The organism is Brevundimonas sp. (assembly GCF_013912065.1).
Taxonomy (GTDB): domain Bacteria; phylum Pseudomonadota; class Alphaproteobacteria; order Caulobacterales; family Caulobacteraceae; genus Brevundimonas.
Map to the genome: position 1 here is coordinate 1 of NZ_JACESA010000001.1, position 57,671 is coordinate 57,671.

At 67.6% G+C, this 57,671-nt stretch carries 44 protein-coding genes and 1 pseudogene (1 of these 45 running past the window's edge); 31 read left to right on the forward strand and 14 right to left on the reverse strand.

Annotation, left to right across the window (positions count from 1 at the left end):
• From H2037_RS00005 to hemB, 3 genes and pseudogenes are all read right to left on the reverse strand, one after another.
• Window positions 1-304: pseudogene (locus tag H2037_RS00005) on the reverse strand (hypothetical protein); the annotation flags it as partial.
• 39 nt (window positions 305-343) lie between these two features.
• Window positions 344-913 carry a GNAT family N-acetyltransferase gene (locus H2037_RS00010; protein WP_292116011.1) on the reverse strand — a complete coding sequence of 190 codons (570 nt, stop codon included), beginning with the start codon at window positions 911-913 and terminating at the stop codon, window positions 344-346.
• On the reverse strand, window positions 913-1,911 hold the full coding sequence (gene hemB, locus H2037_RS00015) for a porphobilinogen synthase (protein WP_292116013.1): 999 nt from the start codon (window positions 1,909-1,911) through the stop codon (window positions 913-915). Before hemB ends, H2037_RS00010 begins: the two co-directional genes overlap by 1 nt.
• A gap of 147 nt (window positions 1,912-2,058) precedes the next feature.
• Here hemB and H2037_RS00020 point away from each other — a divergent pair, with 147 nt between their 5' ends.
• Window positions 2,059-2,862 (forward strand): hypothetical protein, encoded by an 804-nt coding sequence (locus tag H2037_RS00020; RefSeq protein WP_292116015.1) that lies wholly within the window; start codon window positions 2,059-2,061, stop codon window positions 2,860-2,862.
• On the opposite strand, the gene H2037_RS00025 is transcribed toward H2037_RS00020, so the two are convergent.
• Window positions 2,846-3,118, reverse strand: coding sequence for a hypothetical protein (locus H2037_RS00025; protein WP_292116018.1), 273 nt, complete (start codon window positions 3,116-3,118; stop codon window positions 2,846-2,848). The genes H2037_RS00020 and H2037_RS00025 overlap by 17 nt on opposite strands.
• Window positions 3,119-3,935: 817 nt before the next feature.
• Here H2037_RS00025 and serS point away from each other — a divergent pair.
• The 8 genes from serS to H2037_RS00065 all read left to right on the forward strand — a co-directional run bounded on the left by serS (window position 3,936) and on the right by H2037_RS00065 (window position 11,654).
• Window positions 3,936-5,366 carry a serine--tRNA ligase gene (serS, locus tag H2037_RS00030; protein ID WP_292116020.1) on the forward strand — a complete coding sequence of 477 codons (1,431 nt, stop codon included), beginning with the start codon at window positions 3,936-3,938 and terminating at the stop codon, window positions 5,364-5,366.
• A gap of 126 nt (window positions 5,367-5,492) precedes the next feature.
• A complete protein-coding gene (gene surE / locus H2037_RS00035) occupies window positions 5,493-6,284 on the forward strand; it encodes a 5'/3'-nucleotidase SurE (protein WP_292116022.1) in 792 nt (263 codons plus the stop codon).
• Complete coding sequence (locus H2037_RS00040) at window positions 6,281-6,925, forward strand: protein-L-isoaspartate(D-aspartate) O-methyltransferase (RefSeq protein WP_292116025.1); 645 nt, start codon at window positions 6,281-6,283, stop codon at window positions 6,923-6,925. Before surE ends, H2037_RS00040 begins: the two co-directional genes overlap by 4 nt.
• Window positions 6,926-7,180: 255 nt before the next feature.
• The gene (locus H2037_RS00045; protein WP_292116941.1) at window positions 7,181-8,197 is read left to right on the forward strand and encodes a peptidoglycan DD-metalloendopeptidase family protein; all 1,017 of its coding nucleotides are present in this window, start codon (window positions 7,181-7,183) and stop codon (window positions 8,195-8,197) included.
• Between the two features lie 105 nt (window positions 8,198-8,302).
• Entirely contained in the window at window positions 8,303-8,620 is a 318-nt protein-coding gene (gene yajC / locus H2037_RS00050; protein ID WP_292116028.1) for a preprotein translocase subunit YajC, read from the forward strand.
• Between the two features lie 33 nt (window positions 8,621-8,653).
• Window positions 8,654-10,246: a protein translocase subunit SecD gene (gene secD / locus H2037_RS00055; protein ID WP_292116031.1), complete on the forward strand. Its 1,593-nt coding sequence runs from the start codon at window positions 8,654-8,656 to the stop codon at window positions 10,244-10,246.
• Window positions 10,246-11,232, forward strand: coding sequence for a protein translocase subunit SecF (gene secF, locus H2037_RS00060; protein WP_292116034.1), 987 nt, complete (start codon window positions 10,246-10,248; stop codon window positions 11,230-11,232). The genes secD and secF overlap by 1 nt, the downstream gene beginning before the upstream one ends.
• Before the next feature lie 38 nt (window positions 11,233-11,270).
• A complete protein-coding gene (locus H2037_RS00065; RefSeq protein ID WP_292116036.1) occupies window positions 11,271-11,654 on the forward strand; it encodes a hypothetical protein in 384 nt (127 codons plus the stop codon).
• Here the strand turns inward: H2037_RS00065 and H2037_RS00070 are convergent, their stop codons facing one another.
• Together H2037_RS00070 and H2037_RS00075 are read right to left on the reverse strand one after the other, a co-directional pair.
• Window positions 11,655-13,559 carry a glycoside hydrolase family 2 TIM barrel-domain containing protein gene (locus tag H2037_RS00070; RefSeq protein WP_292116039.1) on the reverse strand — a complete coding sequence of 635 codons (1,905 nt, stop codon included), beginning with the start codon at window positions 13,557-13,559 and terminating at the stop codon, window positions 11,655-11,657.
• A gap of 79 nt (window positions 13,560-13,638) precedes the next feature.
• Window positions 13,639-14,844 (reverse strand): pyridoxal phosphate-dependent aminotransferase, encoded by a 1,206-nt coding sequence (locus H2037_RS00075; RefSeq protein ID WP_292116042.1) that lies wholly within the window; start codon window positions 14,842-14,844, stop codon window positions 13,639-13,641.
• 121 nt (window positions 14,845-14,965) lie between these two features.
• Here H2037_RS00075 and H2037_RS00080 point away from each other — a divergent pair, with 121 nt between their 5' ends.
• The 14 genes from H2037_RS00080 (at window position 14,966) to H2037_RS00145 (ending at window position 30,347) form a co-directional block, all read left to right on the forward strand.
• Window positions 14,966-15,679, forward strand: coding sequence for a VTT domain-containing protein (locus H2037_RS00080; RefSeq protein ID WP_292116045.1), 714 nt, complete (start codon window positions 14,966-14,968; stop codon window positions 15,677-15,679).
• 81 nt (window positions 15,680-15,760) lie between these two features.
• Entirely contained in the window at window positions 15,761-16,186 is a 426-nt protein-coding gene (locus H2037_RS00085) for a hemerythrin domain-containing protein (RefSeq protein ID WP_292116048.1), read from the forward strand.
• Between the two features lie 206 nt (window positions 16,187-16,392).
• Window positions 16,393-17,433: a rod shape-determining protein gene (locus H2037_RS00090; protein WP_054765854.1), complete on the forward strand. Its 1,041-nt coding sequence runs from the start codon at window positions 16,393-16,395 to the stop codon at window positions 17,431-17,433.
• 148 nt (window positions 17,434-17,581) lie between these two features.
• The gene (gene mreC / locus H2037_RS00095) at window positions 17,582-18,841 is read left to right on the forward strand and encodes a rod shape-determining protein MreC (RefSeq protein WP_292116051.1); all 1,260 of its coding nucleotides are present in this window, start codon (window positions 17,582-17,584) and stop codon (window positions 18,839-18,841) included.
• The gene (locus H2037_RS00100) at window positions 18,838-19,356 is read left to right on the forward strand and encodes a hypothetical protein (protein ID WP_292116054.1); all 519 of its coding nucleotides are present in this window, start codon (window positions 18,838-18,840) and stop codon (window positions 19,354-19,356) included. Before mreC ends, H2037_RS00100 begins: the two co-directional genes overlap by 4 nt.
• Window positions 19,353-21,383 (forward strand): penicillin-binding protein 2, encoded by a 2,031-nt coding sequence (mrdA, locus tag H2037_RS00105; RefSeq protein ID WP_292116058.1) that lies wholly within the window; start codon window positions 19,353-19,355, stop codon window positions 21,381-21,383. Before H2037_RS00100 ends, mrdA begins: the two co-directional genes overlap by 4 nt.
• Window positions 21,383-22,540, forward strand: coding sequence for a rod shape-determining protein RodA (rodA, locus tag H2037_RS00110; protein ID WP_292116061.1), 1,158 nt, complete (start codon window positions 21,383-21,385; stop codon window positions 22,538-22,540). Before mrdA ends, rodA begins: the two co-directional genes overlap by 1 nt.
• 67 nt (window positions 22,541-22,607) lie before the next feature.
• Window positions 22,608-23,621 carry a LacI family DNA-binding transcriptional regulator gene (locus H2037_RS00115; protein WP_292116064.1) on the forward strand — a complete coding sequence of 338 codons (1,014 nt, stop codon included), beginning with the start codon at window positions 22,608-22,610 and terminating at the stop codon, window positions 23,619-23,621.
• A gap of 63 nt (window positions 23,622-23,684) precedes the next feature.
• Complete coding sequence (locus H2037_RS00120) at window positions 23,685-24,836, forward strand: fumarylacetoacetate hydrolase family protein (protein ID WP_292116067.1); 1,152 nt, start codon at window positions 23,685-23,687, stop codon at window positions 24,834-24,836.
• On the forward strand, window positions 24,833-25,591 hold the full coding sequence (locus H2037_RS00125) for an SDR family oxidoreductase (protein ID WP_292116070.1): 759 nt from the start codon (window positions 24,833-24,835) through the stop codon (window positions 25,589-25,591). The genes H2037_RS00120 and H2037_RS00125 overlap by 4 nt, the downstream gene beginning before the upstream one ends.
• 59 nt (window positions 25,592-25,650) lie before the next feature.
• Entirely contained in the window at window positions 25,651-27,084 is a 1,434-nt protein-coding gene (locus H2037_RS00130; protein ID WP_292116071.1) for a sugar porter family MFS transporter, read from the forward strand.
• 78 nt (window positions 27,085-27,162) lie between these two features.
• Window positions 27,163-28,605 (forward strand): aldehyde dehydrogenase family protein, encoded by a 1,443-nt coding sequence (locus tag H2037_RS00135; RefSeq protein WP_292116073.1) that lies wholly within the window; start codon window positions 27,163-27,165, stop codon window positions 28,603-28,605.
• Window positions 28,606-28,608: 3 nt separating this feature from the next.
• Window positions 28,609-29,463 carry an SMP-30/gluconolactonase/LRE family protein gene (locus tag H2037_RS00140; RefSeq protein WP_292116077.1) on the forward strand — a complete coding sequence of 285 codons (855 nt, stop codon included), beginning with the start codon at window positions 28,609-28,611 and terminating at the stop codon, window positions 29,461-29,463.
• Window positions 29,460-30,347 (forward strand): aldose 1-epimerase, encoded by an 888-nt coding sequence (locus H2037_RS00145; protein ID WP_292116080.1) that lies wholly within the window; start codon window positions 29,460-29,462, stop codon window positions 30,345-30,347. Before H2037_RS00140 ends, H2037_RS00145 begins: the two co-directional genes overlap by 4 nt.
• Window positions 30,348-30,354: 7 nt before the next feature.
• Here the strand turns inward: H2037_RS00145 and H2037_RS00150 are convergent, their stop codons facing one another.
• The 3 genes from H2037_RS00150 to H2037_RS00160 are packed head-to-tail and all read right to left on the reverse strand — an operon-like array spanning window position 30,355 to window position 33,453.
• On the reverse strand, window positions 30,355-30,987 hold the full coding sequence (locus tag H2037_RS00150; protein WP_292116083.1) for a 2-dehydro-3-deoxy-6-phosphogalactonate aldolase: 633 nt from the start codon (window positions 30,985-30,987) through the stop codon (window positions 30,355-30,357).
• Window positions 30,984-31,877, reverse strand: a complete 894-nt coding sequence (locus H2037_RS00155) for a 2-dehydro-3-deoxygalactonokinase (protein WP_292116086.1) — start codon at window positions 31,875-31,877, stop codon at window positions 30,984-30,986. Before H2037_RS00155 ends, H2037_RS00150 begins: the two co-directional genes overlap by 4 nt.
• A gap of 1 nt (window position 31,878) precedes the next feature.
• Window positions 31,879-33,453, reverse strand: a complete 1,575-nt coding sequence (locus H2037_RS00160) for a sodium/sugar symporter (protein ID WP_292116090.1) — start codon at window positions 33,451-33,453, stop codon at window positions 31,879-31,881.
• Between the two features lie 189 nt (window positions 33,454-33,642).
• Here H2037_RS00160 and H2037_RS00165 point away from each other — a divergent pair, with 189 nt between their 5' ends.
• The 3 genes from H2037_RS00165 (at window position 33,643) to H2037_RS00175 (ending at window position 37,103) form a co-directional block, all read left to right on the forward strand.
• On the forward strand, window positions 33,643-34,416 hold the full coding sequence (locus H2037_RS00165; RefSeq protein ID WP_292116093.1) for a helix-turn-helix domain-containing protein: 774 nt from the start codon (window positions 33,643-33,645) through the stop codon (window positions 34,414-34,416).
• A 133-nt stretch (window positions 34,417-34,549) separates the two neighbouring features.
• Window positions 34,550-35,299 carry an SDR family oxidoreductase gene (locus H2037_RS00170; protein ID WP_292116095.1) on the forward strand — a complete coding sequence of 250 codons (750 nt, stop codon included), beginning with the start codon at window positions 34,550-34,552 and terminating at the stop codon, window positions 35,297-35,299.
• A gap of 1 nt (window position 35,300) precedes the next feature.
• Entirely contained in the window at window positions 35,301-37,103 is a 1,803-nt protein-coding gene (locus H2037_RS00175; protein ID WP_292116098.1) for an IlvD/Edd family dehydratase, read from the forward strand.
• A gap of 13 nt (window positions 37,104-37,116) precedes the next feature.
• Here H2037_RS00175 and H2037_RS00180 read toward each other — a convergent pair whose 3' ends face one another.
• Together H2037_RS00180 and H2037_RS00185 are read right to left on the reverse strand one after the other, a co-directional pair.
• On the reverse strand, window positions 37,117-38,616 hold the full coding sequence (locus H2037_RS00180; protein ID WP_292116101.1) for a tryptophan halogenase family protein: 1,500 nt from the start codon (window positions 38,614-38,616) through the stop codon (window positions 37,117-37,119).
• A complete protein-coding gene (locus tag H2037_RS00185; protein ID WP_292116103.1) occupies window positions 38,616-40,127 on the reverse strand; it encodes a tryptophan halogenase family protein in 1,512 nt (503 codons plus the stop codon). The genes H2037_RS00180 and H2037_RS00185 overlap by 1 nt, the downstream gene beginning before the upstream one ends.
• A gap of 234 nt (window positions 40,128-40,361) precedes the next feature.
• Between H2037_RS00185 and H2037_RS00190 the strand changes: the two genes are divergently transcribed.
• From H2037_RS00190 to H2037_RS00205, 4 genes are all read left to right on the forward strand, one after another.
• Window positions 40,362-43,292, forward strand: a complete 2,931-nt coding sequence (locus H2037_RS00190) for a TonB-dependent receptor (protein WP_292116106.1) — start codon at window positions 40,362-40,364, stop codon at window positions 43,290-43,292.
• A 127-nt stretch (window positions 43,293-43,419) separates the two neighbouring features.
• Window positions 43,420-45,018, forward strand: a complete 1,599-nt coding sequence (locus tag H2037_RS00195) for a DUF5597 domain-containing protein (protein ID WP_365832606.1) — start codon at window positions 43,420-43,422, stop codon at window positions 45,016-45,018.
• A 26-nt stretch (window positions 45,019-45,044) separates the two neighbouring features.
• Window positions 45,045-47,975: a TIM-barrel domain-containing protein gene (locus H2037_RS00200; RefSeq protein WP_292116110.1), complete on the forward strand. Its 2,931-nt coding sequence runs from the start codon at window positions 45,045-45,047 to the stop codon at window positions 47,973-47,975.
• 306 nt (window positions 47,976-48,281) lie between these two features.
• Entirely contained in the window at window positions 48,282-50,273 is a 1,992-nt protein-coding gene (locus H2037_RS00205) for a sialate O-acetylesterase (RefSeq protein ID WP_292116112.1), read from the forward strand.
• An 18-nt stretch (window positions 50,274-50,291) separates the two neighbouring features.
• On the opposite strand, the gene H2037_RS00210 is transcribed toward H2037_RS00205, so the two are convergent.
• A complete protein-coding gene (locus H2037_RS00210) occupies window positions 50,292-51,911 on the reverse strand; it encodes an alpha-L-fucosidase (protein WP_292116113.1) in 1,620 nt (539 codons plus the stop codon).
• A complete protein-coding gene (locus tag H2037_RS00215) occupies window positions 51,908-54,169 on the reverse strand; it encodes a xyloglucanase (RefSeq protein WP_292116116.1) in 2,262 nt (753 codons plus the stop codon). Before H2037_RS00215 ends, H2037_RS00210 begins: the two co-directional genes overlap by 4 nt.
• A 282-nt stretch (window positions 54,170-54,451) precedes the next feature.
• On the opposite strand from H2037_RS00215, the gene H2037_RS00220 reads away from it, so the two are divergent.
• The gene (locus H2037_RS00220) at window positions 54,452-57,001 is read left to right on the forward strand and encodes an exo 1,3/1,4-beta-D-glucan glucohydrolase (RefSeq protein WP_292116119.1); all 2,550 of its coding nucleotides are present in this window, start codon (window positions 54,452-54,454) and stop codon (window positions 56,999-57,001) included.
• 70 nt (window positions 57,002-57,071) lie between these two features.
• Here the strand turns inward: H2037_RS00220 and H2037_RS00225 are convergent, their stop codons facing one another.
• Window positions 57,072-57,671, reverse strand: partial view of an MFS transporter gene (locus tag H2037_RS00225; protein ID WP_292116122.1) — the 3' portion only. 753 nt of this gene lie beyond the right edge of the window; 600 of the gene's 1,353 nt are visible here — the last part of the coding sequence; its start codon lies off the right edge, out of view; it ends in the stop codon at window positions 57,072-57,074.

A 57,671-nucleotide genomic window follows, 5' to 3' on the forward strand; every position in this document is an offset into this window, starting at 1 on the left:
CGAAGACGATATGGGTCGAGTCGAGCCAGTGGTGGGTGATCGGCGCCTCGGGACTGTCCATGGCGCTCATCCGGTGCATGAAGGCGGGCGGCAGGGCCGGGGCGGCGACGCAGGCGACGCAGCAGGCCATGGCCTTCATCGCCTTGGCCGGACGGTTGGGCGCGGGGTCGGTCGAGGTCGTCTCGTGGCTCATCTCATGGCAGGGCGCCTCGGCCATGGCTGGAGCGGCCGAGACGCCGAGGGCGCCCAGCGTCAGCACCGCGAGGGCGCCGATCAGCAGCAGAAGGGACGAGGCGATCTTCACGGCGTCAGGATAGGGGCGGGCGCGGGGTGCGGCAACGGCTCATCGCGCGGGCTTCTTGTCGACCAGGGGCAAGCCCGGCGCGTCGGGCGGGGTCTGGCCGCCCGGACCCAGTTCGCGCTGCATGAAGACGACGTCGCGCCAGTCGTCGTGTTTCCAGCCCGCCGCCTTGAAGATCCCGGCGTCGGAGAAGCCGCGGGCGCGGTGAAGGGCGATGGAGCCGATATTGTCTGAGTCCCCGATCACGGCGACCATCTGGCGCAGGCCCAGGGCCTCACAGGCGAGGATCAGGGCGTCGAGCAGGGCGCCGGCGACGCCGCGACCGCGGGCCTCGGGGGCGACATAGATCGAGTCCTCGACCATGTAGCGATAGGCCTGGCGAGTGCGGAACGGCCCCGCATAGGCGTAGCCGACGACGGCGCCGTCGATCACGGCGACCAGCCGGGGCAGGCCCAGGGCCTGGACCGAAGCGAACCGGGCGGTCATCTCGATCTGGTCCGGCGGCGCAAGCTCGAAGGTGCCGCGTCCGTTGGCGACGCTCTCGGCGTAGATGGCGGTGATCGCGGCCATGTCGGCGGGGGTCGCCTCGCGGATCAGGACGGCGGCGGCCATCAGCCCAGCAGCCGCGCAGCCTGGGGCGCGAAATAGGTCAGGACGCCCGCGCAACCGGCGCGCTTGAACCCGTGCAGGGTCTCCAGAACGGCGCGGTCGTGGTCCAGCCAGCCGTTGGCGATCGAGGCCTGGATCATCGCGTACTCGCCGGACACCTGATAGGCGAAGGTCGGGACGCGGAAGGTCTCGGACACGCGGCGGACGATGTCGAGATAGGGCATGCCCGGCTTGACCATAACCGCGTCGGCGCCTTCCGACAGGTCCATGGCGACCTCCTTCAGGGCCTCGTCCGAGTTGGCGTAGTCCATCTGATAGGTCTTCTTGTCGCCCTTCAGCGCGGTCGAGGAGCCGACGGCGTCGCGATAGGGGCCGTAGAAGGCCGAGGCGAATTTGGCCGCATAGGACAGGATCAGGGTGTCGTGGAAGCCATTGGCCTCCAGCGCCTCGCGGACCGCCTGGATGCGGCCGTCCATCATGTCCGACGGGGCGACGACATCGGCGCCGGCGTGGGCGTGGATGAAGGCCTGTTCGGCGAGGCGGTCCAGGGTGGCGTCATTGACGATCCGGTCGCCCTCCATGACGCCGTCGTGGCCGTGGTCGGTGTAGCAGTCCAGGGCGACGTCGGTCATGACGCCGATCTCGGGCGCGGCGTCCTTGATGGCGCGGATACAGTCGGGGATCAGGCCGTCGGGATCGGTCGCCCCCGTGCCGACGCCGTCCTTGATCGCCCCGTCCACATTGGGAAACAGGGCCACCATCGGAATGCCCAGGTCGCGCGCCTCGACGGCCGCCTGCGCCGCCGCCTTGGGCGACAGGCGGAAGACGCCGGGCATGGAGGCGACCGGAACCCGGTCCTCGGCGCCGTCGTGGACGATCAGCGGCCAGATCAGGTCGGCCGGGGTCAGGACGGTCTCGGCCACCAGGCGGCGGACCCAGGGACTGGCCCGCAAACGGCGCGGCCGGGCGAGCGGGAAGGGGGCGGGCTGATAGGGAAGCATGGCGGGACTTTCGAAACCTGGCGCCGGACTAGCGCCGCCGGAGCCGGGGCGCAAATCGCGTGAGGCTTCGGATCGTTTCGGCCGTGATACCGGCTTGCGCGGATCGGCGAAATGCGAGCCTATCGCGACAAACTCAGGGAGAAGACCATGATGAAGCGATTGGCGGCGGGCGCGGCGGTTCTGGCCCTGGCGGCGGGACTGTCGGGGTGCATCATCATCGCGTCGGACGGCGGCGAGCGGGTCGTCGTGGCGGGAGAGACCGTCGGCCTGAGCGCGCCCTCCTATATGTCGCTGTATTCGGACGCCGTCGCCGATCCCCGGCGTCCGGCCGAGGAGGTCGAGCGCGACCCCCTGCGCCATCCGGCCGAGATCCTGGCCTTCGCCCAGGTGGCGCCGGGCGACAAGGTCGCCGATATCCGCCCCGGCGCGGGCTATTTCTCGCGCCTGTTCTCGGACGTGGTCGGGCCGACCGGCCGGGTCTACGCCTTCGTGCCCGAGCGGACGATGGCGCGGGAGAATCCGACGGCCGACCTGTTGGTCGCGGCCTATCCGAACATCACGCGCGTCAACGGCCTGCTGGACTCGATGAGTTTCGCCGAGCCGCTGGACCTGATCTTCATGAGCCAGGAATATCACGACTTCCACATCCCCGGCTTCAACACCGATGTGGCCAAGATGAACGCGGCGGTGTTCGCGGCCCTGAAGCCGGGCGGCCTCTATGTGGTGATCGATCACCAGGCGGCGCCCGGAACCGGGATTTCGGCGGTCCAGACCCTGCACCGGATCGAGGGCGACTATCTGAGGCGGGAGGTCGAGGCCGCGGGCTTCGTTTTCGACGGCGAGAGCGCGGTGGTGGCCAATCCGGCCGACGACCACAGTCTGAACGTTTTCGACGCCGCCATTCGCGGCCGGACCGACCAGTTCGTCTATCGCTTCAGGAAGCCGGGCTGAAGGCGTCATAGCCTGAGCCCAGCGGTTGCCCGGCGTCCAGACGGAGCTGGGCCTGTTCGGCGAGCAGCAGGGGCCAGGGCAGGATGAAGTCGTCATAGGTCACGGCGTGGCGCGCCTGCATCGACCACAGGAACAGCTGCTCGCGTTCGCACCGGGGCTCGGCCCGGCCGGTGGCGACCAGCTCCAGCCTGTGCCGCTGAAGGGCGTAGGCGAACAGGCGTCGGTTGCGGGCGAGGCTGGGACGGCGGGGGCGCATGGCGGTTTCCTTCTGATTTTCGGCGTGGGTGAGAATTGGCTTCGTTCCCCGCCGCTTTCGCGGCGAAGTTGGGGGAGGGGGCGGGACGCCGGGTCTGCGCCCGGTGAGATGTGTTTTGTTACCGTTTCGGCGCAGTCGTTCGTCCCGTGCGGTCGTTTTCCACGCGCCCTCCGGCTGGCGGCCCTTGCTTTCGAGCCTTGCCGGATCGGCGGGACGCCTTGCGACGCCTTCGCCGGGGCGGACATGCCGGTGACGACACCGACGGCGGTCCGCATCCGAAGCGCGCGGCGGGCAGAGGACGGCATCCATCGCCGCCCTTAAGGCCCCCGGCGGTCTCCACCCCGCCGGCTTCATCGCTCGACCACAGCCCCGCCGCCGTCAGGGCGTGGATCCGACGCCCTCCCCATCGGCGGGGATGGAAAGCAGCATAGGGGCGCCGGGACCCCTGGGGCGTCGATCGGGGCGAGAAAGACGCAAGCGGTTGGAAAGACTGGGTTTGGACCAGCGTCATTGTGACAGTTGGGGCGGGAAGGTCGTCGTTTGCGTCGGTGAGGCGTCGAGAGCCCCTCCACCCCCGCGCAAGAGGCGCGGCGGTCCCCCTCCCCGCAAAGCGGGGAGGAGACGATGGGGCGGCGAGATCTGTCTCCTCCCCACGGAGTGGGGAGGTGGCGCGGCGCTTCTTCAGCGCCGTGACGGAGGGGTTCTAAACCGCGTCGCCGATGTGCGGGCGCGATGAAAGATGAGCCGGGGCGCGTTGCTCGACTCCGTCGGGGAGGTTAGAGCGTTCGGCTTCTCCCGCCTTGCCGAAGTTTCGACCATGCACGACATCAGAGCCATCCGCGAAAACCCGCAGGTCTATGTGGCGGGCTGGTCGTCGCGCGGGGTCGATGAGGCCGACGGGCTGGTCGCCGAAATCCTGCGGCTGGACGCCGAACTGCGCCACGCCCAGACCACGGGCCAGGACGCCCTGGCCAAGCGCAACGCCGCCTCCAAGCTGATCGGCGCCGCCATGGGGCGCAAGGACATGGACGAGGCCGACCGGCTGAAGGCCGAGGTCGAGGCGCTGAAGGGCGATATCGCGGCAGCGGCCGAGGTCGAGGCGACGGTGGGCAAACAGCTGCGCGACCTGCTGGCGGGCCTGAAGAACCTGGCGGCCGAGGATGTGCCGGACGGCGAGGACGAGGCGGGCAATGTCGAGGTCTCGCGTTGGGGCACGCCGCGTGAAGGCGGCCCGGCCAAGGATCACGCCGACCTGGGCGAGGCCCTTGGGATGCTGGACTTCGAGGCGGCGGCGAAGATGTCGGGCGCCCGGTTCGCGGTGCTGAAGGGGCAGCTGGCGCGGCTGGAACGGGCCGTGGGCCAGTTCATGCTGGACCTGCAGACGGATCAGCACGGCTATCTGGAAGTGAACCCGCCGCTGCTGGTGCGGGACGAGGCGATGTTCGGCACCGGGCAACTGCCGAAGTTCAAGGAGGACTTGTTCGGAACCACCTCGTTCGATTTCGATCTCTTTGAGAGCCAATACCAACGCCTTCAAACATTTTCCCACCAAGCCCAAGGAGCGGGAGATTACGAAGAAGCTATCGGGTTTATTTCCGAAACAATGACCTTGTTGAGTGACGGACCCAACAAAGTCAGTCACTACCTCATCCCCACCGCCGAGGTCTCCCTGACCAATCTCGTGCGCGAGACCATTCTGTCCGAGGACGACCTCGCCACGCCGATGCGGATGACGGCCCTGACGCCCTGTTTCCGGGCCGAGGCGGGGTCGGCGGGGCGGGATACGCGCGGGCTGATCCGCCAGCACCAGTTCTCCAAGGTCGAGATGGTGTCGATCGCGCGGCCCGAGGACTCGGACGCCGAGCACGAGCGGATGACCGGCTGCGCCGAGGCGGTGCTGAAGGCGCTGGAGCTGCCGTTCCGGCGGATGCTGCTGTGCAAGGGCGATATGGGCTTCTCGGCCCAGAAGACCTTCGATCTGGAGGTCTGGCTGCCCAGCCAGGGGACCTATCGCGAGATCAGTTCCTGCTCCAACTGCGGGGACTTCCAGGCGCGGCGCATGGAGGCGCGGTTCAAGCGGGCGGGCGAGAAGAAGACCGAGTTCGTCCATACGCTGAACGGGTCGGGCCTGGCGGTCGGCCGGACCCTGGTGGCGATCATGGAAAACTATCAGCAGGACGACGGGCGGATCGCGGTGCCGACGGTGTTGCAGCCCTATATGGGAGGTTTGACCCATGTGGGCGCTTAATCTTCCCCCCTTGGGGGAGGGGGACCGCGAAGCGGTTGAGGGGGCTTGCCGCCTCCGTGACGGTTCCGCCTTGCCCCCCTCTGGCGCGCTATGCGCGCCTGTCTCCCCCCAAGGGGGGGAGATCGCATGAGAATCCTCCTGACAAACGACGACGGGATCGAGGCGGAAGGTCTTGAATCCCTTGAGCGGATCGCCCGGACGCTGAGCGACGACATCTGGGTGTGCGCCCCCGCCGTCGAACAGTCGGCCAAGGGGCGGGGGATCACGCTCAGCGAGCCGCTGCGGGTCCATAAACTGGGCGAGCGGCGGTTCTCGGTAACGGGGACGCCGACCGACTGCGTCATCCTGGCGGTCAACGACCTGATGCCCGAGCGGCCGGACCTGGTGCTGTCGGGCGTCAACCGGGGGCACAATATCGGCGAGGACGTCAGCTATTCCGGCACGGTCGCCGGCGCGTTGCAGGGCATGGCCTTCGGCATCCGCTCCATCGCCCTGAGCCAGAGCCTGGAACGGTTCCATGACGAGGTGGTGGCCCACTGGGAGACGGCCGAGGCCTTCGCCCCCGCCATCATCAGCCGCCTGCTGGACCAGAAATGGGCGCCGGGGGTGGTGATGAACCTGAACTTCCCAAATCTGCCGCCGGAACGGGTCGAGCAGATCGAGGTGACGACCCAGGGCTTCCGCGACGTGGGCGAGATGCATGCGGTGCGGCGAACCGACCTGCGCGGGCGGGATTACTACTGGATGAGTTTCCGGGGCGAGAAACAGGAGCACGCCGAGGGCACGGACCTGCGCGCCATCGAGGCGGGGCGGATTTCGGTCACGCCGCTGCACATCGATCTGACCCACATGCCCAGCGTCCACGACCTGAAGACGGTGCTGGGCGGGGCGCCGCCCAAGTCGGTGAAGGCCGCATGAACCTGCACGACGACCGCGCCGGCCGGCTGATCCTGTCGCTGCGCCAGCAGGGGGTGACGGAGCCCCGGGTGCTGGCGGCGATGGAGAGCATCGACCGCGCGGTCTTCGTGCATGAGAAATTCCTGGATCAGGCCTGGGAGGACCAGGCCCTGCCGATCGACTGCGCCCAGACCATCAGCCAGCCCTATATCGTCGGCCTGATGACCCAGGCCCTGGACGTCCAGCCGCGCCACCGGGTGCTGGAGATCGGCACGGGCAGCGGATACCAGTGCGCGGTGCTGTCGCGGCTGGCGCGCTATGTCTATTCGGTCGAGCGGTATCGCAGCCTGCTGGTCGAGGCCGAGGCCCGGCTGCGGACGCTGGAGATCGACAATGTCATCACCAGACACGGCGACGGCGGCCTGGGCTGGGCCGAACAGGCGCCGTTCGACCGGATCATGGTGACGGCGGCCTCGCCGGCCGAGCCGACCGAACTGCTGAAACAGCTGAAGCCGAACGGGGTGCTGGTTGCGCCGGTGGGCCGCACCTCGGTGCAGATGCTGCACCGCTATGTCGGCCAGGGCGACGGATCGTTCCGCCGCGAGAGCCTGACCGAGGTGCGGTTCGTGCCCCTGGTCGAGGGGACGGCGAAGGAGGGGTGAAGAACCCCTCCTCCTCGCTTGCGCAGGGGTGGGCTGGACGTTCTACGGGCGCTGGTGATGCGGTTTAGAACCCCTCCGTCACGGCGCTGAAGAAGCGCCGCGCCACCTCCCCACTGCGTGGGGAGGAGACGGTTCACCGTCTGCCGTTAACCTTCGCGCCCAATTTTGGCGATGATTGCGGGCTTGGCTTGGCCGGCGCGAGCGGGCACACCGGGCGGGCGGTTTTAACTATGTGAGGAGCGGCCGGTGGCGGTGATGTCTGGCTGGATGAGAGCGGTTCTGATCGCGGGAGCCTCGCTGAGCGCGGCGGCCTGTATGACCTATCCGTCAGAGCCGCGCTATTCGACGCGGCCGACGCCGGTGCAGCCGGCGCCGTCCTCCGCGCCGGTCCAGGCTCAGCCCTATCAGCAGCCGCCCGTGACGGCGCCGGTCGGTTCGGTGGAGGGCGGGGCGCTGCCGCCGCCCGTGTCGACCACGCCGGCTCAGCCGACCTATCCGACGACGCCCGCCCCGTCAGTCCCGTCCGCCGTGGTGACGCCGGGCGCCGCCTATGTGATCCAGCCGGGCGACACGATTTCGGGCGTGGGTCGGCGCTTCCAGACCCCGGTCCAGACCTTGATCGACCTGAACGGCCTGGGGCCGCGCGGCGCGATCACGACCGGTCAGCGAATCATCCTGCCCGACGCCGCCGTCGATACGGGACGCGACCCTTATGCGACCGGACCGTCGCCGGCCGGGGTGCTGGTGCCGAACAATGGCGTGGCCCCGCCGCCCCCGCCGCCGCCGTCGGGCGCGGCCGCCCTGCCGGCCCAGACGCGACCGCCGGTCGTGACCGCCCCCTCGACAGCGACCGCGCAGGCGACGACGCCGATCGCCGGCGGCCCCATCGCCCTGCAGTGGCCCGTGCGCGGCGACATCCTGCGCCGGTTCGGGCCGGTGGGCATGGGCGAGCGCAACAACGGGATCAATATCGGCGCTTCGGCCGGGGCCTCGGTGGTCGCGGCTTCGGGCGGACGAGTGGCCTATGTCGGCGACGATCTGGTGGGGCAGGGGCTGACGGTGCTGATCGTCCACAACGGCGGCTGGCGTACGGTCTATGGTCATCTGGGCTCGGCGACGGTCAAGGACGGTGACGACGTGCGTGCCGGCCAGCAGATCGGTACGGTCGGCCTGACGGCCGGCGACGGCCGACCCTCGATCCACTTCGAGACCCGCCAGATGCGCGGCGACGACCCCGTCGCAGTCGATCCCCTGACGGTATTGCCTCGCTGAGCGTTTAGCCGCGTTGCAATCCGCGAGGCGCGGCCCTAGGTTCCGCGCCTCGTTTTGAATGGGGCGCCAACGAGGGCTGCTCCAACCTGTGTTCGGAGACTACCCATGGGCGCCCCAGCTGACGGCGGCATGATGGCCGTGATCATGCAGTTCCTGCCGATCATCGCCATCTTCATCCTGTTCTACTTCCTGCTGATCCGTCCGCAGCAGAAGCGGGCCAAGGAACATGCGGCCGCCATCACTGCGGTGAAGCGCGGCGACACCGTGGTCCTGTCCAGCGGCATGATCGGCAAGGTGACCCGCGTCGAAGAGGCCGAGGTCAATGTCGAGATCGCGCCCAGCGTCAATGTGCGCGTGGTCAAGACCATGATCGCCGAGGTGCGCAACCGCACCGCCATCGCCGCCAACGATTCCAAGGCCTGATACCAAGCGTATCGCTGAACCGAGACCATCCTCATGATTCAGCTGTCGCGCTGGAAAGTCACGCTCGTCGTCGTCGCCCTTCTGCTGGGCTGTCTGCTGGCCTATCCGAACCTGCTGAGCCCGGCGCAACGCGCCGCTCTGCCCGGCTGGCTGCCGAAGAACGCCCTGAACCTGGGGCTGGACCTGCAGGGCGGGTCCTATCTTCTGCTGGAGGTGGATGTGCCGGCGATGCGCGAGAAGCGCGTCACCAATCTGGTCGAGGACGTGCGCGTCACCCTGAACGGCGAGGGCATAGCCACCAACGGCTTCCAGCGTGAACCCGGCGGCGTGGTGGTGACCCTGGCCAATCCGGCCCAGCAGGACGCCGCCTTCGAGGCACTGCGTCAGCTGGCCGGCGCGGCCGGTCCGTCGGGCCAGGTCGAACGCACCGCCTCGCGCGTCGGCGCCGACCGCGTCCGTTTCGCCTATACCGACGCGGCTTTGGCCGGGATGGGATCGACGGCGGTGGATCAGTCGATCGAGGTGGTGCGCCGCCGGATCGACAGTCTGGGCACCCGCGAACCCTCCATCACCCGCCAGGGCGCCGATCGGATCGTGGTCCAGGCGCCGGGCGAGAGCGATCCGGCCAAGCTGGAAGACGTCATCGGCCAGACGGCCCAGCTGACCTTCCAGATGGTGGACACCGAAAACTCGATCACCGACGCCATGGCCGGCCGGGTGCCGCCCGACGCCGAACTGCTGACCGACGAACAGGGCACGCCCTATCTGGTCAAGAAGCGGGTGCTGGTCTCGGGCGAGAACCTGACCCGCGCCGGCGTCGGCGCCGACCAGAGCGGCCGCCCGGCCATCGACTTCCGCTTCGACGGGGCCGGCGCGCGTCGTTTCGGCCAGGCCACAGCCGCCAACCTTGGCAAGCCCTTCGCCATCATTCTGGACGGCAAGGTCATTTCGGCGCCGACGATCCAGAGCGCGATCACGACCGGTTCGGGCCAGATCACCGGCAGCTTCTCGATCGAGGAAGCCTCGACCCTGGTGAACCTGCTGAACGGGGGCGCCCTGCCGGCGCCGCTGAACGTCGAGGAGCGCCGCACCGTCACCGCCGAACTGGGCGCGGACGCCGTCGCCGCCGGGGGGCTGTCGACCGCCATCGGCTTCGCCATCATCGTCGTCTTCATGATCCTGTCCTACGGCCTGCTGTTCGGCGGGATCTCGGTTCTGGGCCTGATGCTGAACGGCCTGCTGATCGTGGCGGCCATGTCGCTGACCCAGGCCACCCTGACCCTGCCGGGCATCGCCGGTCTGATCCTGACCTTCGCCGTCGCGGTCGACGCCAACGTGCTGATCTATGAGCGGATGCGCGACGAGGCCCGGGCGGGCCGCAGCGTTATCGCCACCATGGACGCGGGCTTCTCCAAGGCCTGGGGCACGATCCTGGACGCCAACGTCACCACACTGGTGGCGGCGGCCATCATGTTCGCCTTCGGCGCCGGCCCCGTGCGGGGCTTCGCCTGGACGCTGAGCATCGGGGTTATCACCTCGATGTTCTCTTCGATCCTGGTCGCCCAGGTCCTGCTGGCGTATTGGCTGAAGACGGCCAAACCCAAGAAACTGCCGATCGCGGAGTGATGGCGATGCGTGGATGGCCCTTCATCAAGCTGCTGCCGCAGAAGACGAATCTGCAGTTCGTCCGGCATGCGCGCGCCGCCGGCATCGTGTCGGCGATCCTGTGCGTCGCCTCCATCGTGGCGTGCTTCTACCCCGGCCTGAACATGGGCATCGACTTCCGGGGCGGCGCCTCGATGGAGGTATCCAAGCCCGCCGGCCAGGAAATCCAGCTGGACCGCGTGCGTCAGGCCGTGGGTAATTTGGATTTGGGCGACGTCCAGGTCCAGGGCATCGCCCGACGCGACACAAACGCCAATGACGGCTCGACCGCCATCCTGCGCTTCCAGGTGCCGGAAGGCCGCGACCAGACCCAGGTGGTCCGCCAGGTCGAGACCGCCATCTCGGGCGCCGTGGGCGAGGTCGCCTATTCGGACGTCAGCGTCGTCGGCTCCAAGGTTTCGGGCGAACTGTTCACCTCGGGCATCCTGGCCCTGGTTGTCGCGATCGGCCTGATGTTCCTCTACATCTGGTTCCGGTTCGAGCCCCAGTTCGGCTTCGGCGCCGTCGCCGGCCTGCTGCACGACGTGGTGCTGACCTTCGGCCTGATCGTCCTGTTCCGGCTGGAGTTCAGCCTGAACATGGTCGCGGCCATCCTGACCGTCATCGGCTATTCGATGAACGACACCGTGGTGGTGTTCGACCGGCTTCGCGAGAACCTGCGCAAGTACAAGACCATGCCGCTGCGCGACGTGATCGACCTGTCGATCAACGAGACCCTGAGCCGGACCATCATCACCGGTGTCACCGCCGTCATGGTGCTGGCGGCCCTGGCGGTGTTCGGCGGCGAGGCCCTGTTCGGCTTCTCCATCGCCCTGATGTTCGGCATCATCATCGGCACCTATTCGTCGATCTATGTCGGCGCGCCGATCATCCTTCTGTGGGGCGTCAAGCGCGGCGGAACCGAAGAAGCCAAGCCGATCAAGCTGGGCATGGCCAGCCGGCCCTGATCAGGGCATCCTCATCCCCGGAAACGGGGGCGGGGATCATGGGGCGAGGACTTGTCCTGGCGGTGGCGATGACGCTGGCTTCAGCCGCGGGGGCGCAGGCCCAGACCCATGTGGGCAAGGACGCCTATCAGGGGCTTCACTGGTCCGTCGCCGCGCCCCAGGGCGCGTCCTGGACCCTGGTCTGCCGATTTCGACCGGTGACGGTCTGGATCAGCCCCTACGAACGCGATCGCTGGATGAACATCATGACGCTGGAAGGGGGCGGCGACGCGCGCGGCCGCCTGCCGGGCGACAACGGCCGCTGCACCCTGACCAAGACCGGCGGCGAGGGCGCGGTCGGGATCGCCCTGGTCAAGCACGGCGAGGCGACCTCGGCCGGCACGCGCGATCCGGCGGCGCCGGCGAAGGTGACGGTGTTCTGATCAGCGCCGGGCGCGGCGGGCGTAATAGTCCGCCAGCACGGCGAAGGCCTGTTTGCGTCGTCCGGTCTCGGAGGTCAGGCCCTTGCGGTTCCAGCCCTGCTGGAAGACCGGGTGCTGGCGGCGCGGGGCGCGGAAGTCCTTGAGAATCCAGGGCGACAGGCCGCGCAGGAAGGGAATGCCGTCGGCCATGGCGAGGGTCTGGCGATAATATTCGGCCTGGAATTCCTCCGAGAATTTCCGGGTAGCGCCGCTGTCGCGGAAGCCGGCCAGAGCGCCGGCGCCGAATTCGGAAAAGATCAGCGGCTTGGAGAAGTCCGACCGCCACCTCATGGCCGGCAGGTCCGTCAGCCGGTCGTGCGAGTACCAGCCGCCGTAGGTGTTGACGGCCATGACGTCCAAGTCTGCGACCAGGGGGTCGTCGATGCGAATCTCGACCCGGCCGTCCACATCTTCGCGGTCGGTCAGCAGGGCGGCGGTGACCAGGCGGCTGTCGTCCAGGTCGCGGACGTCGCGGATCAGGGCCCTCAGGAAAGCATTGCGCGGCGCGCTGATCGGCGTCTCGTTAGCCACGCTCCAGAAGGCGATCGAGGCGCGGTTGCGGTCGCGGCGGATGTTCGACGCCAGCATTCGGCGGGCGACGCCCAGCGTGTCCATATTGGCGAAGTCGATGCGCCAGTAGACGGGGATCTCGCTCCAGACCAGCAGGCCCAGTTCGTCGGCCAGACGTGTCGTGACCTCCGAATGCGGATAGTGGGCCAGGCGGACGAAGTTGCAGTTCAGGCCGTCCTTGGCCTCGGTCAGCAAGGCGCGGGCGGCCTCGGGGGTGATGATACGGCCGGGGTTGGGGCCGTATTCCTCTTCGTGCAGGCAGATGCCGCGCAGGAAGATCGGGCGGCCATTCAGCAGGATGTCCTCGCCGCGCACGGCGATGGTGCGAAGTCCGACGCGGTCGGTCAGGCGGTCCTCGCCGGCCTCGAACACCACGTCGTGCAGCGTCGGCGTCTCGGGGGACCACAGCGCCAGGCGGCGGGGCGCGGGGACGGAACCGCGCCAGCGACCCTCGGCGTCGGTGCGGCCGTTCAGCGTCAGGTTCAGGCCGGGAAGGCGAGCGGCGACGGCGCGGTCGGCGCGGTCGGCGCCGTTCAGGGCGATATCGGCGACGATCCGGCCCTGGCCGTCCAGCCGGATCCAGGCGTCGTCGATGAAGGTGGCGGGGGTATGGACCAGCAGCACCTCGCGCGTGACCCCCGCGTAGTTCTCCCAGTCCGTGACCGGCGGCGGGACGCTGGTCGCCGTGCGGACGGATTCGACGCCCAGGGTGACGTTGTTGCGGCCGGGCCGGAGGAGGTCGGTCACGTCGAAGGCGAAGGGAACGAAGCCGCCCTCGTGCTCACCGGCCTTTTCGCCGTTGACGTAAACGACGGTTTGATAGTCGGCCGCGCCCACGCGCAGGTGGACCCGACCGCCGCCCGGCGCATGATCGAAGTCGCGCCGATACCACATCAGCCCCTGATAATGGCGCAACTCAGGTTCGGCCGCGATCCAGGAGCCGGGGAGGGTGGTCGTCGGCGACCGATCCATGTCGTACTCGTACAGGGCGTTCGGATCGGCGGTCATGGCCGCCTCGACATCGATGTCGTCGTAGCGGCGGTGACCCAGGTCCGCCTCCGCGCCGTGGAAGCCCGCCATGCCGTCGCGGAAGGGATCGATCGACCAGCGCCAGGTTCCGGACAGGTCCATGACATCGCGCGCGCCGGCGTTGATCAGCGTCAGGGTTTCCGGGGACGGACCGGTCGCAACCGGGGCCGGTGTCTGGCCTTGGGCTTCGGCTCTCAGGGCCGGCAGCAGGGCGGCGGAAGCCAGGCCCAGGCCGATCCAGCCGCGCCGTGTCGGGTTAAACGTCATGGAAGCCTCCCCTTGCATTTGCCGGGAGGCTAACCGAGGCCGTGACGGGTGGGAAGACAACCCCCCGTCACGGCCAGTTTTAGCGCAGCGAGGCCGCGAAGCGCTGGATGCGGGTGCAGGCTTCTTCCAGCACGGCGTCCGAGGTGGCGTAGCTGATGCGGAAATAGGGCGACAGGCCGAAGGCCTCGCCCTGGACCACGGCCACGCCCTCGGCGTTCAGCAGTTCGGCGGCGAAGGTCCCGTCGCCGTCGATGACCACGCCCGTTTCGGTCCGCTTGCCGATCAGGCCGGCGATGGACGGATAGACGTAGAATGCGCCTTCCGGCGTGGCGCAGGTGATCCCCGTCGCCTGGTTCAGCATCGACACGACCAGGTCGCGGCGTTTCTCGAAGGCGGCCTTGCGCTCGGGGATGAAGTCCTGGGTTCCGTTCAGGGCCTCGACCGCCGCCCACTGGCTGATGCTGGCGGGGTTGGAGGTGGTCTGGCTGGCTACCTTGCGCATCAGGTCGATCAGGGGCTTGGGGCCGCCGGCGTAGCCGATGCGCCAGCCGGTCATGGCATAGGCCTTGGACACGCCGTTGACCGTCAGGGTGCGCTCGTAAAGGTCCGGCGCCGCCTGGGCTATGGTGGTGTATTCGAAGTCGCCATAGACGAGGTGTTCGTACATGTCGTCGGTCAGCACCCAGACCTGGGGATGGCGACGCAGCACGGCGGCCAGGGCCTCCAGTTCGGCGCGGGTGTAGGCGGCGCCGGTGGGGTTGGACGGGCTGTTCAGGATCAGCCAGCGTGTGCGGGGCGTGATGGCGGCCTCCAGCACCTCGGGGCGCAGCTTGAAGCCGTCCTGCTCGGCGCCGACGACCGAGACCGGCTCGCCCCCGGCCAGCAGCACCATGTCGGGATAGGAGACCCAGTAGGGCGCCGGCACGATGACCTCGTCGCCGGGGTTCAGGGTGGCGACCAGGGCGTTGAAGATGACCGGCTTGCCGCCCGGGGCGACGTGGATCTGGGCCGTCGTGTAGTCGAGGCCGTTCTCGCGCTTGAACTTGGCGACGATGGCCGCCTTCAGCTCGGGCATGCCGTCGGCGTCGGTGTATTTGGTCTCGCCGCGATTGATGGCGTCGATGGCGGCCTGTTTGATGTTCTCGGGCGTGTCGAAGTCCGGCTCGCCGGCGCCGAGGCCGATCACGTCTCGGCCCTCGGATTTGAGCTTCCGGGCCTGGGCGGTCACGGCGATGGTGGCCGAGGGCTTGACGCGGGCGAGGGCGGTGGACTGCAGGCTGGACATGGCTATCCCGTCGATTGAAGATTTCTTGCCGGGGAGGCGAGGTTCCTTACGCGCGGCGGCGGTTCGGGACAATGCGCCGACGCTCGCTAATGGGCGGACAGGGTGATAAGCGGCCGGTCTGATGCGCTGGATCCTCGATTTCCTGACCAATATGGAGGCGCGGCGCTGGCGCGCCGTGCTGGCGACCGTGGTGCTGCTTGGGGCGATGATCGCCCTGTTCGCCGTGGGCAAGAGCCAGCTCGGGCTCGAGGCCGAGGGGCGGCTGGAGGCCTGGCTGGCCGGGTTCCGTCAGGGACCGTGGGGGCTGGTCGCCGCCGTGGCGGTGTTCACCGTCGCGGCCTTCTTCGGCGCGCCGCAATTCATCCTGATCGCCGCCTGCGTTGTGGCGTTCGGGCCGTGGTTCGGCTTCCTGTACAGCTGGATCGCCACCGTGGTGTCGGCGGGCGTGACCTATTGGCTGGGACGCGGACCGACCGCGCGGCTGCTGGAGCGGCACGGGGGGCGGACGGTCGGGCGGCTGACCCGGTTCGTGGGCAAGAACGCCTTCTACGCCAGTTTCATGATCCGCAACGTGCCCTCGGCCCCCTTCATCGTGGTCAATATGGCGTTCGGGGCGGCGCGGGCCTCGTTTCCGGGGTTCCTGGCCGGTTGCGCCGTGGGCGTCCTGCCCAAGACCGCGCTGGTCGCCTTCTTCGGCGGATCGTTCATGACGGCCGTCAGTGGCGACGGCGTCTGGACCTCGGCCATACTGGCGGGCGTCGCGGTGGGCTGGCTGGGGCTGATGCTGGCGGTGCGCGAGCTGGTGAGACGACGCGAAGCGGCGCGCGGCGACTGAGGATTTGTCCGTATATGGAAATTTAACGGTCGTTATCCCGGATCAATCAGGTTGTTCCTGAAGGTTTCAGGAGTTGCGGTCATGGATTTCGTTGCGCTGCACGGCCAGCACCGTGTCATCCTGAAGCTCGCCAGCGGTTTGATCGGCACGGCGGACGAAGTGCGCACGCTGGACGACGCCGTCGCGGCGCGGCGAGCACTGGAGCGGCTGGACCGAATCCTGATGTCCCACCTCGCCGTCGAGGACGAGGTGGTGATGCCGGTTCTTCTGGACAGCGAGGATGCGGGAACGCGGGCTGCGGCCCTTTGCTGCCACGAGGAAATGGGCGGCATCGCATCGGTCTGGGCCGATTACCTGACCAAGTGGGACGCCGAGCGAATCCACCGCGAACAGGCGCGTTTCGCTGCGGTGACACGCGGACTGATGGCCGCCCTGGCCCATCGGGTGGACCGCGAGGAACGCGAACTGTACCCCTTGGCCCAGGCCGCCGGAGCGCGCGCCGCCTGAGCGTCTCCCGCCTAGGAGGAAATGCAGGGTGACGAGGCCGTTATCGGGCTTGCGTTCGCCTCCGCATGCGGGCAAACCGACCTCCGGTAGACGTGGCGAAGACGATCAGGACGCGGACGGGGAAGGGGATCTCCGGACGTGTGGGCGTCGCCAAGTCGACTGCGAGCTAACGACGCCCCAAGCCAGAAAACAACGGTATCTTTCCCATGAGCTTCTCCCTTTTCGGCGCGATCTCCAACGATATCGCGATGGACCTGGGCACCGCCAACACCCTGATCTACATGAAGGGCAAGGGCATCGTCCTGAACGAACCGTCCGTCGTCGCGCTGAGAAACGTGGGGGGGCGCAAGATCGTCCACGCGGTCGGTATCGAAGCCAAGCAGATGCTGGGCCGTACGCCCGGCCACATGGAAGCCATCCGTCCGATGCGCGACGGGGTCATCGCCGACTTCGAAGTCGCCGAGGAGATGATCAAGCACTTCATCCGCAAGGTGCATAACCGCAAGGGCTTCGTGAACCCCAAGATCATCGTCTGCGTCCCGTCGGGCGCCACGGCGGTCGAGCGGCGCGCCATCAATGATTCCTGCCTGAACGCCTCGGCCCGCCGCGTGGGCCTGATCGACGAGCCGATGGCGGCCGCGATCGGCGCCGGCCTGCCGATCCACGAACCGACCGGCTCGATGGTCGTCGACATCGGCGGCGGCACGACCGAGGTGGCCGTCCTGTCGCTGTCGGGCATCGTCTATTCGCGTTCGGTCCGCGTCGGCGGCGACAAGATGGACGACAGCATCATCAGCTACATGCGTCGCAACCATAATCTGCTGATCGGCGAGACGACCGCCGAACGCATCAAGAAGGACATCGGCACCGCCCGTATCCCGGCCGACGGCGAAGGCCTGTCGATCGAGGTCAAGGGTCGCGACCTGATGCAGGGCGTGCCGCGCGAGGTGCGTATCTCGGAACGTCAGGCGGCTGAAGCCCTGGCCGAGCCCGTCACCCAGATCATCGAGGCCGTGAAGGTCGCGCTGGAAGCCACCCCGCCGGAACTGGCGGCCGACATCGCCGACAAGGGGATCATGCTGACGGGCGGCGGCGCCCTGCTGCGCGGCCTGGACGTCGAGATCCGCGACCACACCGGACTGCCGGTCTCGGTGGCGGACGATCCGCTGTCGTGCGTCGCCATCGGCTGCGGCCGCGTGCTGGAACATCCGCGCTGGATGAAGGGCGTGCTCGACTCGGCGCTTTAGTCCCTTATCGGCGGCCAGGTGAAAGCCTGGCCGCAAATCCTTATCAGCCCTGCGTGATCGACGGTTCCATTCCGGCCCCGATTTTGCGATAGGCAGGCAGAACGGCAGGGGCGCCTGCCGATTCCAACCCCTTTTGTGGAAGTCGCCCGTGGCGTTTCGCGACGGCCCTTTTGAAAACCTGAAGGTGCCGCTGGCCTGGACCGCCGCGGTGGTCGCCGTCGTGGCCATGATCGCGGCCGGCCTGCTGCTGATCAGCGACCGGGGAACGCCGGACGGCGGATCCAGCTATGGACCGGCGCGGGGGGCGGCGGAGACTGTGACCGGGCCGGTCAGCGGAATCCTGGCGGCGCCGGTGCGCTGGGTCGGCGCCGTGACGGACTACGTCGGCGGCTATTTCTTCGCCGTCTCCGAGAACCGCCGGCTGAAGGCGGAACTGGCCGAGTTGCAGCCGTGGCGCGACCAGGCCATCGCCCTGAAGAACGTCAACGCCCGCTACGAGGCCATGCTGGGCCTGCGAACCGAGCCGGCCGTGCCCATGGTCACGGCGCGAGCCATTTCCGACGCGCGCGGCCCCTTCAATCGGGCGAAGCTGGTCGATGTCGGATCGTCCAAGGGCGTGCGCATCGGCAATCCCGTCATCACCGAACACGGACTGGTGGGACGGGTGGTCGGGGTCTCCGGCGGCGTCAGCCGGGTGGTGCTGCTGACCGACGTCGCGTCGCGCACCCCGGTCCTGGTCGATCGCACCGACGCCCGCGCCATGCTGACCGGAGACGGCAGCGGCAATCCCCGACTGGAGTTCGTACGCGGCGCCGGTTCGGTTCAGGCGGGCGACCGGATACTGAGCTCCGGCGACGGCGGCGGCCTGCCGCGCGGCATTCCGATCGGCGTGGCGGCCAAGGGAATCGACGGCAGCTGGCGCGTCAAACTGTTCAGTGATCGCGGTCCGGTCGACTATGTCCGGGTGCTGTTGTTCCAGGACTTCGGTCAGTTGATCGATCCGAACGCCCTCAATGCGCCGCCCCTGGCCGGTCTGACGACGGCCCCGCCGCCGAGCGCGGAACAGGCCGGCGCCATCGACGACGCCAATGCGCGCCGACAGGCCGCCGCCCAGGCCCAGGCGGAGCGCGCGCGCATCGCGGCTGCCGCCGTCGCCAGGACGCCTCCCGCACCCGTCGCCGCCAGGCCCGCCGCCCAGACATCTTCCGGTTCGACGGGGGGCGCGCAGCCGCGGTCCACCCAGACCCCTTCCGCGCAGACTCGCCCGACGCCGCCTCCTTCGGCCCAGACCGGTCCCACGCAGACCCGACCCGCACAGCCTCGTCCCGTGCAGGCGCGCCCCGCCGAAACCCGTCCGGAGCCGTCGCAGCCCGCCGAATCGGCGCCCGCCACGGAGGGCGCGACGTGAGACGGCCGGTCGCGGTCCGCGTCGTGGGCCCCCTGCAATGGATCGTCTATCCGGCCCTGGCGGCGGTCGCCGCCACCATCGTCTTCGCGACCCCGGTCGAGCTTTTCGGCCTGACCCTGCCCGAGCCGGTGTTTCCGATGGTTCTGGCCTTCGCCTGGCCGCTGATCCGCCCGTCGATGACGGCGCCGGCGGTGCTGTTCGTGCTGGGCCTGTTTCTGGACCTGTTCTGGAACGGTCCGCTGGGCCTGTGGTCGCTGTGCCTGATGGGCGTTTATGCCGTCGTCCTGCTGTCGCGGAACCTGTTGGCCGGGCATGAGGGCGTGGTCCGGTTCGCCTGGTATGCGGCCTGCACCCTGGGGGCCTTCCTGGTCGCCTATGTCATCGTGGCGATCCGGGCCGCCAATCCGCCGGCGATCCTGGCGCTGATCGGCCAGATCACCCCGACCCTGATCCTGTATCCGATCGCCGACTGGATGCTGGAGCGGTTCGACGACGGGGATATTCGGTTCCGATGAGCGGCGAGCCCTCGATCTTCTTTTCGGATGTCAACGAGCGCCAGGGCTCCTTCCTGCGCCGCACCTTCGTGTTCGGCGGTCTGGCGGCGCTGGGGGTGACGGCCCTGGTGGGGCGGCTGGCCCAGCTTCAGGTCGTCCAGGCCCAGGAATATGCGACCCTGTCGTCGCAGAACCAGTTCAACTTCCGCCTGGTGCCGCCGCCGCGGGGTCTGATCAAGGACCGGAACGGCGTCGTCATCGCCGGCAACCGCCCCAGTTTCCGGGTGCTGGTCGTCCGCGACGAGACCAAGGACCTGGACCAGACGCTGGACCTGCTGGGCCGGCTGCTGCCCGATACGCTGGAGCGTCGCCGGGCCATCATCCGCGAGGTTAACGCCTCGCCCAAGTTCAACCCGGTCCCGGTGAAGAGCGACCTGACCTGGGAGGAGTTCGCCAAGGTCAATCTGTACGCCAACGAACTGCCGGGCGTCATGGCCGACATGAACGACGCCCGCTACTATCCGTTCGGCGGGGCCTTCGCCCATGCCATCGGCTATGTGGCCAAGGTCTCGGACCGCGACGTCAAGGCGATCAAGGACAAGGGAGAGACGGTCCCTCCGCTGTTGTTCAACCCCAGTTTCCGCATCGGCCGTCAGGGGGTCGAAAAGGCCCTCGACGAGGCGTTGCGCGGCGAACCGGGCGGCAACCGCGTCGAGGTGGACGCCCGCGGCCGGGTGGTGGCCGAGGACGTGGGCGGCTCGCGGCCGGCCGTGCCGGGCCAGGAGGTGGTCCTGACGCTGGACGCCGACGTGCAGAACCGCGCGCTGGAGGTTTTCGGCGACGAGTCGGGGGCCTGCGTGGTCATGGATGTCCGCAACGGCGACATCCTGTGCATGATGTCCGCCCCGTCGTTCGATCCCAATCTCTTCGTCAGCGGCGTCCCGACCAAGGTCTACAGCGCCTTGCGGGACTACGAGCGCAAGCCCCTGTTGGACAAGACGTTGAACGGCACCTTCCCGCCGGGCTCGACCTTCAAGCCGACGACGGCGTTGGCCCTGCTGGAAGCGGGCGTGGATCCCAGCCAGACCGTGGTCTGCACCGGCGCCTATCGAACGGGAAACAAGGTTCAGCGCTGCTGGGGGCGTCACGGCGTGCAGAACATGCACGACGCGATCAAGAACTCGTGCGACGTCTATTTCTACGCCATGTGCAACCGCGCCGGCGTGGACCGGATACGTCAGGCCGGCCTCGCCCTGGGTTTTGAGCACACCTTCGACATCGGGGTGGGCAACCAGAAGAAGGGCTTGCTGCCGTCAACGGAATGGAAGGCCCGCACCTTCCCGCGCGATCCGGTCTGGCATCCGGGCGAGACGACCTCCGTGGCGATCGGGCAGGGGGCGATCACCGTCAATGCGTTGCAGCTGGCTGTGATGACATCGCGGCTGGCCAACGGCAAGAAACAGCTGCAGCCGCGTCTGATCAAGTCCATCGGCGGGGTCGAACAGCCCAGCGGCGCCGAGGCGCCGGATCTGCCGTTCGTGCCCGAGCATGTCGAATATGTGCGTCAGGGCATGATCGCCGTGGCCAACGACCGGTCCGGCACCGCCTATCGCCAGAGCCAGCTGGGACTGGGCGACATTCAGATGGCGGGCAAGACCGGCACGGCCCAGGTCCGCAACTATGGCACCGGTTCGCGCAAGAGCGACATCTGGGCGCTGAAGGACCACAATCTGTTCGTGGCTTTCGCGCCGGTCGACGCGCCACGCTATGCCGTGGCCATCATCGTCGAGCACGGCGGCAAGGGCGGGGCCACGGCCGGCGCGCCGCGCGCGCGCGAGGTCATGCGGACGGTCCTGCTGAAGGATCCTGACATGCGCGCCCGGATCGAGCGTCCGTTGCCGCCCGAGCCTGTCGGACCCGAGGTCGATGAAGGCCTGGTCGGGGCCGCGCCCGAGCCCGACATCGTCGTGGACACGCCGGCGAACGCGCCGCCGTCCGGTCCGGCGCCGTCCACGGGCCCGCGCCCCTATCTGTCCGAGCCGCGCTGATGACCGCCTCCGCCCTGTCCCGTCCCGGCGAGCGCGAGCGCGTCTCGACCAAGATCAGCCAGATCGACTGGCGTCTGCTGGCCCTGATCTGCGTGGTGTCCGGCACCGGCGGCCTGATGCTATATTCGGTCGGCGGCGGGTCCTGGTCGCCCTGGGCGGCGAACCATCTGATCCGGTTCGGCATGTGCGTGGCCCTGATGCTGGCCTTGTCGATGGTCAATATCCGCTTCTGGTTCGGCCTGGCCTATCCGGTCTATGGCGTCGCCTTGCTGATGCTGGCCCTGATCGAGGTGCCGGGTCTGGGCTATACCGCCATGGGCGCGACGCGCTGGCTGAACCTTGGCGTGACCCGGATCCAGCCGTCCGAGATCATGAAGATCGGCGTCGTCCTGGCCCTAGCGCGCTGGTACCACGGCGCCTCGGCCAAGGAGGCCAGCTTTCACTGGAAACTGATCTTCCCGGTCGCCATCATCGGCCTGCCTTTCCTGCTCGTGGCGCACCAGCCGGATCTGGGATCGGCGATGCTGATCGGCCTGACCGGGGCGGCCATCATGTTCATGGCCGGATTGAGCTGGAAGATCATCGCCGCCGTCGGCGCGGCTGCCGTGGCCCTGGTCCCGCCCTATGTGATGTTCGGCATGCACGACTATCAGCGTCACCGCGTGCTGACCTTCCTGAACCCGGAGGCCGATCCGTCCGGCACCGGCTATCACATCATGCAGTCGAAGATCGCCCTCGGGTCGGGCGGTTTGCTGGGCAAGGGGTTCGGCCTGGGCAGTCAGAGCCAGCTGGAATTCCTGCCGGAGAAACACACCGACTTCATCTTCGCTGCGGTGTCGGAGGAGTTCGGCTTTGTCGGCTCCTTCACCATCCTGGCCTGTTATGCGGCGATCATCCTGATCTCGCTGCGGATCGCCTCTTTGTCGCACAGTCATTTCGGCCGTCTGGCGGCGTCGGGCGTGACGGCGACCTTCGCCATGTATGTGCTGATCAACGGCGGGATGGTGATGGGACTGGCGCCTGTCGTGGGCGTGCCCATGCCGCTGTTGTCCTATGGCGGCACGGTGATGCTGACGGTGATGATCGGTTTCGGCCTGGTGATGGCGACGCGCGTGCACCGCTATGCCGAGCTGCCGAAGGGCCATGGGCTGATCTGATGCCGGGCGCGCTACCTCAAGCGATGGTTCTGGACAGATGCGCCAGGGTTGTGATCGTGTTCGTGCGATGACGACCAAGACCGGCCAGGGCCGCAACCGAACCATGGGCGATATCGCCCGCCTCGCCGGCGTCTCGCCGATGACTGTTTCACGCGTCGTCAACGGCGACGCCCGCGTGCGCGAGGCGACACGGGCCAAGGTCGAGGCGATCATCCGCGAGACCGGCTATGTGCCCGATCCCGCCGCACGGATTCTGGCGCGGGCCGGGGGCGGGCGGATCGGCCTGTTGTACGCCAACCCGTCGAACGCCTATCTGGCCGAGGTCCTGTCCGGCGCCCTGGAAGGGGCGCGTTCGGTGGGGCTGCTGCTGTTGATCGAGCCGTCCCAGGCCGGCGCGCCCGAAGAGGAGCGTCAGGCGGTGCAGCGGCTCGCCGCGGGCGGCGCCCTGGGGGTGATCGTGCCGCCGCCGCTGGGCGAATCGCGCGCCACCCTGGACGCCATCACCCAAAGTCGCATGAAGGCCGTGGTCCTGGCCGCCCCCGCGCCGAGCGAAGACCTGGTGTCGCTGCGGGTGGACGACGTCGGCGCCGCCCACCAGATGACGCGGCATCTGCTGGACATGGGCCATCGCATCATCGGCTTCATCGAGGGACGGGAAGACCAGACCGCCAGCGGCGACCGCCGTCACGGCGCCCAGACGGCAGTCGACGATTTCGACGGAGCCGTGCTGCTGGTGCAGCCGGGCGACTTCACCTACCGGTCCGGCTTCGAGGCGGCGCGGCGTCTGCTGGCCCAGGGGTCGCGGCCGACGGCGATCTTCGCCAGCAACGACGACATGGCGGCCGGAGCCCTGGCCGCCGTCCACGCCGCCGGCCTGTCGACGCCGGGCGAAGTGTCGGTGGTCGGATTCGACGACACCTATCTGGCCGCCAGCGTCTGGCCGGCCCTGACCACCATCCGCCAGCCGGTCGCGGCCATGGCCCGTCGCGCCGCCATTATTCTGGGGCGGGGCGGCGAGAATTCCGGTCCCGTGGCCCACGAATTGATCCTGCGCGAGAGCACGGCGCCGCCCGCCGATTGACACGACGCCTACTATGCAAGATGGTAGCGCTACCACATCGTAGAGTGTGGATGGGAGACGATCTTGAACCTTGCCTCACACCTGCCGGCGGACTGGCGCGACGCGCGCCTGTTGGGACGCATCCTGACGTCGGCGGGGCCTTCGCCCGTTCTGGCGCGGGGCGGGCGGCTGTTCGACATCTCCGGCGAGGTGGCCACGAGCGCCGAGGCGGTGTCACGCGGCGATCTGGACGGCAAGGGCGTCGACCTGGGCGCGCTCGACGAACTGTCGTTCGCGACGGCCTGGGATGAACCGCGTGAGGGCGACATCGTCCTGCTGTCGCCGCTGGACCTGCAGTGCATCAAGGCGTCCGGCGTCACCTTCGCCGTCTCGGCCCTGGAGCGGGTGATCGAGGAACGGGCGCGGGGCGACGCCGACGCGGCGAACGCGGTGCGCCAGTCGATCCTGGACCGGATCGGCGGCGATCTGAAGGATCTGCGCCCCGGATCGGAACAGGCCGAGGCGGTCAAGGCGCAATTGATCGCCGACGGCCTGTGGTCGCAGTATCTGGAAGTCGCCATCGGCCCCTATGCCGAGATCTTCACCAAGGCGCCGGTGCTGGCCTCGGTCGGCTTGGGGGCGGAGGTCGGCGTGCGGTCTGATTCGGCCTGGAATAATCCGGAGCCCGAGGTCGTGGTGATCTGCGACCCGACAGGACGTCCGGTCGGCGCCAGCCTGGGCAATGACGTCAATCTGCGCGACATCGAGGGCCGTTCGGCCCTGCTGCTGGGCAAGGCCAAGGACAACAACGCCTCCGCCGCCGTCGGCCCCTTCATCCGCCTGTTCGACGACGGTTTCGGCATGGACGACGTGCGCGCCGCGACAGTGCGGCTGGAGGTCGAGGGGCCGGACGGTTTCCTCATGACCGGCGAAAGCTCGATGCGGCTGATCAGCCGCGATCCGGAGGAACTGGTGCGCCAGACCTTGAGTGCTCATCAGTACCCGGACGGTTTCGCTCTGTACCTCGGAACCATGTTCGCGCCGATCGAGGATCGCGACGCGCCGGGCAAGGGCTTCACCCACAAGATCGGGGACCGTGTGCGGGTCTCGTCCGAGAAGCTGGGCGTGCTGGAGAATATCGTGGCCCACTGCGACCGGGCTCCGGCATGGCGGTTCGGGGTGGTGGAGTTGATGCGTAATCTGGCCGGTCGCGGCCTGCTGGGAGTATCTGTATGAGTCGCGCCGTCTATCCGTCGCTGAAGGACCGTCTGGTCGTCGTCAGCGGCGGCGGTTCCGGCATCGGCGCCGGATTCGTCGAGGCTTTCGCGCGCCAGGGCGCCCGCGTCGTCTTCCTCGACATCGCCGAGGCGGAATCGAGAGCGCTGGAAGCGGCCCTCGCTGATCTGTCGCCGGCCCCGGTCTTTCATCCCTGCGACCTGACCGATGTCGCCGTGCTTCAGGCCTGCCTGGCCGAGGTGGTCGCGAGCCACGGGCCGATCGACGTTCTGATCAACAACGCCGCCAACGACGATCGCCACAGCCTGGTCGAAGTCACGCCCGCCTATTGGGACGAGCGGATCGCGGTGAACCTGCGCCACCTCTATTTCGCCGCCCAGTCGGTCGCGCCGGGAATGCGCGGACAGGGGCGTGGGGTGATCATCAACATGGGGTCGATCAGCTGGCATCTGGGCCTGCCCGATCTGTCGCTGTACGAGACCGCCAAGGCCGGGATCGAGGGGATGACGCGGGCCCTGGCGCGCGAGCTGGGCGGCGACGGGGTGCGGGTGGTCTGCATCGTGCCCGGCAATATCCAGACCCCGCGCCAGATGCAGTGGTACACGCCCGAGGGCGAGGCCGAGATCGTGGCGGCCCAGTGCCTGCCTGGACGGCTTCAGCCCGAGGACGTCGCGGCCCTGGGCCTGTTCCTCGCGTCCGACGACGCACGTTTGATTACAGGCCACGAATATTTCGTGGACGCAGGCTGGCGATAGGCTTTCCTACCGCCGATCAACGCCCGCGTCAGACGGGCTCTATATGGGAGTATCATCGAATGGCAGGACCGACGGGGGGCTCAGGCCCGGATATTGCGGGTGACGACCGCGTCAACATGGCCTTCATCGCCCTGATCGTGGCCGTCGCCACCATCGGCGGCTTCATGTTCGGCTATGATTCAGGCGTCATCAACGGCACCCAGGACGGGCTGGAGGCCGCCTTCAACCTGTCGGAACTGGGCACCGGATTCAACGTCGGCGCCATCCTGCTGGGCTGCGCGTTCGGGGCCTTCATCGCCGGCCGTCTGGCCGACGCCATCGGCCGTCGCACCGTGATGCAGATATCGGCGGTGCTGTTCATCATCTCGGCGGTCTGGGCCGGGGCGGCCGACACTTCGACCCACTTCATCATCGCCCGCTTCATCGGCGGTCTGGGCGTCGGCGCGGCCTCGGTCCTGTCGCCCGCCTATATCTCCGAAGTGACGCCGGCATCGATCCGCGGCCGGCTGTCGTCGGTGCAGCAGATCATGATCATCACCGGCCTGACCGGCGCCTTTGTGGCCAACTACGCCCTGGCCCGCACCGCCGGCGGGTCGACCGCCGACTTCTGGCTGGGCTTCCCGGCCTGGCGCTGGATGTTCTGGCTGCAGGTGATCCCGGCCGCCATCTATCTGTTGGCCCTGCTGGTCATTCCCGAAAGCCCGCGCTTCCTGGTGGTCAAGAGGAAGGACGCCCAGGCCGAGGCCGTGCTGTCGAAACTGTTCGGCCCCGGCGCAGGCGCGCGCAAGGTGCAGGAAATCCGCGCCTCTCTGGCCGCCGACCACAAGCCCAAGTTCGCCGACCTGCTGGACCCGGCGACCCGGAAGGTTCGTCCCATCGTCTGGGCCGGCCTGATCCTGGCCGTCTTCCAGCAACTGGTCGGCATCAACATCGTCTTCTACTATGGCGCCGTGCTGTGGCAGTCGGTCGGCTTCTCCGAGAACGACGCGCTGCAGATCAACATCCTGTCCGGCGTCCTGTCGATCGCGGCCTGCCTCGCCGCCATTTCGGTGATCGACAAGATCGGACGCAAGCCGCTGTTGCTGATCGGTTCGGCCGGCATGTTCGTGACCCTGGCCGTCGTGGCCTGGTGCTTCTCGCGCGCGGCCCTGATCGACGGTTCGCTGCACCTGGACGACCAGACCGGTCTGACCGCCCTGATCGCGGCCAACGCCTATGTGGTCTTCTTCAACTTCAGCTGGGGCCCTGTCATGTGGGTCATGCTGGGCGAGATGTTCCCGAACCAGATGCGCGGTTCGGCCCTGGCCGTCGCCGGCTTCGCCCAGTGGATCGCCAACTTCGCCATCTCGGTCAGCTTCCCGTGGATGGCCGCCAACCTGGGTCTGGTCGTCACCTACGGCTTCTATTCGGTCAGCGCCCTGATCTCCTTCTTCCTGGTCCAGGCCTGGGTCAAGGAGACTCGCGGTCGCGAACTGGAAGACATGACGGGCTGACATCGTCGGCCTGTCTCACCATCTCCCCGAGACGGGCGGCGCTCCCCCGCCGCCCGTCAGCCACGAAAAGGACATCCCATGACCGACACGCTTGAACTCTCGCACTGGATCGGCGGCGAGAAGGTCTCTGGCGCGCTTGCGGGCGAAAGCCTCAATCCGTCCGACACGCGCGACGTCGTGGCCCGCACGCCCCAAGGCGGCGCGGCTGAGGTCGATCAGGCCGTCGCCGCCGCTCGCGCCGCCTTCCCCGGCTGGTCGGACGCCTCGCCGGAAGTCCGGTTCGACGTGCTGGACAAGGCTGGATCGCTGATCATGGAGCGCGCGGCCGCTATCGGCCGCCTGCTGGCCCGCGAAGAAGGCAAGACCCTGCCCGAGGGCATCGGCGAGACCATGCGCGCCGCCCGTATCCTGAAATATTTCGCGGGCGAGGCCCTGCGCGTGCACGGCCAGAACCTGGCCTCGACCCGTCCGGGCGTCGAGATCCAGACCTATCGTCAGGCCGTCGGCGTGTTCGGCCTGATCACGCCCTGGAACTTCCCCATCGCCATTCCGGCCTGGAAGATCGCCCCGGCCATCGCCTTCGGCAACACCGTCGTCATCAAGCCCGCCGGCCCGACCCCGGCCACGGCCGAGGCCCTGATCGCCGTCTTGCATGAGGCCGGCCTGCCCAAGGGCGTCGTCAACATGGTCATCGGCGACGGGGACGTCGGCCGCGCCATCGTGGCCCACCCGGGCGTCGACGGCATTTCCTTCACCGGCTCGCAGGCCGTCGGCGCAGGCGTCGCCGAGGGCGCGATGAAGCGTCAGGCCCGCGTGCAGCTGGAGATGGGCGGCAAGAACCCGCTGATCGTCCTGGACGACGCCGACCTGGACCGCGCCGTCGCCATCGCCCTGGACGGCTCCTATTTCGCGACCGGCCAGCGCTGCACCGCCTCCAGCCGCCTGATCGTTCAGGACGGCATCCACGACCGGTTCGTCGCCGCCCTGGCCGAGAAGGTCGCGGCCCTTCGCGTCGGCGACGCCCTGGACCCCAACACCCAGATGGGTCCGGCAGTCAGCGAGGCTCAGCGTGAGACCTCGTACAAATATATCGACATCGCCCGCGAGGCCGGCGGCCGGATCGTCACCGGCGGCGAGCGGCCCAACCTCGACAAGCCGGGCTGGTACGTCCAGCCGACCCTGATCGCCGACACCCTCGCCGATGCCCGGATCAACAACGAAGAGGTCTTCGGCCCCGTCGCCTCGACCATCCGCGTGGCCAGCTACGAAGAGGCGCTGGCCGTCGCCAACGGCGTCGAGTTCGGCCTGTCGGCGGGCATCGTCACCCAGTCGCTGAAATACGCCCGCGACTTCCAGAAGAACGCCCGCGCCGGCATGACCATGGTCAATCTGGCCACCGCCGGGGTCGACTATCATGTGCCGTTCGGCGGGTCGAAAAAGTCCAGCTATGGCGCGCGGGAGCAGGGGTTTGCGGCGGTCGAATTCTACACCCAGATCAAGACCTCCTATTCGGCGAGCTGATCCATGGGCGATGTGGAACTGGTCTGGGACGTCCAGGCGGAGTTGGGCGAAGGCCCGGTCTGGGACGACGCGCGCAAGGCGGTGTGGTTCGTCGATATCAAGGGGCGCAAGCTGCACCGCTATACCCCCGCGAGCGGCGAGACCGTTTCGTGGGACACGCCGGACCAGACCGGTTTCGCCCTGCCGGCGGAAGACGGGTCGCTGGTCTGCGGGGTTCGCGGCGGCCTGCACCGCTTCGAGCCCGAGACGGGCGTCTTCACCCTGATCCAGCCGGTCGAGCAAGACCGGCCGCAGAACCGTCTGAACGACGGTTTCGTGGCGCCGGACGGCTCCCTGTGGTTCGGATCGATGGACGACAGCGAACAGGTCCAGACCGGCGCCCTCTATCGCTGGTTCCAGGGCGAGCTGACCCGGCACGACGACGGTTACGGCGTCACCAACGGCCCGTGCCTGAGCCCCGACGGCCGGACCCTGTATCACCACGACACCTTGGCCAAGACGGTCCTGGCCTTCGACCATGACGACGGCGCCCTGTCGAACCGCAGGGTCTTCGCCGTGACGGAGGACGGTTACGCCGACGGGCCCAGCATGGATTCAGCCGGGGTGCTGCACGTCGGCCTGTTCAACGGCTGGGGCGTGGCGAAATTTTCGCCGGACGGCCGGCGGATCGGCAAGATCGACATGCCGGTCCAGACCGTCACCAAGGCGGCCTTCGGCGGCGAGGATCTGCGCGACCTCTATATGACCACGGCCTGGCTGGGGAACGCCGACAAGCGGGGCGAGCAGCCGACGCTGGGCGGCCTCTATCGGGTGCGGGTCGAGACGCCGGGCCTGCCGCAGAACCGCATCCGCCTGTGAGCGGCGAGGCTGTGATCCGGCTGAGGGCCGGCGGCTGGCGTGCGACCCTGGCGCCGGAGCGGGGCGGGGCGATCCTGGACCTGAGCCTGGGCGGCAGGCCGGTGTTCCGGCCGACGCCTGATGGGGCGACGGACATGCTCGACATGGCCTGTTTCCCCCTGGTCCCCTACGCCAACCGGATCGCCGACGCGCGGTTCGTGTTCGAGGGGCGTGAGGTCCGACTGGCCGCGCAGGACCGGTTCGCCCCCCACGCGCTGCATGGGGACGGCTGGCTGAATCCATGGACGGTCGAGACGGCGGGCGAGGCGCGCGCCGAACTGACGCTGGACTGGCCGGGCCAGAGCTCGGTGGACGGGGTCGGCTGGCCCTGGCCGTGGCGGGCGCGGCAGACGATCACGCTGACCGACCAGGGGCTGGAGATCGCCCTGTCCGTGACCAATACCGGCGAGACGGTCATGCCCGCCGGTCTGGGCCTTCACCCCTATTTCCACAAATATCCGGACGCGCGGCTGACGCTGTCGGCGACCGGGATCTGGCTGACCGACGCGCGCGAGATCCCCGAGCGGCTGGCGGCGCCGGACGCGGTGGCGGACTGGACCGACGGACTGGCCCTGGCCGAGGCGCCCTTCGTCGATCACGCCTATGCCGACTGGAACGGCGAGGCCCTGCTGGACGGCGGGGGGCGGCGTATCGTGCTGCGCGGCGGCGAGGGCGCGGACTGGGCCCAGGTCTATGCCCCCGTCGGAGCCGACTATTTCTGCGTCGAGCCGGTGACGCACCGACCCGATGTCCTGAATGCGCCAGGGGGCGAGCGCGGCGGCCTGGCGCGGCTGTTGCCCGGCGAAAGCCTGACCCTGGCAATGACGGTCACGGCCGAGGTCTAGGGCAGGTTCAGCCCGCAGCTTCGGTCCAGGCCGAGACGAAGGCGGCTGCGTTGCGGCCGACCTGTTCGGGCGACTGACCGGGCTTGAACACCGCCGAGCCGATGCCGAAGCCGGAGGCGCCGGCGGCCAGCCACTGGCCCATGCTGTCGGGATCGACGCCGCCGACCGGATAGACGCGGGTGGCGGCGGGGAGGACGGCGCGGACGGCCTTCAGCCCCTTGGTTCCGGCGACCTCGGCGGGAAACAGTTTCAGCGCGTCGGCTCCGGCGTCCAGGGCGGCGAAGGCTTCGGACGGGGTGAAGAAGCCGGGCAGGGAAAGAAGGCCCAGGGTCTTGGTCTCGCGGATCACATCGGTATTGACGTTGGGCGAGATGACCAGCTGACCGCCGGCCTGGGCGACTTCGCGCGCCGCCGCGACGGTCAGGACCGTGCCGGCGCCGACCAGGGCCCGGCCGTCCAGGGCGGCGCGCAGCCGGCGGATGCTTTCCAGAGGCTCGGGCGAGTTCAGCGGCACTTCCAGGCAGAGGAAGCCGGCGGCGACGATCGCCTCGCCCACCGCCACGGCCTCGTCAGGCTTAAGCCCGCGCAGGATGGCGATCAGCGGCAGGGTGTCCAGGCTGTCGATGGCGACGGGGATCATTGCGAAAAGGCCTCGTAAATGCGCCACAGGCCTCGGGCCGTGGCGTCTTCGGCGCTGTGCCGGCGCACCGTGGCGCATCCGGCCAGCGCCAGGGCTTGCTGGTAGCGGATCGTAAGCCGGTCGGCGCCAACGATGCTGATGTCTCCGGCCAGGGAAGACCGGGGCTGGGCGGCGATCTCGAGGCCGATCAGCAGACCCGACATATAGTCCGCTGTCCCGCTCAAGGGAACGCGACCGGCCAGCATCTCGATCCGCACCGAAAACAGGTCCGCGCTCGCCGCCGAGGTCGCGAGACCCCGCTCGACGCCGCGCTGGAAAGCGTCGTCGTCGCCACCTGGCTCGCCCATGCCGACGCCCAGCACCGTGCCGGCCCGCAAGGCTGAAAACAGCTCGCCTGTCATGAAGGTGCGGAAGTCGCGGATGCGCGCGCCGTCCATCCTGACCCATTTGCTGTGCGTGCCTGGGGCGACGATTACAGGGGCGACGGCTTCGGCGCCGATGAGGCCGAGGATCTGGGTCTCTTCGCCGCGCATGACGTCCTGCAGGCCAGCCTCATCGACCATGGCGACGGCCGGGATGATGAAGGGGCCGTCCGGGTCGGGTCGTTTCAATCCCGCGATAATCTCGTCCGCCCCGGCAGGGCAGGGCAGGAAGCCGGCGTCGAGCCAGCGTCCTGGCGCCCCGGCCATGCCGCAAACGAAGACGGGCAGGGCGGGGTCGAGCCAGTCGCCGGCCACGGCCTGCAGGATGGGGGCGAAGGCCTCCGGCGTCAGTCGGCCGGCCCCACGGGGGTCCGAACGGCTTTCCAGCACCCGGCCGCCTTCGGCGATCCGCATCACGCGCAGATTGCTGGTGCCCCAGTCGACGCCGATAAGTCGCGGAAGGCTCACGTCACCACCAGATCGAATAGACCAGGATCAGGAAGGCGACCACGCCGACCGCGGCCAGGTTGAAGCCCAGCGAGGTCTTGTAACTGATCTGGTCCAGCTTGATCTTCATCGCATCAGGCTTGGCCGGGACCAGCAGGGACACGACCACCGCCGCGATCAGGGAGACGACGAAGACGACGCCAACCCGGTTCATGAAGGGGAAGATGAACTGACCCGTCTCCTGCAGCCACCAGAAGATCGCCGACAGCACGACCGAGCCAATGGCGGCGGTAAGGGCGCCGGCCTCGGACGCCCGCTTCCAGAACAGGCCCAGCATGAAGATGACGACGATGCCGGGGGTGAAGAAACCGGTGAACTCCTGGATGAACTGGAAGGCTTGATCGAAGCCGCCCAGCAGCGGGCGGGCCGTCAGGATGCCGATGACCACCGCGGCGACGGCGGCGATGCGACCGACCGTGACCAGCTGATGCTCGGGCACGTCCTTCTTGATCTTGGCGTAGAGGTCCAGGGTGAAGATGGTCGAGATCGAGTTCACCTTGGAGGCCAGCGAAGCGATGATGGCGGCGATCAGGGCGGCGAAGACCAGGCCCTTCAGCCCGACCGGCAGCAGGTTCATCATCGAGGGATAGGCCTGATCCGGCGCGGTCAAGGTGGGCGCCAGGACCAGGGCGGCCATGCCCGGCAGGACCACGATCACCGGCATCAGAAGCTTCAGATAGGCGGCGAAGGCGATGCCCTTTTGCGCTTCCGGCAGCGACTTGGCGGCCAGGGCGCGTTGGATGATGTACTGGTTGAAGCCCCAGTAGCTGATGTTCATGACCCACAGCCCGCCCAGCAGGACGGCGATGCCCGGCAGTTCCTGATAGTGCGGATTATCCTTCGACAGGATCATGTCGAACTTCTCGGGGAACTGGGTCAGCAGGGTGTGGAAGCCGGCGGCCGCGCCGCCTTCGCCGCCGATGGTCGACAGGGCGATGAAGCCGATGATCAAGCCGCCGCAGACCAGCAGGGCCACCTGGACGATGTCCGTCAGGGCCACGGCCTTCAGACCGCCCCACAGCTGATAGGCCAGGGCGAAGACGCCGATGGCGACGATGGCGTAATCCTGGTTGAAGCCAGTGACGGTGTGAACGGCGATGGCGCCCAGCCACAGGATCGAGGTCACGTTGACGAAAATGTAGAGCAGCAGCCAGAAGACGGCCATGACGTTGCGGATCGTCGGCCCGTAACGCTGCTGCAGGAACTGCGGCATGGTCACGATGTCGTTGCGCAGGAAGATCGGCAGGAAGAACTTGCCGACGATCAGCAGGGTCAGGGCCGCCATCCATTCATAGGAGGCGATGCCCAGGCCGATGACATAGCCCGAACCGCTCATGCCGATGATCTGTTCGGCCGAGATATTGGCCGCGATCAGCGAGGCGCCGATGGCCCACCAGGGCAGGCTCTTGGACGCCATGAAATAGTCGGTGGAGGTCTTCTGCTCGCCGGCTTTGGTGCGCGAGACCCATTGGGCCAGACCGAAGATGAAGACGGCGTAGATCGCCAGAATGGCGAGATCGATGCCCGCGAGCGTCATGTGTGTTTCCCCACTATGGCCCTTTGATCCGGGCTTCCGGCAAAGCCTAGGGGAGGCGCTGACGCGCCGCAACGATATTTTTATATATGCGTGGAGATTTTACCCGCAGCAATGTTAAGGTTCCGCGACCGTCAGGCTTCACTGGATCGGACCACCCCGGTAGCTTGCAAGTCTTCCGACAGGATTCTCATGACCGACCCAGACGCCGCTGACGACCGTAAATACCGCGCTCCGGCCCTCGAGAAGGGGCTGGACGTCCTAGAGCTTCTGTCGGCCCAGGGCGAGCCGATGACCCCGTCGCAGATGTCCATGACGCTGGGACGTTCGGTCAGCGAACTGTTCCGCATGATCCAGGTGCTGGAGTTCCGGGGCTATATCGAACAGTCGCCGGACGGCTATCGCCTGACCAACCGTCTCTTCACATTGGGCATGACCCAGGCGCCGATCAAATCCCTGGTCGATGTCGCAATGCCCGCCATGCGGGACCTGGCGTCCAATACGCGGCAATCCTGCCACCTGGTGGTGCCGTCCGGCGACCAGATCGTGGTCATCGCCCGGATCGAGAGCCCTGGCGACCTGGGCTATTCGGTCCGCATCGGCTATCGCCGCAGCATCCTGCACGCGACCTCGGGCCTGATGTTCTATTCGCGGGCGAACGAGCGGGCGCGCAAACATCTGCACGACAGCCTCGTCTCCCTGTTCGGAGAGGCATCGGTGGCCGAGTTCGCGGAGCGGGCCATGGTCATGACCCGGGGCGCCCATGTCGAACGCGCCAGCGATTTCGTGGTCGGCGTCACCGATCTGGTCGCGCCCATAATGGGGTCCGACGGCGTCATCGCCACCCTGATCACCCCCTTCATCGAACAGGCGTCGATGGTCTGCACAAAGGACGAGGCGGCGGCGCTGCTGGTGCAGACGGCCGGGGCGATTTCCGACCAGATGAGCGCCGTTTCCCAGGCTTGAGCCTTCCCTGAGCGGTCCACCGTTGACAGGAACAATGGCTGTTGTCATTTTCGTGGACGGTAACAGTTTTCATTTGTAAAAGATCACTAACCGCCGGGTAAACGGCGGGCGTCGAGGAGGCGCGCTCAAGATCATGGCCGCCATCTATTCCGATCTGAAGGACAAGACCGTCATCGTCACCGGCGGCGCCGGCGGCATAGGCGAGGGCATCGTGCGCGCCTTCCACGCCCAGGGCGCCCGTGTCGGCTTCCTGGACATAGACGCCGGGCGCGGACCGAAGCTGCAGGCGGAACTGGGGCAGGGGGCGCTGTTCGTCGCCTGCGACCTGACCGATATTCCCGCGCTGAAGGCGGCCGTGGCCCAGGTGCGCGCGGCGTTTGGGCCGATCGACATCTTGGTCAACAACGCCGCCCATGACGAACGTCATGCGACCCTGGACGTGACCGAGGATTACTGGGACGGCCGGATGGCCGTGAACCTGAAGCACCAGTTCTTCGCCGCCCAGGCCGTGCTGCCTGACATGCAGGCGACCGGCAAGGGCGCCATCGTCAATCTGGGCTCGACCTCCTGGATCATCGGCCAGGGCGGCATGCCGGCCTATACGGCGTGCAAGTCGGCCGTGATCGGCCTGACCCGTTCGCTGGCCCGCGACTTCGGTCCTTTCGGCGTCCGCGTGAACGCGGTCGCCCCTGGCTGGATCATGACCGAGCGCCAGCTGGAGCTGTGGGTCACGCCGGAGACCGAGAAGGAAATCTACGCCAACCAGTGCCTCAAGCGCCGGCTCGTGCCTGACGACATCGCCAAGGTGGTCGTCTTCATGTGCTCGGACGAGGCCGGGGCGATCACCAATCAACACTATGTCGTCGACGGCGGCTGGACCTGAAATGACCGATACCTCGAAACCCAAGAAGACGCTCCGCAGCCGCGCCTGGTTCGACAATCCGGAAAACCCGGACATGACGGCCCTCTATCTGGAGCGCTATCTGAACTATGGCCTGACCCGCAAAGAGCTGCAGTCGGACAAGCCGATCATCGGCATCGCCCAGACGGGCTCGGACCTGTCGCCGTGCAACCGCCACCACCTGGTGCTGGCCGAGCGCGTCCGCGAAGGCATCCGCGAGGCCGGCGGCATCGCCATGGAGTTCCCGGTCCATCCGATCCAGGAGACCGGCAAGCGCCCGACCGCCGGCCTGGACCGCAACCTGGCCTATCTGGGCCTGGTCGAGAGCCTGTACGGCTATCCGCTGGACGGGGTCGTCCTGACCATCGGCTGCGACAAGACCACGCCCGCCTGTCTGATGGCCGCCGCGACGGTGGACATTCCCGCCATCGCCCTGTCGGTCGGTCCGATGCTGAACGGCTGGCACAAGGGCGAACGCACCGGCTCCGGCACCATCATCTGGAAGGCGCGTCAGATGATGGCGGCCGGCGAGATCGACTATGACGGCTTCATCGAACTGGTGGCCTCGTCGGCCCCGTCGGTCGGCTATTGCAACACCATGGGCACGGCGACGACGATGAATTCGCTGGCCGAGGCCCTGGGCATGTCCCTGCCCGGATCGGCCGCGATTCCGGCCCCGTATCGCGAGCGCGCCCAGGTCGCCTATGAGACCGGACTGCGGATCGTCGAAATGGTCCGCGAGGACCTGAAGCCGTCGGACATCCTGACCAGGGAAGCCTTCCACAACGCCATCGTCGTCAACTCCGCCATCGGCGGCTCCACCAACGCCCCGATCCACCTGACGGCCCTGGCCCGCCACGCCCATGTCGATGTGCCGCTGCAGGACTGGCAGACGGAAGGGTTGCACGTGCCCCTGCTGGTCAATCTCCAGCCGGCCGGCGACTATCTGGGCGAGGACTATTTCCATGCCGGCGGCGTGCCGGCGGTGGTGTCCGAACTGATGAAACAGGGGCTGATCCGCGAGAACGCCCTGACCGTCACCGGCCAGTCGATCGGCGAAAACTGCAAGGACGCCGAGATCGTCCTGCCCGACGTCATCAAGTCCTTCGACGCCCCGATGAAGACAGACGCCGGCTTCGTCGTCTTCACCGGCAACCTGTTCAACTCGGCCATCATGAAGCTGAGCGTGATCAGCCCCGAGTTCCGCGAACGCTATCTGTCCAACCCCGACGACCTGAACGCCTTCGAAGGTCCGGCCGTCGTGTTCGACGGACCCGAGGACTATCACCACCGCATCGACGACGAGAGCCTGGGCGTCACCGAACAGACGCTGCTGTTCATGCGCGGCGCCGGCCCCATCGGCTATCCGGGCGCGGCCGAGGTCGTGAACATGCGGCCGCCGTCGTACCTGATCAAGAAGGGCGTCAGCGCCCTGGCCTGTATCGGCGATGGACGTCAGTCCGGCACCTCGGGCTCGCCGTCGATCCTGAACGCCTCGCCCGAAGCGGCGGCGGGCGGCAACATCGCTCTGCTGAAGACCGGCGACCGGGTGCGGATCGACCTGAACACCGGCCGCGCCGATATCCTGATCTCGGACGAGGAGCTGGCCGAGCGCCGCAGGGCGTTCGAGGCGGCGGGCGGGTACAAATACCCGGCCTCCCAGACCCCGTGGCAGGAGATGCAGCGCGACGTGGTCGGTCAGCTGGAGACCGGCGCCGTGCTGGAGCCGGCGATCAAATACCACCGCATCGTCGACAAGTTCGGCCTGCCGCGCGACAACCACTGACGAACCGGCGCCGCTAGACGGCCTTGCAGTGGCGGTTGATGAAGGCCTCGTGGGTCGGCATCCGCTCGACCGTCTGGCGGATCGACAGCCTGATTTCCTCCAGCCGACGCTGAATTTGTTCCAGCGTCGCCGTCTCTGTCAGGGGGTCGGGACGCAGCGGCGTCAACCCTTGGCCCAGCATGACGGCGACCCAGCTGGCCTCCTGGAACAGTTCGTCCTCGACGCGGAAGATACGGCCGCGGCTGCGGAACAGGTCGATCTTCTCGGTCAGGCTGTCGGGCAGGCTCATCGCCCGGACCTGTCGCCACAGCGGCGAGTCGTCCCGTTCGGTGGCGTGGTAGTGCAGGATGATGAAGTCGCGGACCCGCTCGAACTCGGTCTGCATCAGCCGGTTGTAGTTGTCGATGTCGGCCTGGGCGAAGCCGGTGTCGGGGAAGCTGAGCAGCAGTTTCGATAGACCGGACTGGATCAGGTGGATGCTGGTCGATTCCAGCGGTTCGAGGAAGCCGGAGGCCAGGCCCAGGGACAGGCAGTTCTTGTTCCAGGCCTTGCGCCGACGTCCGGTCGTGAACCGCAGGAAATTGGGTTCGCCCGTGGCCGGCGCGTCCAGCGAGGCCCGCAGGGTCGCGACGGCCTCATCGTCCGAAATGAAGGGGCTGCAATAGACGTAGCCGTTGCCCGTCCGATGCTGCAGCGGGATACGCCAGCGCCAGCCCGCCGCCAGGGCCGTCGACTGGGTATAGGGGACAGGATCGGCGACACGGGCGCAGGGCATGGCCACGGCGCGATCGGCCGGCAGCCAGTGCGTCCAGTCCTCATAGCCGGTCTTCAACGCGCCTTCGATCAACAGGCCGCGGAACCCCGAACAGTCGATGAAGAAGTCGGCCGCCAGTTCGCGCCCGTCCTCTAGGGTCACGGCGCGGATGAAGCCGTCGTCGCGCAGCACGACGTCGCCGATTCTGCCTTCGTGACGCACGACGCCCCGCGCCTCGGCCTGTTTGCGCAGGAAGCGTGCATAGAGACCCGCATCGAAATGAAAGGCGTAGGTCATCCGGTGCGGGGCTGAGCCGGCGCCATCGTCCGGACGCGAGAACCGGCCGGCCCGCGCCGCCGTGGCGGTGATCGAATAGTCGTCGATCTCTCCGGCCAGACCGGCCTGACGCAGCCTCAGCCAGTACTGATGAAAGGCCGTGACGCCCAGGGGCGCGCCGAAGACGCCGAAGGGGTGGATGTAGCCGTGGCCGTGACGAAGCCAGTCCTGGAAGACGATGCCCAGTTTGAACGTGGCCTGGGTTTCGCGGATGAACTGGTCTTCGTCGAGGCCGAGCAACTGGTTGAACAGCCGGATCGGCGGAATGGTCGCCTCGCCGACGCCGACCGTGCCGATAGTTTCGGATTCGACAAGATCGATGCGGACCGCGCCGCCGAGGATATGGGACAGGACGGCGGCGGCCATCCAGCCGGCCGTGCCGCCGCCGACGATCAGAATGCGCTGAACTGGGGCGGGGACCATCAGGCGTGGCCGGTGAAATGTTCGGAATGGGCGGGCAGGCTGGCGACGGCCTGGCGGATCAAATCGGCGAACCGCGTCGCCTGACGTTCGACATCGTCCAGGCCGTCGATCGAGACCAGGGGCGAGGCGCGGCGGGGCCAGACGCCCAGGCCGGTGAAGACGGCGGTCCAGCTGTCCTCGCGGAAGGACTCGTCCTCCAGCAGCGCGACTTCACCGCGCGCCCGGAACAGATCGATCTTGTGCGCCAAAGTGTCGGGCGGCGCAGTCTCGCGACAGTCTCGCCACAGGTCGCCGTCGGTGCGGGTCGCCAGATGATAGTGCAGAATGATGAAGTCCCGGATCCGCTCCATCTCCTGCGCGGAGCGGCGATTGTATTCGCTGATCAGAGCCGGGTCGAAGCTGCGATCCGAGAACAGATCCAGCAGGCGGCCTATGCCGGTCTGGATCAGGCTTATACTCGTGGACTCCAGCGGTTCGATGAAGCCGGAGGCGAGACCCAGGGCCACGACATTGCCCTTCCAGGCCTCGCGACGGCGGCCGGCGACGAAGCGCAGCCGGTTCGGCTCCGCCAGGGGAGGGGATTCGATCTGGCCCAACAGATCGTCGAGCGCGGCTTGGTCCTCGATATGGGCGCTGGAATAGACATAGCCGTTGCCGACCCGGTGCTGGAGCGGAATACGCCATTGCCAACCGGCCTGCCGGGCGCGGGCGGTGGTCATCGGCTCGGCCGGTCGCGCGGCGGCGCAGGGCAGGGCGACGGCCCGGTCGCACGGCAGCCAGCGCGTCCAGTCCTCGTAACCCGCCTGCATCGTCTGTTCGATCAGCAGGCCCCGGAACCCCGAACAGTCGATGAAGAGATCGGCCTCGATCTCACGGCCGTCCTCCAGCCGGACGGAGCGGACATGGCCTGTCTGGTCGTCGCGCGGCACGTCGACGATCCGCCCTTCGCAGCGGACCACGCCAAGACCCTCCGCCAGGGTGCGCAGACGCCGCGCGAACAGACCGGCGTCGAACTGGTAAGCGTAGGAGAAATGCGACAGGACCGAACGGGAATCGTCCACGGGCGGTGCGAACCGGCTCGCGCGCGCCATGGCCGTTGGCAGCGACCAGGCGTCGAGACTGTCGATACGCCCGGCCGCCTTCAGTCGGAACAAATACTGACGCCAGGCCTGGCCCGCGATGATCGGGCCATAGTCGCCGAAGCCGTGAAAATATTCCGAGCCCGGCCCGCTCCAATCCTTGAAGGCGATCCCTAGTTTCGCCGTGGCCGCCGTCGAACGGATGAAGTCGTCCTCGGCCAGACCGACCATCTGAACGAACTGACGGATCGGCGGAATCGTCGCCTCGCCGACGCCGACGGTCCCGATGGCTTCCGATTCGATCAGGGTGATCTTCAGCGACGGACCGCCGCGGCGGGTGAAGGCGCGGGCCAGGGCCGACGCGGCCATCCAGCCTGCCGTGCCACCGCCCACGATGGCGACATGGCGCACTTCGCCCGAACGCTGATCCATACCTGTTCCCCCCCCTTCGTCGGTCTAACGCCGATTCATCTACGCATCCTACTCCAACTCGGACGTTTTGAGTTTTGTGGTAGCGCTATCAGAAAATGCTTTTCATCGGATGAAAAGCTGTGCATCCTTGAAACGTGGCGAGCCTCACCCAAGGCGGGGGCGCCAATTCGGGAGGGATGTCGTTCCACGCCGCTTATAAGCGGCGGGCGCGACCAACAGGAAGGTTAGAGGCTTATGTCTCGTCAGAAACAGGTTCGTCGCGTCGCTCTGTTGTGTGGAGCCTCGCTGGTCGCCGTGGCGGCCATGATTCCCACGGTCTCGCTTGCTCAGGCACAGTCCGACGACGCAGCCGTCGTCGATGAAGTCGTGGTCACCGGCATTCGCGCCCAGCTTCGCTCGGCACAAGCCATCAAGAAGAATTCCGAAGTCATCGTCGATTCGGTGACGGCCGTGGATATCGGAGCCCTGCCGGACCGTTCGGTGTCCGAGGCGCTTCAGCGCATCCCGGGCATCACCCTGCAGCGGACCAACTCCGCCCGCGACCCCGCCCGTCTGGCGGCTGAAGGCGGCGGCGTCTTCGTGCGCGGCCTGTCGGGCGTTCGCTCCGAAACCAACGGGCGCGACATCTTCTCGGCCTCCAGCGGCCGGGGCCTGAGCTTCGAAGACGTATCCGCGGACCTGCTGTCCGGCGTGGACGTCTACAAGAACGTCGCCGCCAACATGATCGAAGGCGGTATCGCCGGCACGATCAACCTGCGCACCCGCGTGCCCTTCGACAACGTCGAGCCCCTGCTGGCGATCAACGCCGACTACAACTACGGCGACCTGTCCGAGAAGGGTTTCTGGTCGGGCAGCATCATCGCGTCTGACCGTTGGGACACCAAGATCGGCGAGTTCGGTCTGCTGGCCAATGTCAGCATCTCGAACGTGGGCAACCGCACCGACAGCATCTCGACCGACCGCTTTGATCCGGTCGTGCTCGATGCCGGAAATGCGTCCTCGGACGGCACGGGCGCGGCTGGCGAGACGGTCTATATTCCCAAGTACATGGGCTGGCGCACGATCGACTGGGAGCAGGAGCGCACTGCGGTGGCTCTGGCCGCTCAGTGGCGTCCTAACGATCAGTGGCTGTTCACCCTCCAGGCCTTGGGTTCGCAGGCCGACACCTATAATGTCGAATATGCGATGGGAACCGGCACGATTTTGACGCCGAACTCCTCCTACTCCTACAACGCCGAAAACGTGTTCGTTTCGGGCGATATTCCCAACGCCGAATACACGACCGACACCCGTATCGGTGACGACACCAAGAAGACCGGCGATGTCGCGCTGAACTTCAAATATACGCCAGGCGGCGCCTGGTCATTCAGCGGCGACCTTCAGTATGTGAAATCGACGGCCGAAATCTATTCGCTGACCGCCTTCACGCAGTTGGAAGACCGTCCGGACATGCGGATCGTCATCGACGGCGACCTGCCGACCATCACCTCCACCGGCGGTTCGATGGAAGACAAGTCCAGCTACTGGTGGGCCGCCGCCATGGATCATATCGAGGATAACGAAGCCGACGAACTGGCCGGTCGCCTGGACGCGCGCTACGATTTCCAGAACAACGACTTCTTCCGGTCGGTCGAGTTCGGCGTCCGCATGACGGACAAGAACTACACCAATCGCCAGACCGGCTATAACTGGAGTCTGCTGTCCAACCAGTACTGGCTGGGCAATGCCAATACGGTTTACCTGGACGACACGGGCTACGCCGGCGGGACGCAGGATCCGCGTCTGTTGGATTCCTCCTTCCTCTATACCTTCGACAACTTCTTCCGTGGCGACACGACGGTTCCAGGCGTGGCCTGGTTCCCGACCGCCGACCTGCTCAATCAGGGTACGGCGCACGCCTATGACATCCTGAAGAACACCCAGAGCGCCGGCTGGGGCTGGACGCCGCTCAGCGACGATTACGACAGCTATCGTCTGGGCAGCGGCAACGGCGGCGTGACCGATCTGCAGGAAAAGACCGAGGCCGCCTACATCTACACCCGCTTCGGCAACGACACCGCCTTCTTCGGTCGCGGGATGGACGGCAATATCGGCCTGCGCGTCGTCAAGACCACCACCGAGACCAACCAGGTCCTCACCCTGCCGACGATAACGGGAACCTGTCCGCCCGCCACCAATCCAGCGGCGGACTGCACCGCCTTCAATCAGGCGGTCCAGTTCGTATCCGGCGGGGCCCTGGAGGCGGGCGCCGACATCAGCAAGGACTACACCAATGTCCTCCCCAGCCTGAACCTGCGGGCCTTCCTGACTGACACCCTGCAGGCGCGGTTCGCTGTTTCGCGCGCTATCCTGCGGCCGGAGATGTACCAGCTTCAGCCCTTCACCAATCTGTCGATCAACTTCGAATCCGACGGCTACACGCTGAATCCGACGACGCCCTATACGGGGACGGGCGGTAATCCGAACCTCGAGCCGCTCAAGGCGACCAACTACGACTTCAGCCTCGAGTGGTATTTCGCGCCGACGGGCAGCCTGACCTTCGCCGCCTTCCACAAGGATTTGAAGGACTACATCTTCTCCGGCAGCTCGACCGAGACCTACACCAACGGCGGCGTCACCTACGACTTCCTGATGACGCGCTACGCCAATGGCGACGAGGGCAAGATCGACGGTTTCGAACTGGCCTATTCCCAGTTCTACGACTTCCTGCCGGGACCGCTCAGCGGCCTGGGCGTCCAGGCCAACTTCACCTATGTCGACAGCAGCGGCGGCCGGAACACCAGCCAGGATATCCTGAGCGGCGACCAGAACGCCGGCGCGGGCGCGGATCTGCCGCTCGAAGGCCTGTCGAAGACCAGCTACAACGCCGCGCTGCTGTATGAGAAATACGGCATCTCGGCGCGCCTCGCCTACAACTGGCGCGAGGAGTATCTGATGACGACTTCGGCCGCCAACATCAATGCGCCCGTCTGGGCCAGCGATTATGGCCAGCTGGACGGTTCGATCTTCTACAGTCTGACCGAAGACGTGAAGATCGGCATCCAGTCGACCAACATCCTGAATGAACGGACCGTGCTGAAGGTTGGCAACGAGACCCGCAAGCCGGAGTACAACTGGGTGGATACCGATCGCCGGGTCGCCGTGGTGCTTCGCGCCGCCTTCTGATCGGGCCTGATCAACCGGGGCGTCGGCGTCGTCGGCGCCCCGACTGTTTTTTTCTTATCGACGTTGGGAGGCGGCGATGGGTGTTTTCGCACGTGGATTGACTTCAGCCCTATCGGTGGCGGTCCTTTTGGCCGCGACAGCGGGGTCGTCGCTTGCCCAGACGGCCATTCCCCGGCTGGTGGAGCAGAACGGCCGCCACGCCTTGATGGTCGACGGCGCGCCGTTCACCGTCCTGGGCGCGCAGGTCAACAACTCAAGCAACTATCCGGCCCCCCTGGCCCTGGCCTGGCCCGCCGTCCACCATGTCGGCGCGAATACGGTTCAGGTTCCCATCGCCTGGGAACAGATCGAACCGGTCGAGGGTCAGTTCGACTTTTCCTTCGTCGATCATCTGGTGCAGGAAGCCCGCCGCAACGACGTGCGTCTGGTCATCCTGTGGTTCGCGACCTGGAAGAACACGGCGCCCAAATATGCGCCGGCCTGGGTCAAGCTGAATTCCGCGCGCTTTCCCCATCTGATCCAGAAGGACGGGTCCGAATCCTACGCCATGTCGCCCTATGGGCGCGAGACCTTGGCCGCGGACGCGCGCGCCTTCGCCGCCCTGATGCGCCACATTCGTCAGATCGACGAACGCCAGCGCACCGTCATTATGGTCCAGCCCGAAAACGAGGTCGGCACCTACGGCTCCGTGCGCGACTATTCCCCCGCCGCCCAGGCGGCGTTCGAGGGGCCGGTTCCGCAGGTCTTGCTGGATCGGACGGGGCGCTCGCCCGGAACCTGGTCGTCCGTCTTCGGCGAAGAGGCCGAAGAATTCTTCCACGCCTGGTCCATCGCATCCTATGTCGAGGCCGTCGCGGCGGCCGGCAAGGCGGAATATGCCCTGCCCATGTATGTCAATGCGGCCCTGACAGACCCGCTTAAACGCGTGGCGCCGACCAACTACGCCTCGGGCGGTCCGGTGTGGCCCGTGATCGATGTGTGGAAGGCGGCGGCTCCGTCGATCAGCCTGCTGGCGCCCGATATCTATGACCGCGGCTCGGACAGTTACGAAGGAACGCTGGGCCATTACGCGCGGCCCGACAACGCGCTGTTCGTCGCCGAAACCGGCAATGATCCGTCGTTCGGTCGCTTCCTGTTTTCGGTGCTCGGGCGCGGCGGCGTGGGCTATTCGGCCTTCGGGATCGACTATACCGGCTACGCCAACTGGCCGCTGGGCTCCAAGGCCGTCACCCCCGAGACCCTGACCCCGCTGAAGACCAGCTACGCCGTGATGCGCCCCTGGGGACGCGTCTGGGCCCGTGCGGCTTGGGAAGGCCGCGTCTGGGGCGTCGCCGAACCGGACGACCGTTCCGAACAGAAGATCGACCTGGGGGACTGGACGGCCCGCGTGCGCTATCGGCTCTGGCAGTTCGGCCTGCCCGAATGGACCTGGCTGGGCGAACAGGGGCCGGCGACCGGCACCGAAAATCCGAATGGCGGCGTCATCATCGCCCAACTCGACAATCCCGGCGAGTTCTTCGTCAGCGGCATGCATGCGCGCGTCGATTTCGAGTCGAAAGCCTCGACCGACGGCAAGCGTCGCATGGTCGTGCGCTATGAAGAGGGCCATTTCGACGAGGCCGGGAAATGGGTCTTCGAACGCATCTGGAACGGCGACCAGACTGATTATGGCCTGAACTTCACCGACCGACCGCAGCTGCTGCGCGTCGTCACCGCCACCTACTGACTGTATTGAAAGAAGCGAGCGCCCCCATGACTTCGACCCTCGCCCGCCGCGTCCTGCTGGCCGCCCTGATGATCGCGCCCCTGGGCGCCTGTTCCAGCCTGATGGACACTGCCTCGGCCGGCGCGATCCAGCAGGCCGCCTTCGAGCGCATCCCCGCCGGCGTCGTCATCGCCCCGACGCAAGGACCCGCCCGCCGCGTCCGTCTGGAGGTCTATGGCCCCGAGACCATCCGCGTCACCGCCACCGAAGACGCCGACCTGGACCTGCCCGCCAGCCTGATGGTCACGGCCCAGCCCTCGACCACCACCCCGTTCCAGGTCGAGACCCAGGGCGATCTGGTCGTGCTGAAAACGGCCGAGGCCACGGCGGAGGTGTCGCGCACCACCGGCGCCGTCCGCTTCCTCGACGAGAACGGCCAGGAGGTGCTGAAGGAGCGCCCGGGCAGCCGCGAACTGACGCCGGTCACAGTCGAAGACCAGACCGGCGATCACCGCTTCCTGGCCACGCGCCAGGTGTGGGAAAGCCCCGCCGACGAAGCCTTCTACGGCCTGGGTCAGCACCAGCAGGGCACGATGAACCATAAGGGCCAGGACGTTCTGCTGGCCCAGCACAATATGGACGTGGGCGTTCCCTTCGTCGTCTCCAGCCGCAACTACGGCCTGCTGTGGGAGACCAACGCCATCACCCGGTTCGGCGACCCGCGCCCCTACGGCATGCTGTCCGACCGGCTGATCGTCCGCGACGCCGGGGGCGCGTTCGGCGGCCTGACGGCCCGCTATTATCAGGACGGGGTGCTGAAGATCAGCCGGCCCGAGAGCCAGGTGAATTACGAGTTCATCCGCGACCAGCAGCGCTGGCCCGAGGGCTTCAAGGCCCAGCCCGGCGCCCCGGTCCAGACCGGCGACATGGGCAAGCCCGGCCAGGCCGGTGTGAATGTCGTCTGGGAAGGCTCGATCGAGACCGCCACTGCCGGCCTGCACAAGTTCCGGCTCTATTCGTCCGGCTATGTGAAGGTGACGATCGACGGCAAGGTGGTCGAACAGAACTGGCGCCAGAACTGGAACCCCTTCGACCATGATTTCCAGGTCCAGCTGCCCGCCGACACCCGCGTGCCGATCCGCATCGAATGGACGCCGGACGACGGCTATATCTCGCTGCGCCACATGGACCCGCTGCCGGCCGCCGATCAGGGCGCGCTGAGCCTGGCGTCGGAAGTCGGCACGGCCATCGACTATTATTATGTCGGCGGCGACGACATCGACGGCGTTATCTCCAACTATCGCGGCCTGACCGGCAAGGCCGTCATGCTGCCCCGCACGGCCTATGGCTACTGGCAGAGCCGTCAGCGTTACAACAACCAGGAAGAGGTCGTGGGCGCCGTGCGCCGCTATCGCGAACTGGGCCTGCCGATCGACATGGTGGTGCAGGACTGGTTCTACTGGCCCGAGAACGCCTGGGGCTCGCACCAGTTCGATCCGGCCCGATATCCGAACCCGACCCAGATGGTGAAGGACGTTCATGACATGAACGCCGACATCATCATCTCCGTCTGGCCGAAGTTCTATCCGACGACGGATCATTACAAGCAGCTGGACGCCATCGGCGGCATGTACACCCGCAACGTCGATGTCGGCGCGCGCGACTGGGTCGGCCCCGGCTACGCCAACAGCTTCTATGACCCCTATCTGCCGGCGGCCCGCGACCTGTACTGGAAGCAGATGTCCGACAGCTTCAAGGGCATGGGCTTCGACGGCTGGTGGCTGGATTCGGTCGAGCCGGACATGCACTCCAACCTCGACATCCCCGAGCGGACCCTGCGGATGGGGCCGACGGCGGTCGGGCCGGGCGCCTATGTGTTCAACTCGTACCCGCTGGTGAACGCCGAGAACGTCTATCGCAACTTCCGCGCCGAACAGGACGGTCAGCGCACCACCATCCTGACCCGTTCGGCCTGGGGCGGCCTGCAACGCACCGGCTCCATCCTGTGGTCGGGCGACGTGGTGGCGCGCTGGGACAATCTGCGCGACCAGATTTCGGCGGGCGTCAACGCCGGCCTGTCGGGCCTGCCCAACTGGACCCACGACATCGGCGGCTTCTCGGTCGAAGCCCGCTATTCCAACCCCGAAGGCATGAAGGCCGAGGACAAGGCCGAATGGGACGAGCTGCAGCTGCGCTGGTTCCAGTTTGGCGCCTGGTCGCCGATCTTCCGCTCGCACGGCGAATTCCCGCTGCGCGAGGTCTATAATCTGGCTGATCCGGGCACGGACTATTACGCCGCCTACGCCGACCAGATGCGGACCCGCTACCGGCTGATGCCCTATATCTACAGCCTGGCGGGCGACACTTATCTGCGCGACGGCACCATCATGCGCGGCCTGGTCATGGACTTCCCGTCCGACATGAAGGCCCGCGACGTCGCCGACCAGTATATGTTCGGTCCGGCCCTGATGGTCGCCCCGGTCACTGAGTACAAGGCGCGCAGCCGTTCGGTCTATTTCCCCGCCGGCGCCGACTGGTACGATCTGAAGACGGGCCAGACCTTCTCGGGTGGTCAGACCGTCACCGTCCCGGCCGCCCTGGACAAGATCCCGGTCTTCGTCCGCGCCGGTTCGATCCTGCCGACCGGCCCGGCCATCACCTATACGTCCGAGAAGCTGGACGGCCCCCTGACCCTGGTCGTCTACACCGGGGCGAACGGCGCCTTCTCCCTCTATCAGGACGACGGCCAGGACTATGGCTATGAGCGGGGCGAGTTCTCGACCATTCCGATGACCTGGGACGACGCGCGCGGCGTGCTCAGTATCGGCGCCCGCGCCGGTTCGTACCCGGGCATGCCGGCCAACCGCACGATCAATGTGCGCTTCGTCAGCGGACCGGGCGCGAACGTCGGCGACTTCGACGCCGCTCCGGCCCGGACGGTCCAGTACACCGGCCAGGCGGTGGAGATCCGTCGCTAGGACGAAACCGCGAAACGGGAACTGGGCATCGGCAACGCCCCTAATGTCGATGCCCAACCTGTTGTCTTGTAAGCCTCTTTAAAAAAGATCGGGCAATCGACCGTGCAGGGCGCCAGGCGGGCTTATACTCTCGGCTCGGTCTTTGACATTGTCGGTCCCGACGAAGCGAAGTTGGGCTCGTTGGACTGTTTTTTCGTTGACAGTCCAACCTCCGGCCAAATTGCACTCGATTGCATATTGCACCGATTTCGAAGGGTGCAGTTCAATTTTGGAAGCCCGCTTCTGCGGGGTGATCAGGAGGCGCAGATGCGCTCGTTCTTGCTTTCCGCCGCCGCCGCGACCGTCCTGACCGCGACAGCCGGCTCCCTTCAAGCCCAGGTTCAGCCCCCCGTCGCGCCCCTCGTTCAGGCGTCCTCCGTTCAGGCGCCTGCCGCCCTGCTGGATCCCATGTTCCAGGATCACGCCGTGCTCCAGCGGGGCCGGCCGGTCGCGGTCTGGGGCAGGGCGGCGCCCGGCGCGGCCGTCTCGGTCGCCCTCGGTCAGACCCAGGTCCAGACGACCGCCGGCGCCGACGGCGCCTGGCGCGCCAGTCTGCCGACCCTGACTGCCGGCGGCCCCTATGTCCTGACGGCTCAGGCCGGCGGCGCGACCCAGACTGTGTCCGACGTCATGGTCGGCGACGTCTGGCTGTGTTCGGGCCAGTCGAACATGGAGTTCGCGGTTCGCCAGGCCACCAACGCCGACACCGAGATCGGCGCCGCCAACGACCCGAACCTGCGTCTCTTTCTGGTCGCCCGCTCCAGCCTGCCGGCGCCCTCGTCGGCTTCAGGTCCGGTGGGGCAATGGCGCACGACCAGCCCGGAAAGCGTGCGCGACTTCTCGGCCGCCTGCTACTACATGGGTCGAGATCTTCGGCGTACGGACAATGTTCCTGTCGGTCTGATCTCCGCCTCCTGGGGCGGGTCGATCATCGAGGACTGGCTGAGCCGCGACGCGATCGTCAAACTGGGCGGCCAGGACCAGGCGCTGAACGCCCTGGACGCCTATGCGCGCGACCCTGCCGAAGGAGACGCCATCTGGCGCGAGGTCACTCAGGCCTGGTGGATGGCCAACGATCCCGGCACTAAACAGGGCTGGAACCTTCCCCAGACCCGCGACGCCGACTGGGCTCCCATCCCCGCCGAAGGCTTCTGGGAATCGACCCTTCCTGGGCTGGAGACCTTCGACGGCGTCGTCTGGCTGCGGAACGAGGTCCAGCTGACCGCCGCCCAGGCGCGCCAGGCCGCGACGCTGGAACTGGGTCCGGTCGACGACGCCGACGTCACCTGGGTCAACGGCCGCTACGTCGGCGGCCAGCAGGGCTGGGACACGCCGCGCAGCTACGCCCTGCCGGCCGGAAGCCTGAAGTCGGGCCGCAACCTGATCGCGGTCGGGGTGCTGGACACCAACGGCGGCGGCGGCGCCTGGGGACCGGCGGCGAACAAGCGGCTGGTGTTCGCGGACGGGACCAGCGTCTCTCTGTCGGCGCACTGGCGTCACCGCGTCGCCGCGCCCTTGGGCGACCTGCCCAATCCGCCCCGCACGCCCTGGATCGGCGGCAGCGGCACGACGACCCTCTACAACGGCATGATCGCCCCCCTGGGCGCCTACGGCGTGAAGGGCATGGCCTGGTATCAGGGCGAGTCGAACGTCGGCGACTATGTCGGCTATCGCCGCCTGCTGCCCGCTCTGTTCGCCGACTGGCGCGCCCGGTTCGAAAACCCCGAGATGCGGATGCTGGTGGTGCAACTGGCGAACTTCGGACCCGCCGCAACCCAGCCGACCAACTCCTACTGGGCCGCCCTGCGCGAGAGCCAGCGCACCGTCGTCAACGCCGATCCTTTGGCGGGCCTCGCCGTCGCCCTCGACATCGGCGACCGCTACGACATCCACCCCACCAACAAGCTGGAGGTCGGCCGCCGCCTGGCGTTCGAGGCGCGTCGTCTGGACGGGACGACCCAGCCGGTCTCGCCCCAGCCGGTCTCGGTCGAACGCGGCGCGGACGGCGTCCATGTGCGCTACGCCCCCGGCACGGCTCTGGCCGCCTATGGCTTCAACCGCCCGATCGGTTTCGAACTGTGCGGGGCCGACAACGCCTGCCGATTCGTCGATGCGACCCTGGTTGGCGATCAGGTGGTGATGGCCTCGGCCCAGCCGACCGACGTCAAGGTGCGCCTGTGCTGGGCCGACAGCCCGATCTGCAACCTCTACGGCCCCGCCGGCCTCCCGGCGGCCCCGTTCGAGGCCGCCATCCGCTGATCAGACACGGCGCCGGCCTCAGACCAGGCCGGCGCCCCTCAGCCGCACGGCAGGCGCCACGGTCACGGGCCGGTTCTCCGGCAGGTCGATGACCAGGCCCTGGTCGCTCTGGCGGAAGGGCAGGGCGCCGCCGCCCAGCAGTTCGACCGCCTCGACGCGGCCGGCCTGCGGCGTCAGGGTGCGGATCTGCATCCGGCCGTCCTCGGGCCAGTCCAGGGCGAAGGCGTAGAGGGTCGCGCCCTTGGTCGTGAACCGGATGTCCTGGCCCGTCCACGGCCGGGCCGCGCCTTCGCCGTGCATCCCGCCAACCACCGTCGTCGGCCCCTCGCCATAGGTGCGCCAGGGCCGGGTCTCGAAGATCGCCTCGCCGTTGACCTTCATCCAGGCGGCGATGTCGGTCAGGATTCGCCGCTCGTCGCCGTCGATGGAGCCGTCGCCGCGCTGGGGGATGTTCAGCATCAGATTGCCGTTCTTCGACACCACGTCGACCAGCCGCTGCACGACGCTGTGGGCGGGCACATAATAGTGGTTGGTGAAGCGGGCGCGGTTGTAGTGCCAGTCGCCGATACAGGTGTCGGTCTGCCAGGGTTCGGGTTTCAGGCTGTCGGAGAAGCCGCGCTCGATCGTCTCGACGATCCCCTTGCGTTGGCGTTCGTCCAGCCGCTTGCCGTTCACGACCGGCAGCTCGCCGCGCCACTGCAGCGAGGCGTTGTAATATTCGGCCGTCGCCTCCAGCCCGTAGCGACCCAGCGGCAGCTGATAGTTGTCGAAATAGACCATGTCCGGACGATATTTGGTGATCAGGTCGCGCTGACGCGCCACCCAGGACCGGACGAAGGCCGGGTTGTTCGGCGGCGGGGTCTCGATCCACTGGCCGTCGCGGGCGTCGTGCCAGGCGTTCATCTCGGCGATGGAAGCGATCCCGTCCGGCGGGGCGAAGCTGGGGCCGGTGTAGAGCTCCTGCGGGTCCAGACCGTCCCACCATTTGCCGGCGCCGTCCGCCTTCGTGAGGCGCGCGGCGTCATAGCGAACGCCCTTCAGCGGCCCCTCGGCGTCATAGCCATAGGCCGTCTGCCACCAGTGCCAGGCGTGAGCGCCATGGTTCGACACGGCGAAGCGCAGACCCCGCGCCCGCACCGCCTTTTCCCAGGTCCCGACGATGTCGCGCTTGGGGCCGACGCGCATCACGTTCCAGTCGTGATGGGCGCTGTCGAACAGATCCAGGTTGTCGTGGTGATTGGCCATCGACATGATGTAGCGGGCGCCGGCCGCCTGATAGAGGTCCAGCAGGCCCTCGGGGTCCCACTGGTCGGCCTTCCACTGGTCGATGAACTCCATGAAGCCGTACCGGCTGGGGTGGCCGTAGGTGGCGACATGATGGTCGTAGAAGGGGTGGCCCTGGATATACATCAGCCGGCCGTACCAGTCGCCGAACTCGGGCACGCACTGCGGCCCCCAGTGCGACCAGATGCCGAACTTGGCGTCCCGGAACCAGTCGGGGGTCTTGTAGCCTTCGATCAGGCTGTCCCAGGTGGGCTTGAACGGGCCGGATGCTCCGCCGTTCGGCGCCGTGGCGCACGCCCCCAGCATCGAAGCTGAGGCGCCAGCGCCGAGAAGTCCGCGTCGTGACAGGTTCATGCCGGTTCTCCATAGACGACGCCGCGTCCGTCGGTGGCCACATAGACGCGGCCGAACACCCTTGGATCACCCGCGATGGCGCGATAACGGCGACCATATTCGTGTTGGTCGTCATTGACCCGCATCCACGACCGGCCGCGATCATCGGACCGGAAGACGCCCCGCACCGCGCCTTGCGTGCCGATGGCGAACAGGGCGGGGTAGGGCGAGCCGGCGGGCGGCTTGCCGAAGTCCAGCATCTCGACTCTGAGGCCGCCGTCGACGCGTTCGAAGCTCTGGCCGCCGTCGCGGCTGTGGAACAGGCCCGACCGCGACACCAGCCACAGATCCCCGTCATGTCCGGGCGTCGCCTTCAAGGGGAAGGCCTGTTCGCGCCAGGTCGGTCGGTCGGCGGAGACGTCGGGCAGGCCGCGCATCGGCACGGGGGCGAAGCTGCGCGCCTCGTCCACGCTGACGAACCAGTCGCCGGTCGTGAAATCGAGGGCGTAGAACAGGCCGGAATCCTTGCGATCCGCCACCGGCCGCAGCAGCGGGGGCAGGCCGAGGCAGGGCCGCCAGCTCGCCCCCCTGTCGTCCGACCAGACCGTCTGGGGCGTGGACAGCACGAAGGTCGATCCATTGGCCGACACGGTGATCGGGGCGTCGCGGTACAGGTCCATGCGCGGATTGTCCGGCGAGGCCGTGGTCGCGCCCGAGGCGGGGCGGGGGCGACCCAGAGGCTTCCAGCTACGCCCCGCGTCATCGGACCAGGCCAGGGTCGAGCCGTCGTGTCCCTCGGACCCGACCCCCTCGTGCGGCGTACCGCTGCGGACCACCACGGTCGGGGCAAGTCCAGCGTAGTCGATCTGATTGGTGTTGGCGAAGACGGGGGTGGTGAACTGCAGGTCCGGCGACCGGTCCAGGTCTTCATGGGCGAAACCGGATATGTCGCCAAACCCGGTCAGGAGGTGCGGACCCACCGGGGGACTGACCAGGGTGATGACCGCCGTCTGTTCGATGCCCTCGACCCAGGGCTTCCAGTCGGTCGGGCGGCCTGCGTCGGCGGCCGACAGGTTGCGCGTCTGATAGACGGTCGCCCCGGTCGCATAGACCAGCCGGTCGCTGTCGAACGGGTCCAGCGCCAGGGCCGCGATCCACCAGCCGAAGTCGGGCTTGTCGTTGCCCCAGTTCAGGAAGGGGGTTGCGCTGACGTCGTGGCGGGCCGCCTCGCGCAGGCTGATCCAGCTTTGACCATCGTCGGTGCTGCGCCAGATCGTGTCCCCCGGCTGCCAACGGTTCAGCGTCGAGACCATGATCACGCCGGGCCGCTTGTGATCAACGGCCACCCCCATGAAGCCCCCAAGGGGGCGGGGCGGGGTGATGTCGGTCCAGTCGCCGGTGTTCGTATCCAGCCGCCAGACTGACCCGTCCGTGACGCCGTTGGGGCCTATGCCCAGGGTGCAGGTCACATACAGCATGCCCCGCATGTCCAGTTCGGCCTTGGCCGCCGACAGTTCGGCGCGCGGCCCGCCCGCGACCGGCCGCCAGGTCCGGCCCGCGTCGTCGGAGCGATAGAGGGCGTGCTCGTGTGGGTCGGCGACGCCGACGAACAGGGTCCGCGACGCCTCGCCTCGGGTTCCGCTTCGGGCATCGAAGATGACGAAGCTGAGGCCGCCGTGCGTCTCACGCCCCGTCGGCAGGCCCAGGCCCTGCAGGGGGAAGCTGTCGACCCTGCCCCAGGTGCGGCCGCCGTCGGTCGAGCGCTGAAGGCCGTCGTGACGCGATCCGAAATAGAGGATGCGGTTGTCGTTCGGATCGATGGCCAGCCGTTCGCCCAGGCCGCGTCCGTCCTCGTTGCCGCCCATCCGGAACGGGACCTCGGTGCGCGACCAGGTCTGGCCCCGGTCGTTTGACCGCAGCATGGCGCCCGGGTCGCCCCGATGCACCCCGACCGCCATATGGACCACGTCCGCGTCGACCGGATCGGCCGCCACGCTCTCGACGCCGAAGTCGCTGGAAAGCGGGCTGGAGTCCTGCAGCGGCAGCCAGCGGTTCGCGCCCCTGTCGAAGCGATAGGCGCCCCCCATGTCCGACCGGGCATAGGCCAGCCCTGGCTCGACCCGGCTGAACACGATTCCCGGTATGAAGCCCCCGGCCCCGACCTTGACGTTGCGCCAGCGATAGGTCGGCGCGGCGGCCTGCGCCTGTCCGACAGTCGCGAGGCCGCCCAGGCCGAGGGCCAGAACACCCGCGGCTCGTCGCGTGATTTCGTGTCTCATACGGTGACTCCCTAGGTTCCAGGCGTCTGTCGGCCTGTTTTGTGGTAGCGCTAACTTATTCCAGTTGACAGCATTGTCATGGGTGCATCAAGTTGCGCCTGTGAAAATCAACGTCGGTCAACGACGTGCTGGGAGAGAGGCTTGAGTTCCAATGGATTTCGCCGCCCCCGGTGCGTCTGCGACGCCTGATCTTTTGCACCCTGAGCGAACTTCCGGTGCGGTCTTCACGACCGCACCGGGCTTTTCGTCACTGTTTCCCGCACGCCGATTGACGGATCCGACATGACCTCGCGTTCTCCGAACTTCCGCCGCAGCGCCGTTTCTGTCCTTGCGCTCAGTTTGGCCCTGGCCGCCGGAGCCTGTGCGACCCAGGCGTCGCGCACTGCCCCGGTCACCTATGTGACGGCCGCGGAGACCATCGTCACCGAGGCCAGTCGCGCCCATCCCGACCTCTGGCCCCAGGCCGCATCCCCGGCGGCCATGTCGGACGCCGCGACCGAAGCCTTCGTCACCGAACTGATGAGCCGGATGACGCTGGAGGAGAAGGTCGGGCAGACGATCCAGGCCGACATCGCCTCGATCAAGCCGGAAGACCTGCTGACCTATCCGCTGGGTTCGATCCTGGCGGGCGGCAATTCCTCGCCGGGCGGAGACGAGCGCGCCTCGGCCCGGGAATGGGTCGAACTGGCCCAGGCCTTCCGCGCCGCCGTCGCCCAGCGTCCCGGCGCCAGGATCCCAATGATCTACGGCATCGACGCCGTCCACGGGCACAACAATATCGTCGGCGCCACCATCTTTCCGCACAACAGCGGCCTGGGGGCCATGCGCGACCCCGACCTGATCCGCCGTATCGGCGAGGCCACGGCGCTGGAAGTCGCGGTCACGGGGGCCGACTGGACCTTCGGCCCCACCCTGGCCGTGCCGCAGGACGACCGTTGGGGCCGCGCCTATGAAGGTTATGGCGAGAACCCCGAGATCGCCCAAAGCTACGCCGGACCCATGACCCTGGGACTGCAAGGCGCGCTGTCGGCCGATCATCCGCTGACGCCGGGCCGTATCGCCGGCTCCGCCAAACATTTCCTGGCCGACGGCGGCACGACGGGCGGTCACGACCAGGGCGATTTCGCCGGCTCGGAGCAGGAACTGATCCGCACCCATCTGTCCGGCTATCCCCAGGCGATCGACGCCGGCGTGCTGTCGATCATGGCCAGCTTCTCCAGTTGGAACGGCGTCAAACATTCGGGCAACGAGACCATATTGACCGACGTGCTGCGCGGCCCGTTGGGCTTCGATGGCTTCGTGGTGTCGGATTGGAACGCCCACGGGCAGCTGCCCGGCTGTTCGAACGAAAGCTGCGCCCTGGCCTTCAACGCCGGCATCGACATGTTCATGGCGCCCGACAGCTGGAAGCCCCTTTATCAGAACACCCTGGCCCAGGCGCGGTCGGGCGAGATCCCGATGGCGCGACTGGACGAGGCCGTGCGCCGCATCCTGCGGGTCAAGGTCAAGACCGGCCTGTTCAACGAGAGCCGCCCCGTCGAGGGCCATTTGAATGAACTGGGCTCGCCCGCTCACCGCGCCATCGCCCGCGAGGCGGTGCGCAAGTCGCTGGTCCTACTGAAGAACGAGGGCTCGGTCCTGCCGATCCGCTCCGGCGCGCGCGTGCTGGTCGCGGGCCATGCCGACGACATCGGCCAGGCCTCGGGCGGCTGGACCCTGACATGGCAGGGGACGGGCAACACCAACGCCGACTTCCCCAACGGCCAGTCGATCTGGGGCGGGATACAGGAGGCGGTCGTCGCCGGGGGCGGACAGGCGACGCTCAGCCCCGAGGGCGCCTTCACTCAGAAGCCGGACGTGGCCATCGTCGTCTTCGGCGAGACCCCCTATGCCGAGTTCCAGGGCGACGTCGACACGCTGGACTTCCTGCCGACCGAGCCGCTGGAGACACTGAAACGCCTGAAGGCGGCGGGGATTCCGACGGTGTCGGTCTTCCTGTCGGGGCGGCCGTTGTGGACCAATCCGGAGATCAACGCCTCGGACGCCTTCGTCGCCGCCTGGCTGCCGGGCACCGAAGGCGGCGGCGTCGCCGACGTGTTGATCGGCGATGCGGCGGGCAAGCCGCGCACCGATTTCAACGGCAAACTGTCCTTCAGCTGGCCCAAGGACGCCAGGGGCGAACCGCTGAACGTCGGCCAGCCCGGCTATGACCCGCAGTTCGCCTATGGCTACGGCCTGACCTACGCCCAGGGCGGCCGGGTCGGAACCCTGTCGGAAGAGAGCGGCGTGGCGGGCGAGATCGGCAGCGTCGACCGCTACTTCGTCGATGGACGCTTCGTGGCGCCCTGGTCGCTGATGCTGCGCGACGCCGGCGGCGAGTTCCGGCTGGGCAATGAAAGCAGCGGCGCCAGCCCGCGCGCCGGGGTCAGCGTCCGTTCCACCGACGGCGCCGGTCAGGAATCGGCCCGCGCCCTGACCTTCGGCCCGGCCGGCGGTCAGGCCCTGATCGCCGCAAGACCCGTCGATCTGGTCCGCCAGGCGAACGGCGAGATGGCCATGGTCTTCAACTACAGGGTCGACGCCCGGCCGACCGCGCCGGTCATGCTGACGCTCGGCGCAGGCCAGGTCGATGTGACGTCCATCTTCAACGCCGCGCCGCTGGGCCAATGGCGGACGCTGAAGGTCCGGCTGTCCTGCCTGCGAGACGCGGGGGCGAACCTGTCTGCGGTCGACCAGCCCTGGGGTCTGAGTTCGACCGGCGTGTTCGGCGTGACGGTCGAGGACATCCGCCTGGGTTCGAACGAGGGCGACGCCATCTGCCCCGCTGACTGAGCGGCAGGCAAAGAAAAACCCCGGTCCCGCCTTGCGGCGAGACCGGGGCTGTTTTCGACCGGCTGTGCGATCAGGACTGGGCGGCGCGGTTCTTGTCCGACGAACTGCGGGCCAGTTCGCGGTTTAGCCACAGGGCGGCGAGGGTGAAGATCGCGCCCGACAGCAGATAGGCGCCGGCGGCGATCAGGCCGAACTGGCTCGAGATCCACAGGGCGACTAGGGGCGCGAAACCGGCGCCGAACAGCCAGGCCAGGTCCGAGGTCAGGGCCGAGGCGGTGTAGCGGTTGGCCAGCGAGAAGCTGGAGGCCACCGGACCCGAGGCCTGGCCGAACGACAGGCCCAGCAGGATGAAGCCGGAGATCATGAAGACCAGCTCGCCCGTGGCGCCGCCGTTCAGCAACTGGGGCGCAAAGCCCGAGAAGGCGGCGATGCCGGCGGCTGTGACGGCCAGCAGCGTACGGCGGCCGTAGCGATCCGCCAGCAGGCCGGACGCCAGAATGGCGAACAGGCCGAACACGGCGCCGACCATCTCGATCAGCAGGAAACGGACCGGCGTCTCCTGGGTGAACAGGAAGACCCACGACAGCGGGAAGACCGTGACCATGTGGAACATGGCGAAGCTGGCCAGGGGGGCGAAGGCGCCGATGGCGATCCGGGGGCCTTCCGCCTT

What these genes read in the sequence shown, in the direction of transcription:
- H2037_RS00010 (WP_292116011.1), bottom strand. Translation starts at nt 913, where the DNA reads ATGGCCGCCGCCGTCCTGATCCGCGAGGCGACCCCCGCCGACATGGCC.
- hemB (WP_292116013.1), bottom strand. Translation starts at nt 1,911, where the DNA reads ATGCTTCCCTATCAGCCCGCCCCCTTCCCGCTCGCCCGGCCGCGCCGT.
- H2037_RS00020 (WP_292116015.1), top strand. Translation starts at nt 2,059, where the DNA reads ATGATGAAGCGATTGGCGGCGGGCGCGGCGGTTCTGGCCCTGGCGGCG.
- H2037_RS00025 (WP_292116018.1), bottom strand. Translation starts at nt 3,118, where the DNA reads ATGCGCCCCCGCCGTCCCAGCCTCGCCCGCAACCGACGCCTGTTCGCC.
- serS (WP_292116020.1), top strand. Translation starts at nt 3,936, where the DNA reads ATGCACGACATCAGAGCCATCCGCGAAAACCCGCAGGTCTATGTGGCG.
- surE (WP_292116022.1), top strand. Translation starts at nt 5,493, where the DNA reads ATGAGAATCCTCCTGACAAACGACGACGGGATCGAGGCGGAAGGTCTT.
- H2037_RS00040 (WP_292116025.1), top strand. Translation starts at nt 6,281, where the DNA reads ATGAACCTGCACGACGACCGCGCCGGCCGGCTGATCCTGTCGCTGCGC.
- H2037_RS00045 (WP_292116941.1), top strand. Translation starts at nt 7,181, where the DNA reads ATGTCTGGCTGGATGAGAGCGGTTCTGATCGCGGGAGCCTCGCTGAGC.
- yajC (WP_292116028.1), top strand. Translation starts at nt 8,303, where the DNA reads ATGGGCGCCCCAGCTGACGGCGGCATGATGGCCGTGATCATGCAGTTC.
- secD (WP_292116031.1), top strand. Translation starts at nt 8,654, where the DNA reads ATGATTCAGCTGTCGCGCTGGAAAGTCACGCTCGTCGTCGTCGCCCTT.
- secF (WP_292116034.1), top strand. Translation starts at nt 10,246, where the DNA reads ATGGCGATGCGTGGATGGCCCTTCATCAAGCTGCTGCCGCAGAAGACG.
- H2037_RS00065 (WP_292116036.1), top strand. Translation starts at nt 11,271, where the DNA reads ATGGGGCGAGGACTTGTCCTGGCGGTGGCGATGACGCTGGCTTCAGCC.
- H2037_RS00070 (WP_292116039.1), bottom strand. Translation starts at nt 13,559, where the DNA reads ATGACGTTTAACCCGACACGGCGCGGCTGGATCGGCCTGGGCCTGGCT.
- H2037_RS00075 (WP_292116042.1), bottom strand. Translation starts at nt 14,844, where the DNA reads ATGTCCAGCCTGCAGTCCACCGCCCTCGCCCGCGTCAAGCCCTCGGCC.
- H2037_RS00080 (WP_292116045.1), top strand. Translation starts at nt 14,966, where the DNA reads ATGCGCTGGATCCTCGATTTCCTGACCAATATGGAGGCGCGGCGCTGG.
- H2037_RS00085 (WP_292116048.1), top strand. Translation starts at nt 15,761, where the DNA reads ATGGATTTCGTTGCGCTGCACGGCCAGCACCGTGTCATCCTGAAGCTC.
- H2037_RS00090 (WP_054765854.1), top strand. Translation starts at nt 16,393, where the DNA reads ATGAGCTTCTCCCTTTTCGGCGCGATCTCCAACGATATCGCGATGGAC.
- mrdA (WP_292116058.1), top strand. Translation starts at nt 19,353, where the DNA reads ATGAGCGGCGAGCCCTCGATCTTCTTTTCGGATGTCAACGAGCGCCAG.
- rodA (WP_292116061.1), top strand. Translation starts at nt 21,383, where the DNA reads ATGACCGCCTCCGCCCTGTCCCGTCCCGGCGAGCGCGAGCGCGTCTCG.
- H2037_RS00115 (WP_292116064.1), top strand. Translation starts at nt 22,608, where the DNA reads ATGACGACCAAGACCGGCCAGGGCCGCAACCGAACCATGGGCGATATC.
- H2037_RS00125 (WP_292116070.1), top strand. Translation starts at nt 24,833, where the DNA reads ATGAGTCGCGCCGTCTATCCGTCGCTGAAGGACCGTCTGGTCGTCGTC.
- H2037_RS00130 (WP_292116071.1), top strand. Translation starts at nt 25,651, where the DNA reads ATGGCAGGACCGACGGGGGGCTCAGGCCCGGATATTGCGGGTGACGAC.
- H2037_RS00135 (WP_292116073.1), top strand. Translation starts at nt 27,163, where the DNA reads ATGACCGACACGCTTGAACTCTCGCACTGGATCGGCGGCGAGAAGGTC.
- H2037_RS00140 (WP_292116077.1), top strand. Translation starts at nt 28,609, where the DNA reads ATGGGCGATGTGGAACTGGTCTGGGACGTCCAGGCGGAGTTGGGCGAA.
- H2037_RS00150 (WP_292116083.1), bottom strand. Translation starts at nt 30,987, where the DNA reads ATGATCCCCGTCGCCATCGACAGCCTGGACACCCTGCCGCTGATCGCC.
- H2037_RS00160 (WP_292116090.1), bottom strand. Translation starts at nt 33,453, where the DNA reads ATGACGCTCGCGGGCATCGATCTCGCCATTCTGGCGATCTACGCCGTC.
- H2037_RS00165 (WP_292116093.1), top strand. Translation starts at nt 33,643, where the DNA reads ATGACCGACCCAGACGCCGCTGACGACCGTAAATACCGCGCTCCGGCC.
- H2037_RS00170 (WP_292116095.1), top strand. Translation starts at nt 34,550, where the DNA reads ATGGCCGCCATCTATTCCGATCTGAAGGACAAGACCGTCATCGTCACC.
- H2037_RS00175 (WP_292116098.1), top strand. Translation starts at nt 35,301, where the DNA reads ATGACCGATACCTCGAAACCCAAGAAGACGCTCCGCAGCCGCGCCTGG.
- H2037_RS00180 (WP_292116101.1), bottom strand. Translation starts at nt 38,616, where the DNA reads ATGGTCCCCGCCCCAGTTCAGCGCATTCTGATCGTCGGCGGCGGCACG.
- H2037_RS00185 (WP_292116103.1), bottom strand. Translation starts at nt 40,127, where the DNA reads ATGGATCAGCGTTCGGGCGAAGTGCGCCATGTCGCCATCGTGGGCGGT.
- H2037_RS00190 (WP_292116106.1), top strand. Translation starts at nt 40,362, where the DNA reads ATGTCTCGTCAGAAACAGGTTCGTCGCGTCGCTCTGTTGTGTGGAGCC.
- H2037_RS00200 (WP_292116110.1), top strand. Translation starts at nt 45,045, where the DNA reads ATGACTTCGACCCTCGCCCGCCGCGTCCTGCTGGCCGCCCTGATGATC.
- H2037_RS00205 (WP_292116112.1), top strand. Translation starts at nt 48,282, where the DNA reads ATGCGCTCGTTCTTGCTTTCCGCCGCCGCCGCGACCGTCCTGACCGCG.
- H2037_RS00210 (WP_292116113.1), bottom strand. Translation starts at nt 51,911, where the DNA reads ATGAACCTGTCACGACGCGGACTTCTCGGCGCTGGCGCCTCAGCTTCG.
- H2037_RS00215 (WP_292116116.1), bottom strand. Translation starts at nt 54,169, where the DNA reads ATGAGACACGAAATCACGCGACGAGCCGCGGGTGTTCTGGCCCTCGGC.
- H2037_RS00220 (WP_292116119.1), top strand. Translation starts at nt 54,452, where the DNA reads ATGACCTCGCGTTCTCCGAACTTCCGCCGCAGCGCCGTTTCTGTCCTT.